The following is a 56739-nucleotide window of genomic DNA, read 5'->3' as shown; positions in this document are numbered from 1 at the left end:
TGTGCGGCGGCGATGTGCTCCTCGGTCACTCGGAAGGAGGTCATGTGTCAGTTCTCCTCCGAGTCGGGCCGCCGGAACTCGTCGAGCAGTGCGTCCAGTACACGCCCCTGAAAGACGTCGAGCAACACCGACTCGTCGGCTTGAGCCAGGTCGGACTGCCCAAGTTTCGTCAGCAGCTTCAGTCCGGCCACGCGCTTGGCAGGGTCCTGGTCGAGGGCGAGTTCGGCGGCCCAGGTGAACCGACGCCACCACTCTTCGCGACGGGCTGCCAGTTCACGCTGTTCGGTGGCCCGGTCGTTGCCGTGAACCGAGTGACGGACGCCCAGAAACGCTCCACCAGCGGTCAGCAGACCGACGACGAGGGGAAGCACTGCCTGCAACCAAGGTGGCAACGTCACCATCCGTGTGTGGGCGGCGGACAAGCCGACAACGCCGTCGGAACGCAGGGTAGCGGCCTTCGAGGTCCCGCTCGTGGCCTGAGCGCTGGGCGCGTCGCTGGCTAGCGGTCACGCTCGACGTCTTCGTCGGGCTCGATCCAGTCGTATGGATCTTCGTGGATCAGCTCGATCGGGGCGGTGAGTTCGAGCAGTTCCAACTCGCTGGAGTCGAGGCTGAGGCCGCAGACAGTGCAGTCATAGTGCTCGGGGTAGAACATGACGGTTGCTTCGGCGTTCCCGTCGCCGTCTGATCGAAGCTCGAACATGGCTGAACCGGAGAACCATCCCCGTCCTTCGCAGGCCGGGCAGGAGTCGGCCCGTTCCAGTTGCCCGAGATCATGGGCGTGGGGAATCTGGGCGCTGATGGCTCCGACCATGGCCGCGCGCTGCTGGTCCGAGGCCCAGCCCAGACGTTCGAGGAACGTGTGCTTCGCGCGGGTGATCTTTGCGGTGACTGCGAGCCGCAGTTCTGTCGTGTGCTCGTTGACGAGGTCGTCTCGGAGTTGGCTGTAGCTGCCCCAGTAGGTCTGGACCCGGTCGTCGAACCCTGGCAATTGCTCGATCTCGGCCAAGACGGGGATGGCGACCCTGACGGCTGTGGTCAGCACTGCCCGAACTTCGGCCTCGTCGTGGTAACCGGCGTGGGCGACGCCGTCGCGGGCCGCCCGGACCGGCTCGAAGTCGTTGACCGTGACGGTGACCTTAGGGACCAGTCGCCTGACCCGGTCGAACGCGACACTCAGACCGATCGTCTTGGTCCGTGAACGAGGGGTCCTCGTGCGGTCGGCGTGACCGGTGGCGTGCAGGAGGGATTCCCAGTTCTTCTCGTCGACGATGTGGGCCGGGTGCAGGGAAGCCAGATATGCCTTGAGCAGGTGTTCCATGGCGACGCCGACGTGGTGGACGGCGAAGTCCGCGGACCCGTCGTTGCGGGAGAACGCCGCCAGCCCCTGCGCCATCCAGCGCTGGGACGACGACATCAGTTGGGCAGGGTCCATGAGCGGCAACTCTAGCGATCGTCGTTCGAGCGACCTGCTGCTCTGCGGCGGCGAGCCAGCATGGCGATGATGAGGTGTTCGCGTAGCGCTGCGATGTCGCGGTCGGTGCGGGCGGCGTTGGCGCAGGTGGGATGGCATCGTGGCCAGGTGGGGCCGTCATCGCTGTCGGCGTCGTCCTGGCAGGCGGCGGTGGCCGGGCGCCAGATGCAGGTCAGCAAGCTGTCCGTGGTGGATTTGCATGCCTGCGTACTGAAATCTTCACGGCCCCAAACTCGACGCTTCAAGATCAACAAGAGATTTCCCTGACCAGCTCAGAGCAGGTTCGTACTGAAATCTTCGCTGGCGCCCGACAGGCGGTGCGGGCACCCTGCACGCCAACTCGCCGGCCGAGGTCCCGGCGCGGCTGGAGGCGTTGGCCGCCCTCGGGGGGCTGGACCGGCACGCGCTGCACAGCCAACTGGCCGCGGCGGTCAAGGTCGTGCTCCACGTGCGCCGCGCCCCCGACGGCACCCGGCACCTGGCGGGAATCGGCGTGCTGCACCGCCGGGACGGTGACGTGGTGGTCGAGCCGGCCTGGCAGCGCGACACGGGCTGGCACAGCGCTGCGGTCGCACTGAGGTCCCTGGTGGGTTGGCCGGAGCCGCGCTCCTCGCCGCCTCCGGCACCTACGGCGGACCTGGCACCTCCGCCGGACCTGGCACCCATGACAGGTGTGGCGCTCACGCCGGGCCTGGCACCTGCGTCGGGCCTGGCGCCCTCGCCGGACGCGATATCCACGCCAGCTGTGGCACTCGTGCCGGGCGGGGCACTCGTGCCGGGCGGGGCGGATGCGCCCGGCTGGGGCAATGCGGCTGACGGGCCTGGCAGGACCGGCCCGACTGGCGCGGCGGAGGTAGCCGGCGGGGCGGAGCCATCCGGTCGAGCCTGTGGGGCGGAGTTGGCCGGCGGGGCGGAGCTGGCCGGTGGAGCCGGCGGGGCAGAGGTGGTCGGCAGGGCAAAACTGGCCGCTGGGGCCGGCGGGGCGAGGTCGGTGGCCGCGCCGCCGCTCATCGGCACGGCACCGCTGCCCGAAACCATCCCCGTGGTCAGGTCGAAGTCCGAGGCGGGTGTGCCGTGAGCCTCCTGCTGCTGGCGGCTGCGGTCCTGCTTTATCCATCACGCTCAGCTCGCCGACGCTTGGCTCTGCTCCGGGGGCGGCCGGTGCGCCGGTGGCGGCTCCCGGCCCCCGGTCGGCCGGTCGTGGTGGCGGTGGGCGCGGCCGTCGGTCTGCTCGCCGGTGTCGGGGGTGCGATCGCGGGCGCGGTGCTGGCGGTGACCGCCTGGCACGGTCACCGCGAGACCGTGGGTCGGCGCGCGCGACTCCGGACTTCCGCAGCCTTGGCCGAGGGCTTGAACGCCTTCGTCGCCGAACTGCGCACGGGCGCGCACCCGGCCAGGGCCGCCGCCTGCGCGGCCGAGGACGCGGAGCCGCCGGCCGGCGAGGTCTTGCGGGCCATCGCCGCCGCGTCGGCTCGGGGCGGTGACGTCGAGGTGGCGCTGGCGGGGTTCCCGGACGCCCGTCACCTGGCGCGGGCGTGGCGGTTGGCGGCGGAGCACGGCGTGCCGCTGGCCGACGTGCTGGAGGCGGTGCGCCGGGACCTGGACCGGCGCGCGACGTTCACCCGGCAGGTCCAGGCCCGCATGGCGGGGCCGCGTGCCAGCGCCGCCGTCCTGGCCGGTCTGCCGCTGTTCGGGGTCCTGCTGGGCGAGTTGTCCGGAGCGGGTCCGCTCGCCGTGCTGATCGGTACCGGGGCGGGGCAGGTGCTCCTGGTCGTCGGCGCGCTGCTGATCTGCGCGGGACTGCGCTGGAGCGGTCGGCTGACCAGGCAGGTGATCCCGTGAGCCTCTTCCTGCTCGCCTTGGCGCTGCTGGTGTTCCCACCACCCCGGAGAGCCGCGTCGAGGCTCAAGCCGGCCCGCGCCCACCCGCGCGAGCTCAAACCCGTCCCGCCGGACCCGCTCGCGGCGGCGGCGACCTGGGACCTGCTCGCGGCGGCGCTCCGGGCGGGGCTGCCCGTGGCCAGGGCCGTGCACGCCGTGCGTTCGGGTGTGCCGCCCGGCCCGGCCGAACGCCTGCGCGAGGTCGGGGACCTCCTCGCCCTGGGCGCGGACCCGGTGACCGCGTGGTCCAGGGCCCTGGACCACCCCGACATCGCGCCGCTGGCACGGGCGGCCCGGCGGACGGCCCGCTCCGGCGCGGCGCTGGCGAGCGCGGCGGCGGACCTCGCCGCCGAGGCGCGGGCGAAGGTGTCCGACCAGGCCGAGGCCCGTGCGCAACGGGCGGCGGTGCTGGTGGCGGGGCCGCTGGCGCTGTGCTTCCTGCCCGCCTTCCTGTGCCTCGGCGTGGTGCCGGTGGTGATCGGTCTGGTCGGCGGGGTGAGCGAACGATGATGAATGTCCACTTTGGAGGAAAGGGGAAGAAGTTGTTGGACGACAGGGGAACTTCGACGGTGGAGTACTCGCTCTGCCTGCTCGCCGCCGCCGCACTGGCGACGATCTTGATCGTGGTGGTGAACGGCGACTGGGTGGCCAGGGAGGTCCAGGAAATGCTGGAACGGGCTTTCACGGTGACCGCATGAGGACCGGCTGCGCGTCGAACCGGGAGAACTCGGCGGCCCGGGGGAAGAGCAGGGGGAAGTGGTGGCTTCACCGGGTCCGCGCCAGGGCCGAGCCGGGGGAGGAGTTGCCCCGGAACAACTCACCGACCGGGGCGGTCGCGGGCGCCGCGCCGGACGCCCGGACCGCGCCGGACGCCCGGACCGCACCGGCCGCATCGGCCGCAGCGGCTGCGCTGACCGCACTGGTCCTGCCGGTCCTGCCCGCCCTGCCCGCCGTGGATGGCGTGGACGGCGGTGGGCGGGCTGCGGGGCGCGGTCGGCGTCGGGGCGGGTGGTGCTCGCGGTGGCGGTGGGTGTTGCGCGGGGACCGGGGCGCGGTGACCGTCGAGGCGGCGATCGTGATGTCCGGGTTGGTCATCGTGCTGGTGCTGGGTGCGTCGGCGGTGATGGCGGTCGTGGGCCAGGTCCGGTGCACGGACGCGGCCCGGGAGGCGGCTCGGCTCGTCGCTCGGGGGGACGAGGGGCGGGTGGGTGCCGTGGTGCGGGCGATCGCTCCGGTCGGGGCGTGGGTGTCGGTTCGGCGGGAAGGGGACGGGGCCTGGGTCGAGGTGGCCGTCTCCCGGTTGGGCGTGGAGTTGCGGGCCCGTGCTTACGCGGTCGTGGAGCCGGGGGTGGTGGGGGTGCGATGAGGAGGTTGCGGCTCGGGGACGACCGAGGGGCCGCTTCGGTGTTCGCGGTCGGTGTCGCGGGGGTGTGGTTCGGGCTCGTCCTGGTGGGGGTGCACGTCGGGGAGGCCGTGGTGGCTCGGCACCGGGTGACCGCTGCCGCCGACCTCGCGGCGGTGGCGGCGGCCGGGCACCTGGTGGCGGGGGTCGGCGCGGCGTGCGGGAAGGCCGAGGTGGTGGTGGGGCGGATGGGTGGTCGGTTGGCCGGTTGCGAGGTGGACGGGTGGGAGGTGAGCGTCCTGGTGGTCGGTGAGGACCGGTCGTCCGGTGGTTCCGCGGTGTCCGGTGGTTCTCCGCTGTTCGGCGGTTCTCCGTTGTTCGGCGCGCCGAGCGCGCGGGCGCGGGCAGGCCCGGCTGAAGGATGAACCCCTGCTTTCGCGACGAGCGGTCGTTCATCGGCGGTGAGCGGGCTCACCAGGCCGCAGATTCGCGGCCTGGCGGGGTACGGGCAGTTCCCCCGCCGTTCTGCCGCTCGTCCGCGGCTGTTTCGCTCGCCGTGCCGAATCGACCAGTTGTCGACTGGCGGTTACCAGAACCCCCGGTCATGTCGTTAGTTCAAGTGGCGGCACCGACGCGGTGTCGAGGAACACCCGACACGGTGTCGTGGGCCGACAGGCCGATCAGGAGGCGAACTAACGATGGAGTGGTCGGATAGCTGGCGCGGGGCCTTCCGCATCGAGCTGCGCGCGGAGGCGGTCAACCTCGCGTGGCACGGGTGGTCTGTGCTTCCGGGCACCTATCCGGCGGGTGGGCAGTGGGCCGGTCGCGACGGTGTCGAGGACCACGGACCGGTGCCCGTCCACCGCGATTGGCAGGACCGCGTCGGCACCCGCGCGGACCAGGTCGCCACCTGGTGGACCGGCGGCTCCTACAGCATCCTGCTGGCCACCGGCCACGGCGTGGACGCCGTCGAGGTCGACGCCGACCTGGGCCGTCGGGCGGCGGTGGCGTTGCGCGCCACCGGCATCCCGGTCCCGATCGTGGCCACGCCCGCCGGGCGCTGGATGTTCCTGGTGGCCTCCGGCGGTGTGGTGATCGCCGATCCGGGTGTCACCCACCACGCGCAGGGCGAGTACGTCCCGCTGCCGCCGAGCCCGGCCCACCACGGGGTCGTGCACTGGCGGGTCAAGCCCCAGATCTGCGCCTGGCAGCTGCCGCACGCGAACGTCGTGCACGAGGCACTGCTCAGCGCACCGAGCTACGACCTGGTCGCCGCCGACCGGTCGTGATCCCCGTGGCCGTGCCGGGCGACGCCTCCGGGGTCTACCCCGACCACCCCGAGCACGACGTCCAGCACGGCCACCCCGCCCGCCTTGTCCAGCGGATCGTTGCCGTTCCCGCACTTCGGCGACTGAACGCAGGACGGGCACCCGGCCGGACACGCGCAAGCCGCGATGGCCTCCCTAGTAGCGACCAACCACGGGACGACCGCGTTGAACCCGCGGTCGGCGAACCCGGCACCGCCCGGATGACCGTCGTGCACGAACACCGTCGCCTCCCCGGTGTCCTGGTGCAAGGCGGTCGAGACACCTCCGATGTCCCAGCGGTCGCAGGTCGCGAAGAGCGGTAGCAGGCCGATCGCCGCGTGTTCGGCGGCGTGCAGTGCGCCGGGGACGCGCGCCGGAGCCAGACCGGCGCCCCCCGGCGCACTGCCCAACAACCCCGACGACACCGTGTACCAGACCGCCCGCGTCACCAGGGTCAGCGGCGGCAGGTCCAGCACCACCGAGTCGATCACCTGGCCGGACGGCAGCTTCCGCAGGTAGCCGACCACCTGCGAGGTCACCTCGACCTCGCCTAGGCACACCGCCACCCCCGGGAACCGGCGCTCCTCCAGCACCCGCACCACCGAGATGTCCTTGGTGTCCCGCGCGGTGGTCGACCAGTCCGGCCGCTCCGCGTGCACGAGCGCGATACCGGTCTCCAGGTCCAGCCGGTCCACCACGTACGACTCGCCCTGGTGCAGGTAGACCGCGCCGGGGTGCACCGTCCAGTGCGCCGAGCCGGGGTCCACCGTGCCGAGCATCCGGCCCGAGTCCGCCTCCACCACCACGACCTGCTCGCCGCCGGAACCGCGGATGTCGACGTCGGCGTGCGGCCGGTCGCGCGACGTCCAGTACCAACCGTTGGGCCGTTTGCGCAGGACCCCCTCGGCCGTCAGGTCCGCCAGCACCGCGAGCGCCGCGTCACCGCCGAAGTCCGCCGGCGAGTCCGGGGTCAGGGGCAGCTCCGCCGCGGCGCAGGCGAGGTGCGGCGCGAGGACGTACGGGTTGGTCGGGTCCAGCACCGTGGCCTCGACCGGCCTGTGCAGCACGGCGGACGGGTTGTGCACCAGGTAGGTGTCCAGCGGGTCGTCCCGGGCCACGAACACGACCAGGGCGTCCGAGTCGCCGGTCCGACCGGCGCGGCCCGCCTGCTGCCAGAACGAGGCCAGCGTGCCCGGGAAGCCCGCCACCACGACGGCGTCCAGGCCGACGATGTCCACGCCCAGCTCCAGGGCGTTGGTGGTGGCCAGGCCCAGCAGGTCGCCCGACGACACGGCCCGCTCCAGCGCCCGCCGCTCCTCGGGCAGGTACCCGCCGCGGTAGGCGGCGACCCGGCCCGCCAGCTCCGGGTCGACCTCCGACAGCAGGCGGCGGGCGCCCATCGCGGTCAGCTCTGCGCCGACGCGGGAGCGGACGAACGCCAGCGAGCGGGCGCCCTCCACGGTCAGGTCGGCCAGGATGCGCGCGGTCTCCGCGCCGGCCGACCGGCGCACCGGGGCGCCGTTCTCGCCCTCCAGGTCTTCGAGCAGGGGCGGCTCCCACAGCGCGACCGTGCGGCCGGCGCGAGGGGAGGCGTCCTCGGTGACGGCGGCGACGTCCACGCCGAGCAGCGCCCGCGCCGACGCGGCCGGGTCCGCGACCGTGGCGGAGGCGAGCACGAAGGTGGGGTCCGCGCCGTACCGGGCGGCCACCCGGCGGAGCCGGCGCAGCAGCAGCGCCACGTGCGAGCCGAAGACGCCGCGGTAGGTGTGGCACTCGTCGATCACCACGCAGGACAGCCGGCGCAGGAACCGGATCCACCGGGCGTGGTTCGGGAGCACCCCGCGGTGCAGCATGTCGGGGTTGCTGAACACCCAGTTGGCGTGGGCCCGCACCCAGTCGCGCTCCGCGATGGGCGTGTCGCCGTCGAACGACGCGGCGCGCACGCCGGGCAGCCGCAGCTCCTCCACCGAGCGCAGCTGGTCCGCGCCGAGCGCCTTGGTGGGGGACAGGTAGAGGGCGGTCGCCTTCGGGTCGGCGGTCAGGGTGCTCAGCACCGGCAGCTGGTAGGCCAGCGACTTGCCGGAGGCGGTGCCGGTCGCGACCACGACGTGCTCGCCGGCCCAGGCGAGTTCGGCGGCTTCGGCCTGGTGCCGCCAGGGCTGGGGCACGCCGCGTTCCACCAGGGCCGAGGTGACGGTCTCCGGCACCCAGGACGGCCAGGGGACGTGTCGGGCGGGGCGGGGTGGCAGTTCCTCGGTGTGCGTCAGCGGCGATTCGCCGGTCGGCACGCCGGCGAGGACCCGGTCCAGCAAACGACGTCCCTGGTTCGCCACGTTCGGCAGCTTCGCACACCGGGGGTGGGGTGGGGTTCGTGCGGGAGGAGCCGGGGGTGGGGGTGTTGGGGGACCTGGGGTGTGGCGGGGTTGGGGTGCGGTGGGGCTGGCTGGGGCTGGGGGTGCGGCGGGCTGGGGTGCGGTGGGCTGGGAGGGGGCCGGGTCGAGGGGCGGTGGGCCCGGCCAGGCCGAGCTGTAGTACTACGGCTGCTTCGGGTGTGTTCACACGTTGTCCGGGGTACGTGGCGGGGCTGTGGCGCTTCCTGTGTGGATAACGGTGTGTGTACGGATCGACGCGCGTCGTTGCCCTGTTGCGCGCTATGAATAGACTCCGCCGCTATCGCATCCAATGAGGGATGCATCACGTTGTGACGAGGGTGACAGGCACGAAAGTGACCGGCCTCACATCAACGGGATGGCCCTCATCGGGCCAGAAAAACTCACCAGGAGGACGGATGTCCCGGCAATTCCTCGCGGAGGGCTTGGAGCTCTCCGGGGGTGATCGCGGCCTCGTGGCCGTGATCGCCGTGGTCGCGCTGGCCGCCCTGGCCGTCGGGTACGTTCTGCTCCGGGAGGTGCTGGCCGCGGGCCAGGGCACCCCGAAGATGCAGGACATCGCCAAGGCGGTCCAAGAGGGCGCGGCGGCCTACCTCAACCGGCAGTTCCGCACGCTCGGCATCTTCGTGGTCATCGTGTTCGTGCTGCTGTTCGCGCTCCCGGCCGAAGACACCTGGGAACGCATCGGCAGGTCGCTGTTCTTCATCGTCGGCGCGTTGTTCTCGGCGATCATCGGCTACCTCGGCATGTGGCTGTCGACCCGTGCGAACGTGCGCGTCGCCGCCGCGGCCAATGAGACGGGTGGCCGCGAGAAGGCCATGCGGGTCGCGTTCCGCACCGGTGGCGTGGTCGGCATGTTCACCGTCGGCCTCGGCCTGTTCGGCGCGGCGCTGGTCGTGTTCGTCTACACCGGTCAGGCCCCGAAGGTGCTGGAGGGCTTCGGCTTCGGCGCGGCGCTGCTCGCGATGTTCATGCGGGTCGGCGGCGGCATCTTCACCAAGGCCGCCGACGTCGGCGCCGACCTCGTCGGCAAGGTCGAGCAGAACATCCCCGAGGACGACCCCCGCAACGCCGCGACCATCGCGGACAACGTGGGCGACAACGTCGGCGACTGCGCGGGCATGGCGGCCGACCTGTTCGAGTCCTACGCGGTGACGCTGGTGGCGTCGCTGATCCTGGGCACGGCCGCGTTCGGCGTGCAGGGTTTGCTGTTCCCGCTGATCGTCCCCGCGATCGGTGTGCTGACCGCGGTCATCGGCGTGTACATCACCAGGGCCCGCGTCGGCGAGAACGGCCTGTCGGCCATCAACCGCTCGTTCTACATCTCGGCGCTCATCTCCGCGGTGCTGTGCACGGTGGCGGCGTTCGTCTACCTGCCCTCGTCCTTCGGGGCGCTGGAGGGCGTGCCGGAGGCCGTGGCCGCGACCGGCGGCAACCCGCGGTTCATCGCGGCGATGGCGGTCATCATCGGCATCCTGCTGGCCGTCGTCATCCTGTGGCTGACCGGCTACTTCACCGGCACCGAGCACAAGCCGGTGAAGGAGGTCGGGCGCACCTCGCTGACCGGCGCGGCGACGGTGATCCTGTCGGGCATCTCGATCGGCTTCGAGTCCGCCGTCTACACGGCGCTGGTCATCGGCGCCGCGGTCTACGGCGCGTTCCTGCTGTCCGGGTCCGTGGTGGTGGGTCTGTTCGCGGTGGCGCTGGCCGGCTGCGGCCTGCTGACCACGGTGGGCGTCATCGTGGCCATGGACACCTTCGGTCCCGTGTCGGACAACGCGCAGGGCATCGCGGAGATGTCCGGCGACGTGCACGGCGAGGGCGCGCGCATCCTCACCGAGCTGGACGCGGTGGGCAACACGACCAAGGCCATCACCAAGGGCATCGCGATCGCCACGGCCGTGCTGGCCGCGACGGCGCTGTTCGGGTCTTACAAGGACGCGATCTCGCAGGCGCTGGCCGACGTGTCGATCGGCCTGGGCGAGTTGCCGATCTCGTTCTCCAACCTGGTGTCCGACCCGAACGTGCTGGTCGGCGTGGTGATCGGCGCGGCCGTGGTGTTCATGTTCTCCGGCCTGGCGGTCAACGCGGTGACGCGGGCGGCCGGTGCGATCGTGTTCGAGGTGCGCCGGCAGTTCCGGGAGAACCCCGGGATCATGGACGGGTCCGTGAAGCCGGAGTACGGCCGGGTCGTGGACATCTGCACCCGCGACTCGCTGCGCGAGCTGGCCACCCCCGGTCTGCTGGCGGTCATGGCGCCGATCGCGGTCGGGTTCGGGCTGGGCGTCGGGCCGCTGGCCGGGTACCTGGCGGGCGCGATCGCCACGGGCACGCTGATGGCGGTGTTCCTGGCGAACTCCGGTGGCGCCTGGGACAACGCGAAGAAGCTGGTCGAGGACGGCAACCACGGTGGCAAGGGGTCGGACGCGCACGCGGCGACCGTCATCGGCGACACCGTGGGCGACCCGTTCAAGGACACCGCCGGTCCGGCGATCAACCCGCTGATCAAGGTGATGAACCTGGTGTCGGTGCTCATCGCGCCGGCGATCGTGACCTACTCGGTGGGGGCGGACGCCTCGGCCGGGGTGCGGTACGCGATCGCGGCGGTGGCCACGGCGATCATCGTGGCGGCGGTCGTGGTGTCCAAGCGCCGCGGGACGGCCATCGCGGACACGCCGGCGGAGGCCACCACCTCGGCGTGAGCCGCGCGTTCGGTTGGTCTTCCACGTGCAGGAGGAGCGGGGCGCCCGGTGCGGGCGTCCCGCTCTTCCGCGTCGGTGGGGCAGACTGGGGGTGGGTGACGGAGAGGTTGGGAGTGCCCTGATGAGGTTTGTTCCGCTGGTGGCTGCGGTGCTGGTGGTTGCCGGGTGCGGGTCAGGTGGGGACTCCACCGCGCCGTCGTCGTCCGCCCCGCCGGAGGAGGTGGCGGCGGTCGCCTACATGGACAAGGTGTGCACGGCGGCCTCCGCGTTCGTGACGACCACGAAGACGCCGCCCCGGCTGGACGGGGGCGACCCGGTCAAGCTGAAGGCCGACATGGCCGCGTACATGGGGCAGATGGCCGAGGCGTTCACCCGGACGGCCGGTCAGCTGCGGGAGGTCGGGCCCTCGCCGGTGGCGGGGGAGGGCGAGCAGGTCGAGCGGATGGCGGTCACGTTCACCGACATCGCGAAGAACTTCAGCGACGCGAAGGCGGCGTTGGAGGCGGCTGACGCGAACGACCCGGTGGGTGGGTTGCAGGCCGCGGGTGAGGCGATCGCCCGGTTGGACTCGTTCGTGGAGCCGTTGAAGCAGTTGGAGGCGTCTCCGGAGTTGGCGGCGGCGGCGGAGAAGGCCGAGGCTTGTCAGTCGTTGCGCAGGGTGACGCCGCCCGCGGGTGACGCGCCGGAGAGCGGTGCGCCCGGAAGTGGTGCGCCCGGAAGTGGTGCGCCCGGAAGTGGTGCGCCCGGGAGCGGTGCGCCGGGCAGTGACGCGCCGGAGAGCGTTGTGCCCACTTCGTGAGGTTTCGCGGGTTACGGGGCCACCTGGGCGGGGGTACCTGACGGGGGCGCGTGCCTGGATCGGTGCGTCCGGGGCACGGCGGCCGTGGTGTGGGTGGCGTAGTAGGTTGCGCCCTCTGACTTTCACCCTATGGGGGGTAATTGTGAAGGTTGTCCTGAAGCGCCGCGTGGCGGTCGCCGGTGCGTTGGCGGCGGTGTTGATGACCGCCGCCTGCGGGGGCAGCGGGTCTTCGGGCTCGGCGTCCGGCTCTTCGACCGCGGCGGCGGCGACCACCACCACGACGGCGGCGGCCGACGCCGACCCGGTGGAGTGGGCCGGCACGTTCTGCGAGGGGATCGGGCCCACGGTCGAGGGCGTGATGAACCTGCTCAAGACCATGTTCGAGGGTGGTGCCGAGGACCCGGCGGTGCAGAAGAAGGCGCTGCTGGACTACAGCGGGCCGGCCGGGAAGTCGCTGACCGAGGCCGGGGCGAAGCTGGAGGAGATGGGCGCGCCGTCGGCCGACAGCCAGGAGCTGCACGACGAGCTGGTCAAGTTCTTCAGCGACTCCGGGGTCACGTTGACGCAGGTCAACGAGGAGCTGGCGACGCTGGACCCCAACGACCCGGAGTTCGCCACCAAGCTGGAGCAGCTGGGTGGGGACCAGGCCGACCCGTCCAGGTTGCAGGAGCAGGTGAAGAAGCTCCAGAACGACCCGGTGCTGGGTGAGGCGTTCAAGCAGGCCCCGCAGTGCGTGCAGATGACGGAGATGCTCAAGTCGCTGGGCGGCTGACGGCCGGGTCTGACGGCTGGGCTGGTCGGCTGGTTTGGCTGGTTGAGGTTGGCCTGTGGTTGCGTGGGCCTCGATTTGACATGGGGCCCTTACGAGTACCGGAGGCTGGTCGAACCCATGTCAAATCGGGGCCGTTGGTCGGTGCGGTCCGTCGTGTTCCCGGCTTGTGCCTCTTTCGGGTGTTGCGCGAGTCGTACGTTCAGGCCGGGTGAGTCGTACGTTCAGGCCCGGTGAGTTGAGTGTTGGCGCGAGTCGAACGTTCGTGACCACCGTGTCGAACGTTCGGAACGGGTGAGTTCTGCGTTCGCGGTCCCTTGTGGCTGGTGGGGCTGGTGGGTTCAACCCTTCGGAGACTGGTGGGGGTCGAACGTGTGTTCTACGCTGCTTGGCCGTGGGGCAACTGTCCTTCTTCTCGGCGGAGGCCCGGCAGCCTTGTGTCGCTGACCTGGCGGGTTTGCTGTGCGGACCCGGCCAGGCGCTGGGGTTCGCCCGGGGGCGGGCGGCGCGGGTCTCGGTGGGGGTGGACACGGAGGTCCGGGGGCTGGCCGTGGTCGCGGCGTTGGCCGAGCGGGCGGTGGGGGCCCGGGTCGAGGTCGGGGACGAGGGGTTTCGGGTCTCGACCGCTTTCCGAACTGATTTGACCGGGTTGGCCTCCCAGTGGCTTGATGGTGGGAGGAAGGTCGTCCCGCCGGGGTTCGCCCTGGACGGCGGGGTGCTCCGCCTGTGGGCGCTGGCGGCCGGTCGGTGGATCGAGTCCGGGTACTTCCTGGGGCTCGACGCCGGGGCGCCGGACACCCACGAGGCCCTGCGCGGGGCGTTGGGCTCGGCGGGGCTGCCGTCGACGATCTCGGGCGGGCCCGCGCTTCGCGTGGTCGGTCGGAGGCGGCTCGAACGGCTCGCGGAGCTGGTCGGACGGGCTCCGCGGGGGGTCGCTGAGCGCACTTGGCCGGCCGCGTAGCGCGCACTCCTGGCGGAAGATCGGGCACAGTTGTGTCACCCTGTCCCGACCAGGGCTGCCCAACGGCGACAAAGGACAGTGCACACTGGCGGGTTGGGACACAGTGTTCGAAGAGAGCGGGACGGCGTGGCTGGATCGACACGGGCGAAGAAGACAAACGGGGGCGCGGTGACCCGGCGGCTGGTGATCGTCGAGTCGCCCACGAAGGCGCGCAAGATCGCGTCCTACCTCGGACGGGACTTCGTCGTGGAGTCGTCCAAGGGGCACATCCGGGACCTGCCGCGGGGCGCCGCCGACGTGCCGGCGAAGTACAAGGGCATGTCCTGGGCGCGGCTGGGTGTCGACGTCGACAACGCGTTCGAGCCGCTCTACGTGGTCACGCCGGACAAGAAGGCGACCGTCGCGGAGCTGAAGGAGCTGCTCAAGGACGTCGACGAGCTCTACCTCGCGACGGACGGCGACCGCGAGGGCGAGGCCATCGCCTGGCACCTGCTGGACACGCTGAAGCCCAAGGTGCCCGTGCGCCGGATGGTGTTCCACGAGATCACCGAGCCGGCCATCCGCGCGGCCGCCGCCAACCCCCGTGACCTGGACCAGAGCCTGGTCGACGCCCAGGAGACGCGGCGCATCCTGGACCGCCTCTACGGCTACGAGGTCAGCCCCGTGCTGTGGAAGAAGGTCATGCCGAAGCTCTCGGCGGGCCGCGTGCAGTCCGTGGCGACCCGGATCGTGGTCGAGCGCGAGCGCGAGCGGATGAAGTTCGTCACCGCCGGTTACTGGGACGTGTCGGCCGTGATGGACGCCGGGGCCGAGGCATCGCCGCGCAACTTCGGGTCGCGGCTGGTCGCGGTCGACGGGGTGCGGCTGGCGGTCGGGCGCGACTTCGGCTCGGACGGGCGGCTGAAGGAGGGCGCCGAGGTCCGGGTGCTGGACGAGGCGCAGGCGCGGGCCATCGCGGAAGGGCTGGTCAACGCGTCGCTGGCGGTCTCCTCGGTCGAGGAGAAGCCGTACTCGCGCAAGCCCTACGCGCCGTTCATGACCTCGACGTTGCAGCAGGAGGCCGGGCGCAAGCTGCGGTTCTCCGCCGACCGGACCATGCGGACCGCCCAGAAGCTGTACGAGAACGGCTACATCACCTACATGCGCACCGACAGCACCACGCTGTCGGAGACGGCCATCTCCGCCGCCCGCGCGCAGGCCACCGAGCTGTACGGGTCGCAGTACGTGGCGAGCGCGCCCCGCCAGTACAACCGGAAGGTCAAGAACGCGCAGGAGGCGCACGAGGCCATCCGGCCCGCGGGCGAGGTGTTCCGGACGCCGGGGCAGGTCGCGCGCGAGCTGGAGTCCGACGAGTTCAAGCTCTACGAGCTGATCTGGCAGCGGACGATCGCCTCGCAGATGGCCGACGCCCGGGGCAACACCACCTCGGTGCGGATCACCGGGCGCGCCGCCGGCGGCGAGGAGGTCACGTTCGCCTCCTCGGGCCGGACGATCACGTTCGCCGGGTTCCTCAAGGCGTACGTGGAGACCGTCGACGCGGAGGCGGGCGGGGAGTCCGACGACGTCGAGTCGCGGCTGCCGCAGCTGGTGAAGGACCAGGTCGTGACGGCCGCCGACCTGTCGGCGGACGGGCACTCGACCTCGCCGCCGCCCCGGTTCACCGAGCCCTCGCTGATCAAGACGATGGAGGACCTGGGCATCGGCCGGCCCTCCACCTACGCCTCGATCATCAGCACCATCCAGGACCGCGGCTACGTGTGGAAGAAGGGCTCCGCCCTGGTCCCGTCGTGGGTGGCGTTCGCCGTGGTCGGGCTGCTGGAGCAGCACTTCGGGCGGCTGGTCGACTACGACTTCACCGCGGCGCTGGAGGACGAGCTGGACGGCATCGCGGCCGGCCGGCAGGAGCGGACGACCTGGCTGTCCGGGTTCTACTTCGGCGGGAACGTCGGGCCGGAGTCCTCCGTCGGGCGGTCGGGCGGGCTGAAGAAGCTGGTCGGGTCGAGCGTCGAGGAGATCGACGCCCGGGAGGTCAACTCGATCCCGCTGTTCGCGGACGAGGAGGGGCGCACGGTCTACGTCCGGGTCGGCCGGTACGGGCCCTACCTGGAGCGGGACGTCGACGGGACCTCCCAGCGGGCCAACCTGCCCGACGACCTGCCGCCGGACGAGCTGTCGCCCGAGATCGCGGAGAAGCTGTTCGCCACCCCGCAGGAGGGGCGCTCGCTCGGGGTCGACCCGGTCAGCGGGCACGAGATCGTGGCCAAGGAGGGCCGGTTCGGGCCCTACGTGACCGAGGTGCTGCCGGAGCCCGCGGAGGGCAAGAAGGCCGCGAAGCCGCGCACCGGGTCGCTGTTCAAGTCGATGTCGCTCGACGTGGTGACGCTGGACGACGCGCTGAAGCTGCTGTCGCTGCCGCGCGTGGTCGGCAAGGACCCGGAGACGGGCGCGGAGATCACCGCGCAGAACGGGCGGTACGGGCCCTACCTGAAGAAGGGGACCGACTCGCGGTCGCTGACCAGCGAGGACCAGCTGTTCACGGTGACCCTGGACGAGGCGCTGAAGATCTACGCGGAGCCGAAGAAGCGGGGTCGGGCGGCGGCCGCGCCGCCGCTGAAGGAGCTGGGCGCCGACCCCGTCTCGGGCAAGCCGATGGTGGTCAAGGAGGGCCGGTTCGGGCCCTACGTCACCGACGGCGAGACCAACGCGTCGCTGCGCAAGTCCGACAGCGTGGAGGGCCTGTCCGACGAGCGGGCGGCCGAGCTGCTGGCGGAGAAGCGGGCGAAGGGCCCGGTGACCAAGAAGAAGGCCCCGGCGGCCAGGAAGGCACCCGCTCGGAAGAAGGCCCCGGCCAAGTCAAAGGGCTAGTCTCGGGAGCAGCCGACCCCGGGAGGTGGCGTGGACGACTTCGGCCCCGACGGGACGCAGCCCCTGCCACCTCCCCGGCTCTTCCCCGACGCGCTGGCCGGGCTGGTGACGGGCGAGGCGTCGGCGTTCACGCAGGTCGAGCCACCGGTCGTGGTGGTCGTGCCCCCGGTGGTCGTCGAGCCGCCGGTGGTCCACGCCCGGCGCGGGTCGGTCCGCCGACAGGCGCCGCGGCCCACCCCGCTGGTACCGGTGGCGCTCGCACCGCACGCGGCGCTGCCCGCCGAGCCGAAGAAGGGCCGGGGCGCGCTCGCCGGGTGCCTGATCGGGCTGGTCGTACTGGCGGGACTGCTGTTCAACGTCCTGCGTGAGATCATCGAAGCGGTGGCCGAACTGCTGAGGTGAATCTCGCTTCGGTCACCCGTGTGGCGGATGCGGTCATCCGGGTGAGGGACCCCGGCTACGCTGATGGCCTGGCACAACGGGGGTGAGCACGATCCAGGACAGCGGCACAGCGGCTTCGACCAGCCACCGGATCCGCGGCGTGTTGGCGATCCGGCCGTTCCGCAGGCTTTGGGGTGTCACCTACCTGTGCAGCGTGGGCGACTGGCTGTCGTTCCTGGCGCTCACGGGCCTCGTCACGCAGCTGACGGACAGCTACCAGTGGCAGAGCTTCTCGCTCAGCCTGGTGGTGCTGACCCAGCTGCTTCCGGGCATCCTGTTCGCCCCCGTCGGCGGCGTGCTGGCCGACCGGTTCGACCGCCGCAAGGTCATGGTCGTCTGCGACCTGCTGCGCGGCGCCCTGTTCATCTCGATCGCCCTGGTCGGCACCGCCTGGTGGCTGTTCATCGCGAACTTCCTGGTCGGCTGCTGCGCGATGCTGTGGATACCGTCCAAGGACTCCGCGGTGCCGAACCTGATGCGCCGGCCCGCCCAGGTGGAGACGGCCAACCAGCTCGGCCTGGTGATGACCTACGGCATCTCGGTCATCTCCGCGTCCGGCCTGTACGCGCTGATCTCCGGCATCCCCGGCTACCTGCACCTCCAGAGCTCCAACCTGGAGTTCCGGATCGCGACCATCGCCGTGATGGTCAACGGCGCGCTGTACGTGACCGCGGCGATCCTGGTCGCCACCCGCATCCCCGAGCTGTCCGGGCGGATCGCGTCGGAGAACCGGCGCCGCCGGGAGGACGGCGAGGCGCCCGGGTTCTTCGCCATGATGCGGGAGGGCCTGAGGTACGCGGGCCGCACCCGGCTGGTGCGCGGGCTGGTCATCGGCATGGTCGGCGCGTTCGCCGCGGCGGGCGCGGTCATCGGCACCGCGCCGCTCTACACCCTGTCGCTGCTGGGCGGCGCGTCGACGTTCGGCCTGCTGTTCGTGGCGGTGTTCGCCGGCCTGGCGCTCGGCATGGGCTCGGCGCCCCGGATGGCGCGGCAGCTGTCGCACGACCGGCTGTTCGGGCTGACCATCCTGGTCGCGGGGCTGAGCCTGGTGGTGGTGGCGTTCGCGCCGCACCTGTGGGTGGCGCTGGTCGCGGTGGCGTTCGTCGGCGCGTCGGCGGGCGTGGCGTTCCTGACCGGGCTGACCATCGTCGGCTCGCAGGTCGAGGACGAGATGCGCGGCCGGACCGTGGCGCTGCTCCAGTCGCTGCTGAAGGTGGTGCTGGCCATCTCCACGGCCACCGTGCCGCTGCTGGTGTCGCTGGTGCAGCAGCGCACGATCACCGTGTTCGGGCACCCGATGCAGGTCGACGGCACCCGGCCGGTGCTGCTCGGGGCCGGGTTGCTGGCCGCGCTGCTCGGCCTGGTCGCCTACCGGCAGATGGACGACCGGCGCAGCGAGCCGATCCTGTCCGACCTGCTCGCGGCCTTCCGCGGGCGCGGGCGGCACAAGGGCGGCGTGCTCATCGCGGTCGAGGGCGACACCCGGCTGGACACCGCCACGCAGGCGCGGCGGCTGGCCGAGGCGCTGCGCGCGGACGGGCGCGACGTGCTGCTGGCGTCGGACCCGGACCTGGACGAGCAGCGGCTGCGCAACCTGCTGACGACCGCCGACCTGGCCGGCGTGCGGGCGCACGCCCTGGTGGCCGCGGCGGTGCGGGCGGACGTGGTGGAGCGCGAGGTGCGGCCCGCGCTGGACCGCGGCGCGCTGGTCGTGATGGAGCGGTACGTCGACAGCCCGCTGGCGCACTTCAGCGCGGTGGGCAGCGTCGAGCCGCGGGAGGTCGAGGGCCTGGTCGACTGGGCCACCGGGCGGCTGCGGCCGGACGTGACCGTGCTGCTGGACCGCACGCCGTCCCGGGCGCGGGTCGCCGGCGGCGGCGCGATGGAGAACGTCGAGCACCACTGGCGGGTGCGGGAGTTGCTGGCCGAGATGGCCGCGGCCGACCCCGAGCGGTACGTGGTGGTCGACGCGGACGCCACCGAGGACGAGATCGCCGATCGGGTGGCGCGGTCGGTGCTGCCGCTGCTGTCGCGGCGGGCCGGCATGACGTCCCGACCGGTGGCCGAGACGTCCTGACGGATCGGTACGGTCGCCTGGTGAACCGTGGTGTGTGGGGCGACGTCGTCGGTCAGCCCGAGGCGGTCGCGGTGCTGTCGGCGGCGGCGGAGGCGGCCGCGTCGGTCGTGGCGGGCGGGTCCCCGGCGCCGGGCGCGATGACCCACGCGTGGCTGTTCACCGGGCCTCCCGGGTCCGGGCACGTGGACGCGGCGCGGTCGTTCGCGGCGGCGCTCCAGTGCTCGGTGGCGGACGACCGGCCGGGCTGCGGCACGTGCGCCGGGTGCCACACCACGCTGGCCGGCACGCACGCCGACGTGCGCGTGGTCGCGCCGGAGGGCCTGTCGATCTCGGTGGGCGAGATGCGGTCGCTGGTCCAGGTGTCCGCGCGGCGGCCGACGGCCGGGCGCTGGCAGGTGGTGATCATCACCGAGGCCGACCGGCTCACCGAGGGCGCGGCGAACGCGCTGCTCAAGTCCGTGGAGGAGCCGCCGGAGCGGACCGTGTTCCTGCTGTGCGCGCCGTCGTCCCACCCGGACGACGTGTCGGTGACCATCCGGTCGCGGTGCCGCGTGGTGCCGCTGGGCACGCCCCGACCCGCCGCCATCGCCGCGGCGCTGGAGGAGGAGGGCCTGGCGCCCGAGGTGGCCTCGTGGGCGGCCTCGGTGTGCGGCGGGCACGTGGAGCGGGCGCGGCGGCTGGCGACCGAGGAGGACGTCCGGGCGCGGCGCGAGGCCGTGCTGCGCATCCCGCTCGCGCTGCGCCGGCCCGCGGACGTCTTCACGTGCGCCGACCAGCTCGTCTCCACCGCCGAGGCGGACGCGGTGAGCGCGCACGAGGGGCGTGACGCGGCCGAGCGCGAGGCGCTGGAGACGGCCATGGGCGCGGGCGGCACCGGCAAGGGCACCGCGGCCGCGACCCGGGGCGCGAAGGGCGCGATCAAGGACCTGGAGAAGCGGCAGAAGTCGCGGGCCACCCGGACCCAGCGCGATTCGCTGGACCAGGCCCTGGTGGACCTGGCCGCGTTCTACCGGGACGTGCTGGTCACCTCCTCGGGCGCGGGGGCGGCGCTGAACCACCCGGACCGGGCCGAGGACTCGCGGCGCGCGGCGGAGGCGTGGTCGGCCGAGTCGACGCTGCGTCGCCTGGAGGCGGTGCTGGGGTGCCGGACCGCGCTGGGGCGCAACGTCAAGCCGCGCATCGCGGTCGAGGCCATGCTCTTCACGCTCCAGCGCGGCTGAACGCCTCCCGGCGGCGCCGTGGGCCCTCAGTCCGACGGGGTCCGTTCGGGCGCTCGGGCGGCGCCGGCGCGGCGGGCGGGCAGGGCGGCGACCAGCACGACGCCGAGCAGCAGCAGGGCGGTGCCGGTCCAGAAGATCGGGACCGTCTTGTACGCCGCGTTGGTGTAGGCCAGCTGCTGCTTCGGCGGCGCGGCCGGGCCGGCACCGCCCGGTTCCGGCTGGGTGGGCGTGGGCGCCCCGCACACCACCCCGCCGGTCGGGGCGGCCGCGCGCACGATCTGCTCACCCAGGGACACCTGCGCCAACGCCGACGGCAGGTTCGGCAGCCCGAGGGCATCGGTCGGCAGCAGCTGGAGGTCGAGCAGGCGTGCGGTCGCCCCGAGCATGAACCCCTTGACGGAGGGGCCGCCCTGCTGGAGCGGTCCGTCGATGACCTGCTCCTTCTGGTTGAACTGGGCGATCTGGAGGCGCAGGACGCCGATGTCGAGGGCGTCGGCGAGGTCGCCGACCAGGGGCAGGTCCCGGCCGGGCAGGACGCCGATCGGCACGTCCAGCCGCGGGTTGGCGGCGTCGAGCACGCCCAGCTCCCGGCCGCCCTGGGCCACCCTCAGCACCGGGGCGGTGTAGGTGACCGACGAGGTGGCCGCGTCACCGGTGGACAGGGCGGTCAGCGCGGGCTGCGAGACCACGTCGATCCGCAGCTCCACCGGGGTGCCCTGGAGCAGGCGGATGCTCGCCGCCTGGAGCGTGGAGGTCGACTTGACGGCCTTGTTCGCGCTGCCCGGCAGGTCGACCAGCTCGACCGTCGAGTGGGCGCTCAGGGTGTCCGGGAGGCTGAGCAGCGAGCCGGTCGCACCGCTGTCGGGGGTGCCGGAGAGCAGGCCGCCGAGCCTGCTGAGCGGGCCGGCGAGCTGCTTGAGGTTGTCGACCAGGGACCGCTCGGCCTGCTCGTCCAGCCGGGGCGTGTCCTGGGTGAGCATCCCGGTCAGGTCCTGCGAGCTGGGCAGGGTCGGGATGGCGTTGAGCACGCTCAGGCTCGCCACCGAGGTGCGGGCGTCCGCGACCGGGCTCACGCAGGGGCCCAGCTCGTCGTGCCAGCGGGCGTGCGCGCTGCCGTTGAGCAGGCCGACCCGGAGCAGGGCGTCCAGCGGCGTGGGGGGCGGGGTGAGGCCGCCGGTGAGGGGCTCGGGGTTGTCCGGCGAGGCGGTCTGGACGAGCGTGCCGGGCGTCTGGGGCGCGCGGCCCTGGACGGCGAACCCGAGGGGCGACGCCTGGGCCACCGCGCGCTCATAACCGAGGAACGCCTCGCTGTTGGCCTGGGCGCTGGCGAGCCCCACGCCGATCTCGGCGGCGGACTGCTTGGGCAGCCGCTCGCCGAAGCCGGGCAGGACCGTGTTGGTCGGCGTCGAGTCCGGCGCGAGCCGCACGACCGCCAGCCCGGTGCCCGCGTCGCCGATCGCGTGGGTGACCAGCTCCGGCCCCGACGACGCGGGCGGCTGGCCCGGGTCCTGCGGCCCCGGCACCGGCGTGGTGACGACGGGCTGGGCGAACGCGGGGGAGGCGGCCAGCGCGACCAGCAGGGCGGCGGCGGGCAGGGCCAACGGGCGCATGTGGTCTGGTACCTCCCGTGACGGCGGCGTCAGGTGCGGCGGACGCGTGCATCCGTCACGTTCCGGCTAACGACGAACCCCCCGGTCAGGTGACGCCCGCGCTTCGGCTATAGTTGTCACGTCTCGCCGCCTTAGCTCAGTCGGCCAGAGCGGCTCACTCGTAATGAGCAGGTCATCGGTTCGATTCCGATAGGCGGCTCGCGAGATGTGAAGGCCCCGGACCCCGGTCCGGGGCCTTCGTCGTTGCTCCATCGGTCATTGCTCCATCAGGGTGACACTTCTGTCCTCGGCGTCAGGGGTGGGCGACGGTGTCGTTGCCAGCCTGGAGGTGATCGCCGATGGGCACGATGGTCCTGGCGACGGTCCTCGCCCTGCCGCTCGCCGTGCTGGCGGCGCGGGTCGGCCGCCGGCGGTGGGTGCGGCCGCGCGTGCGGACCGAGCTGTTCCGGCACCGCCTCCTGGTGGAGGACCCGGCCCGGAGCCTCACCCGGTCCTGAGCCTCACCCGGTCCTGAGCACCGGCGCGGCGACCCTGGTGACCACGTCGCCGTAGCGGCGGTGGTACTCGGCCGCGACCTCGGCGGGCGTGCCCACGACGGCGAACGCGTGCAGCACCTCGTCGGTCACCGCCTCGGCCATCCGGGCCCACTCCCCGCGCCGCGACAGCCGGTGCAGCTCCTCGTGCAGCTCGCCCCAGCCGTGCAGGTCCAGGACCTTGCGGTAGGCCGGGGTGGAGCCGTAGAAGGCGATCTGCCGCCGGACCTCGGCCACCGACCGATCGTCGTGGGCGACCAGGGACGGGCCGAGGACCCCGAGGTCCGCCGCGTGCCCCGCCTTGGCCCGGCCGCGCGCCAGGGCGGGCAGGGTCACCTCGCGCAGGTACCGCTCGGTGGTGAAGTTGTGGCACAGGAAGCCGTCCGCCACCTCGCCCGCGACCTCCGTCATCAGCTCACCCACGCCCGCCAGCCACACCGAGGGGGCGCCGAACGGGTTGGGTCCCGGGTCGAAGAACGGCGTCATCAGCGTGTGGGTGTAGAACTCGCCGCGGAACCGCAGGCGGTCGCCGGTGGCCCAGCTGTGCCAGATGGCGCGGACCGCGAGCACGAACTCGCGCATCCGCGCCGCGGGCCGTGACCAGGGCATGCCGAACCGCTTGGTCACGTGCGGCTCCACCTGCGAGCCCAGGCCCAGGTGGAACCGGCCGCCGGAGAGCAGCTGGAGGTCGTTGGCCAGCAGGGCGGTGCTCATCGGGTTGCGGGCGAACGCGACGGCGATGGCCGTGCCCAGCTCCAGGTCGACGGCGCCCGCGACGCGGCTCAGCGCGACGAACGGGTCGTGCCGCGTCTCGGCCACCCAGAACCCGTCGCAGCCCGCCTCCTCGGCCGCGCGGGCCGCCTCCGGGACGGTCGTCGGGTCGGGGTCGAGCTCCAGCCGGTCCACCTTCACGCCGGCGAACCTACTCGCTCCCCGCCCGTCGCGGTCCCGGATCGGGCCCGCGCGGCGACTCAGCCGAACCCGGCCCCGGCCCCGACCTTGATCCCGGCCCCGAACCCGGCCCCGACGACGGCGGTCGGCGTCGGCTCGGCGAACCTGGTGACCAGGCCGCCGTAGCGGCGGGCGTACTCGACCCTCGTCCCGGCGGGCGTGCCCACGACCGCGAACGCGTGCAGCACCTCGTCGGTGACCAGGCCGTTCATCTCCTCCCACCGCCCGTCCAGGGAGAGCTGGTGCAGCTCCTCGTGCAGGCCGCCCCAGCCGTGCAGGTCGAGGACCCCGCGGTAGGCCGGGGTGGAGCCGTAGAAGGCGATCTGCCGCCGGAGCCTGGCCACCGACCGGTCGTCGTGGGCGATCAGCGAGGGGCCCAGGACCTCCACGGGCGGCAGCCCACCCGACCTCGCCCGACCGCGGGCGAGCGCGGGCAGGGTCACCTCGCGCAGGTACCGCTCGGTGGTGAAGCTGTGGCACAGGAAGCCGTCGGCGACCTCGCCCGCGACCTCGGTCATCCGCTCGCCCACGCCCGCCAGCCACACCGCGGGGCTGCCGAACGGGTTGGGTCCCGGGTCGAAGATCGGCGTCATCAGGGTGTGGGTGTAGAACTCGCCGCGGAACCGGAGCGGCTCGCGGGTGGCCCAGCCGCGCCAGATCGCGCGCAGCGCGAGCACGAACTCGCGCATCCGCGCCGCGGGCCGTGACCAGGGCATGCCGAACCGGTTGGTGATGTGCGCCTCCACCTGGGAACCCAGGCCCAGGTGGAAGCGCCCGCAGGAGAGCAGCTGGAGGTCGTTGGCCAGCACGGCGGTGCTCATCGGGTTGCGCGCGAACGCCACCGCGACGGCCGTGCCCAGGTCCAGGTCCACCTCGCCCGCGACGCGGCTCAGCGCGACGAACGGGTCGCGGCAGGTCTCGGCCACCCAGAACCCGTCGCAGCCCGCCTCCTCGGCGGCCCGCGCGAGGTCGAGGGCCACTGTCGGGTCGGGGCTCATCTCCACCCGGTCCACCTTCACAGCGGGCAGGATACCGCCGAACGGAGCAGTCCGCCCGGCGAACGGACGGCCCGCGCCGCGGTCGTCAGCGGTTCGGCCGCAGCGTCCAGACGACGGTCATCTCCCCGGTCGTGACCCCCTCGGCGTTGGTGATCGTCACGTGCACGGGGAACTCCGGCCGCGTGCCGCCCCCCAGTTCCGCCACCACGTCCGCGGCCGGCCGGCCCAGCACCGCCTCGGCGCGCAGGGGGCCCAGCGCCAGCTTCCGGTAGGCGATCTCCGACCGGACGACCAGCGGCGTGGCCCGCTCCAGGTGCGGCGCGAACGCGGCCATCACCACCGCGCCGGACGCGGTCTCGCCCACGCCGAACACGACGGCCGCGTGCGGCCCGCCGACGTGGTTGTGCAGGTCGTCCCGGTCGGGCAGCCCGGCCACCACCCGGTCGCCCGAGACCTCCAGGAACTCCACGCCCGTGGTCCTGACCCACGGCACCGCCTGCTTCATCGCCTCGGCGACGAACGAGTGATCAGCGCTCATGGTCGTGACATTACCGGTCGGTAACCGGTGAGACGGCGGTCACGGGTATTTCGTTTGCCAGAACCCTTCGGCAGGTTCATGCTTGCATCCAGCAACTAGTTGTTTGATGCAAGCAAACGGAGTGTGGCATGGCGACCCCGGGGCGTCACGACGCGCAGGCCGACGACCTGGTCAGCGCGGACCGGCTGGGCATGGCCCTGGTGCGGATGAACAAGATGCACGCCTGCGTCGCCGCCCACCTGAGCAAGACGGGGGTCGACAAGTCCGCGTTCGTCCTGCTGGCCAACCTGAACCAGCTGGGGCCCTCGCGGTCGAGCGCCCTCGCCGAGGCGGTGTTCTCGGACCCCTCCACGGTCAGCCGCCAGGTGGCGGTCCTGGTGAAGGAGGGGCTGGTCGAGCGCCGGGCCGACCCGGAGGACGGCCGCGCCAGCGTGCTGGCGGTGACCGGGGCGGGGGCCCGGCTGCTGGCCGAACGCCGCAAGCAGCGCAACGAGGCGCTGATCCACCTGTTCGCGGACTGGAGCCCCGAGGACCGGGACCGGTTCGTCGAGTTCTTCGAGCGCTTCGTGGGGGACTACGAGAAGGCGCTCCCGTATTTCATCGCTGAGGGCGGGCTGGGGCCGCGCTCAGAAGGGGAGAGATGAGCATGTCGGAAGCGACCCGAGCGGACGCGACGCCACCAGGCGCCGCGCTGCTCACCCACCGGCAGATCCTGACCATCCTGTCGGGCCTGCTGCTCGGGCTTTTCCTGGCCGCGCTGGACCAGATGATCGTGGCCACCGCCATGAAGACCATCGCGGACGAGCTGCACGGCCAGACCCTCCAGGCGTGGGCGACCACGGCCTACCTGATCACCGCGACGATCTCCACGCCGCTCTACGGCAAGCTGTCCGACATCTACGGCCGCAAGCCGATGTACCTGACCGCGATCTCGCTGTTCCTCGCGGGCTCGCTGCTGTCGGGCATCGCGGGCTCGATGTACGAGCTGGCCGCGTTCCGCGCGGTCCAGGGCCTGGGCGCGGGCGGCCTGATGTCGCTGGCCATGGCGATCATGGCGGACATCACCTCGCCGCGCGAGCGCAGCCGCTACATGGGCTACTTCATGGCCGTGTTCGGCGTGGCCAGCGTCGCCGGCCCGGTCGTCGGCGGCCTGTTCGCGGGCCTGGAGACGTTCCTCGGCACGGCCGGCTGGCGCTGGGTGTTCCTGATCAACGTGCCGATCGCGCTGGTCGCGCTGGTCGTCGTGGCCAAGGTGCTGAACATCCCGCACCAGCGGGTGAACCACCGGATCGACTTCGTCGGCGCGGGCCTGCTCACCGTCGGCCTGGTGCCGCTGCTGATCGTGGCCGAGCAGGGCCGCGAGTGGGGTTGGGCCTCGGGCACCTCGATCGCCCTGTACGCGGTCGGCGTGCTCGGCCTGATCGGCTTCGTGCTGACCGAGAAGCGCATGGGCGACGAGGCGCTGCTGCCGCTGCGGCTGTTCCGCCGCCAGACGTTCTCGCTGGGCAACGCCATCAACTTCGTGCTGGGCCTGGGCATGTTCGGCGGCATGGTGTCGCTGCCGCTGTACCTCCAGATCGTGCAGGGGTACTCGGCCACCGAGTCCGGCCTGATGATGGTGCCGATGACCCTCGGCATCATGACCGCGGCGGGCACCAGCGGCAGCATCACCGCCAGGACCGGCCGCTACAAGGTGTTCCCGGTGGCCGGGTTCGGCGTCATGACGGTCGCGCTGTTCCTGTTCAGCTTCGTCGGCCCGGACACCCCGCTCTACCAGCCGCTGGTGCTGATGTTCCTCCTGGGCGTCGGCCTCGGCCTGAACATGCAGACCCTGCTGGTGGCCATCCAGAACGACGCCGAGCCGCGCGACATGGGCGTGGCGACCTCGTCGGCCACGTTCTTCCGGCAGATCGGCGGCACGGTCGGCACCGCGGTGTTCCTGTCGATCCTGTTCAGCACGGTCGGCGACAAGATCGGCGCCGCGCTGCGCTCGGCGATGGGCTCGCCGGAGTTCCAGGCCGCGCTGGCCCGCCCGGAGAACCGCGAGTTCGCCGGGGCGCTCCAGGGCGGGCAGGGCTTCGACCTGGACAACACCGAGTTCCTCAACGGGCTCGACCCGGTGCTGGCCCGGCCGTTCCTGGACGGCTTCTCCGGCTCGATCGACCTGGTGTTCCTGGTCGGCTCGCTGGTCACCCTGGTCGGCTTCGTGATCGTGTGGTTCCTGCGCGAGGTGCCGCTGTCCTCCCGCTCCGGCCTGGAGCGGGTGAAGGACGCCGAGGGCGAGGAGCCCGCCCCCATCGCGATGCACTGACGCGAGAACGCCGACGCGGGGGCGCCGACACGAGAACGCCGACACGAGAAAGCCGGAAGGCCCGCTCCCCGGTCCGGGGGCGGGCCTTCCGGCAGCACGCCTTACGCGCTCAGTGCTCCTCGCCGCGCGCCACGGCGTCCTTGAGGCGCTGGTAGGAGCGGACGATCTCGGCCTCGGCCTCGGTCCGGCCCACCCAGGTCGCGCCCTCGACGCTCTTGCCCGGCTCCAGGTCCTTGTAGACCTCGAAGAAGTGCTGGATCTCCAGCCGGTAGAACTCGCTCAGGTGGTGGATGTCGCGCAGGTGCTCGCTGCGCGGGTCCTCCGCCGGCACGCAGAGCAGCTTGTCGTCGCCGCCCTTCTCGTCCGTCATCCGGAACATGCCGATGGCGCGGGAGCGGATGAGGCAGCCCGGGAAGGTCGGCTCCTGGACCAGGACGAGGGCGTCGAGGGGGTCGCCGTCCTCACCGAGCGTGTTGTCGACGAACCCGTAGTCCGCCGGGTACTGAGTGGCCGTGAACAGGGTGCGGTCCAGCCGGATGCGCCCCGTCTTGTGGTCCATCTCGTACTTGTTGCGGACCCCCTTGGGGATCTCGATGGTGACGTCGAACTCCACTACGCGGTCCTCGCTCGTTCTCGCCGTTCGTTACGCCACTAGTGTGGACTACGACGTCTCGTCAACCCCGAGCCCAGGGTGTGACGTTGCCCGTACTCGACCGCGGAGGATCGCGTTGCCCGACGAGCCATCCTGGCCCACCGTTGACGGCGACGACGCCAGGCACGAACCGCCGACGGTGCAGGTCAGGCGGCCGGACCCGCCCACGGTGCGCATCCCGGCCCCGGTACCGCCGGAACGCAGGCCGCCCGCGCCCGAACCGGCCGCGCCGCAGCCGCCGCCCCCCGCGGGGGCCGGGAAAGAGATCAAGTCGGAACCTGAACCCGCTCCTGAACCGATCACGGAACGTGAAGAACCGGCCCCGCCCACCCGGCGGCGCAAGCGGCCGTTCGTCCTCGCCGCGGCCGTGCTGCTCGTGCTCGCGCTGGCGGGCGCGGCCGTGGTGGGGACCCAGCGCGGGTGGTTCGACCGGACGCCCGCCGCGACCACCGCGGCGCCCGCCCCGCCCGCGCCGGTGACGATGGCGGTCCGGGGCGTGGGCCCGGACGGCGAGCGGCCCACCCCGGCGGGCGTGCGGTCCGCGCTGGCCGGGCCGCTGGCCGACGGGCCGCTGGCCCCGCTGACGGGCACCGTGATCGACCCGGCGAACCGCCAGGTGCTGTGGAACCAGGGCGAGACCACCCCGGCCACCCCCGCGTCCACCACCAAGATCCTGGTCGCCGCGGCCGCGCTGCTCGTCCTCGACCACACGGACCAGCTGTCGACGAAGGTCGTGCGGGGCACCCAGCCGGGAACGGTCGTGCTGGTCGGCGGCGGTGACCCGACGCTGTCCCCGCTGCCCGTCGGGCAGCCCACGGTCTACCCGAACGCGCCGACCCTCGACGACCTCGTCGCCCAGGTCAAGGCGGCCTCGCCCGGCCAGGTCACGCAGGTGCTCTACGACGCGTCGCGCTACACCGGACCGGGGATGGCGCCCGGCTGGGACCCGGCCGACGTGCCCAACGGCTACATCTCGCCGATCCAGCCCCTGATGCTCAGCGGCGGCCGCAGCGACCCCACGTTCCTCGACATCCGGCGCACCGAGACCCCCGCCGCCGACACCGCCACCGCGCTCGCGCAGCGGCTGGGCGTCCCCTCGGTCGCGGCCGGCGCCGCGCCGGAGGGCGCCGAGGTGCTCGGCGAGGTGCGGTCCGTGCCGGTGGACCAACTGGTCGAGAACATGATGCAGCTGTCCGACAACGTGCTCGGCGAGACGCTGTCGCGCGAGGTGGCGATCGCCCGCGGCGCGGAGCCGTCGTTCGCGGGCGGCGCGCAGGCGGTGCGGGACGTGCTCGTCGAGAACGGGTTCGACCTCACCGGGGCCACGTTCGTGGACGGCAGCGGGCTGTCGCCGAACAACAAGCTGCCCTCGCGGCTGCTGGCCGACCTCCTGGCCGCCGCCGCCGGCCCCGACACCGCCGACCCGAAGACCGCGAAGCTGCGGCCGGTGCTGACCGCGCTGCCGGTGGCGGGCGGCAGCGGCACCCTGGCCGGCCGGTTCACCGAGCAGGGCACCGGCGGGCGCGGCTGGGTGCGCGGCAAGACCGGGACGCTGACCAGCGTGAACTCCCTGGCCGGGGTGGTGCTGGACACCGACGGGCGGCTGCTGGTGTTCGCGTTCATGTCCCTGAGCAACCAGAACACCCTGGGGGTGCGCGGCGGGCTGGACGAGCTGGCGGCGGCCCTGCGCACCTGCGGTTGCTAGCACCCCGGGTGCCCGGTTGGTGTGTCGCCCACCCGGTCGGCGCAGGTAGCGTCAACGGGGTGAACCCGGCGACGCAGGACCGCAGCGCCCCGAGCGGGCAGGCCCCCCACCGGACCACGGTCGACTGGGACCTGGCCGTCACCACCGCGACCAAGCTCCTGCGCCCCGGCCCGGTGGTGCCCAGGGCCGAGGCGGACGTGGCCGTGCACCGGCTGCGCGAGCTGGCCGTGGACGCCGAGGTCCACGTGCGCGAGCTGACCGGCCTCGGGCACGGGCTGCCGCTGCGGCCCGGCGAGGTCGTGGACCGGCCCGGCTGGGTGCGGGCCGCCGTGCAGGGGCTGGCCGCGCTGACCGACGGCGCGCTGCCCCGGCAGCCCGGGGCGTTCGGCGGTGTCCTGGCGGGCACGGCGGGCGTGCAGGCGGGCGTGGTCGTGGCGTTCCTCAGCGGCCGGGTGCTCGGCCAGTACGACCCGTTCTCCGGGGGCGGCAGGCTGCTGCTCGTGGCGCCCAACATCGTCGGCGCCCAGCGGTCCCTCGACGTGCCCGGCGAGGAGTTCAGCATGTGGGTGTGCCTGCACGAGGGCACCCACCGGCTCCAGTTCACCGCCGTGCCGTGGCTCGCCGGGCACTTCTCCGGCCTGGTCACGACCCTGCTCGACACCATGGACGAGAGCTCCACGCCCCGCCTGCGCGACCTGCCGAGGCGGCTGCGCGAGGCGGGCGGCGTGGTGGACCTGCTCCAGAGCCCCGCCCAGCGCGAGGTGCTGGACCGGCTGCTCGCCCTGTCCACGCTGCTGGAGGGGCACGCCGACCACGTGATGGACGCCGTCGGCCCGGAGGTGGTGCCGTCGGTCCGCGTCATCCGCGAGCGCTTCACCGCCCGCCGCAAGGGCGGCGGCCTGCTGGACCGCGTGCTGCGCACGCTGCTGGGCGTGGAGGCCAAGGTCCGCCAGTACGCCGAGGGCGCGGCGTTCACCGGGCACGTGGTCGACGCGGTCGGCATGGAGCGCTTCAACACCGTCTGGACCGGCCCGGAGACCCTGCCGACGCGCGCCGAGATCGCCGACCCGGCCGCCTGGCTGCGCCGCGTCCAACCGTGAGGCGCCTGCCGTGAACGGGCCGCTGGCGGAGGTCCGCGTGGCCGTGCGGCGGTTCCTCGACGAGCACCGGCCGGAGGCGGTCGCCGTCGCGGTGAGCGGCGGCGCGGACTCGCTCGCGCTGGCCGCCGTGACCGCGCGGCTGACCGGCGCGCTCGCCGTCGTGGTCGACCACGGGCTCCAGGACGGCTCGGCGCGGGTCGCCGAGGACGCCGCGCGGACGTGCCGCGAGCTGGGGCTCGACGCCGAGGTGCGCCGGGTGGAGGTCACCGGTCCGGGTGGTCCCGAGGCGGCCGCCCGGCGGGCCAGGTACGCGGCGCTGAGACCGGAGCGCGGGCTGGTGCTGCTCGGCCACACCCGGGACGACCAGGCGGAGACCGTGCTGCTCGGCCTGGGTCGCGGCTCGGGGGCGCGCAGCATCGCCGGGATGCGCCCGCACGACCCGCCGTGGGGCCGCCCGCTGCTGGGCGTCTCCCGGGCCACCACCACCGCCGCCTGCGCCGAGCTGGGCCTGACCCCGTGGCACGACCCGCACAACGACGACCCCCGCTACACCAGGGTCAGGCTGCGCGCGGAGGTGCTGCCGCTGCTGGAGGACGTGCTCCGGGGCGGGGTCGCGGACGCACTCGCCCGCACCGCGGCCCAGCTGCGGGAGGACAACGACGCCCTGGACGAGCTGGCCGCGGCGTTCGACGGCGACTGCTGCGCGGTGGTGGAGGTCGAGCCGCTGCCCGCCGCGCTGCGCCGGCGCGTGCTGCGGCGGTGGCTGCTGCGGGAGAGCGTGCCCGAGTTGTCCGACTCGCACCTGAGACGGGTGGACGCCCTGGTGAGCGACTGGCGAGGTCAGGGCGGGGTGTGGCTGCCCGGCGGCTTTGTGGCTCGGCGCGCGCATGGCAGGCTTGAAGTGGAACCAGTGCAGGCATGACCAAAGGGGAACCGTCCGTGTACGACGGCGACATCAGTTCCGTGCTCATCACCGAGCAGGAGATCAGCGACAAGGTGACCGAGCTGGCCAACAAGGTCGCCGCCGACTACCCCGCCGACGGCGGGAACGACCTGGTGCTGATCACCGTGCTGAAGGGCGCGGTGATGTTCATGACGGACCTGGCCCGCGCCCTGCCGGTGCCGGTGCAGCTGGAGTTCATGGCGGTGAGCTCCTACGGCTCGTCGACCTCGTCCTCCGGCGTGGTGCGCATCCTCAAGGACCTCGACCGCGACATCGCCGACCGCGACGTGGTCATCGTCGAGGACATCATCGACTCGGGCCTGACCCTGTCGTGGCTGCTCAAGAACCTGGCCTCGCGCAAGCCGCGGTCGCTGGAGGTCTGCACGCTGCTGCGCAAGCCGGACGCGGTCAAGGTCGAGGTGCCGGTGAAGTACGTCGGCTTCGAGATCCCCAACGAGTTCGTGGTGGGCTACGGCCTGGACTACGCCGAGCGCTACCGCGACCTGCCCTACATCGGCACCCTGGACCCGAAGGTCTACTCGGGCTGAGCCGCGCGGTCGGGGCGGTCCCGGCGAGGACCGCCCCGACCCCGCTCAGCAGTTCGGCCGGCAGCGGCGCTGCGAGATGGCGTCCAGCAGCACGCCGCGGATGTCCTCCGGCTCCAGGGCCTGGTACGCCTTGCCGCCGGTGGCCTCCGCGATGCGCTTGAGCGCGTCCATGTCGGCCTCCCGACCCAGGCCGATCATCATCATCGGCACGGGCCGGGACGGGTCGGCCTCCTCCCGCAGCGCGGTCAGCAGGGAGGGCAGGTCGATGCTGGAGATGTCGTCGTTGCTGCCGTCGGTCATCAGCGTGACCGAGTTGATCATCGACGGGTCGTAGGTCCGCTGCACGTGGCGGAACGCGGCCAGCACCGTGTCGTTCAGCGCGGTGCCGCCGCCGACCAGCTGGTTCAGGCCGTTCGCGCCCTTCTGGAGCTGCACGCGGCGCGGCGCGCCCGCGATCGGCTCGCCCAGCGGACCGATCGGCACCAGCTCGATCCAGTCGTTCGGGGGCTTCTTGTTCGTGGAGAACGCCCACAGGCCGATCTCCGAGGTGTCCGGCAGCATCCCCAGCGCGGTCAGCGCGGCCTCCTTCGCCGCGTCGACCCTGGTCCGGCCGTCGCTGGTCGTCTCGGCCATCGAGCCGGACACGTCCAGCACGGCCAGCAGCCGCGTGTCCAGGCTGACCGCGCCCCAGGTGCGCAGCAGCTCGGAGACCTCGTCGGGGGACGGCGTGGCGAGGGTGGCCACGTCGCCGCCGCGCACGCCGTCGGCCTCGGTGGTCCAGCCCTCGGGCGCCGTGCCGTCGGGGGCGCGGAAGCCCGCCTCGGCGAACCGCCGGTCGGTGCGGTCGGCGCGCAGCGCCTGCTCGAAGCCCGCCGCGGCCGCCTCGGTGCCCGCCGCCTCGCCGGCCCGGCTCACCCGCACCAGCGGGAAGTCGAACGCGACCGTGCCCTCCTTCGGCTGGGAGGCCACGACCCGGCGCGCCCCGGCGGCCCGGTTGGCGCTGAGCACGCCCTGCTCGGAGGCGGTGAACACGGGGGCGTCCTCGGTGCCCTGCACGACCTTGCCGAACGCGTCGCGCACGGACGGCAGCGCGTCCCGGCCGACCCGCAGCAGCGCGCCGATCAGCTCGGGCCTGGGCGTGCCGTCGGGGTTGCCCAGCCGGGCGCGGATGACCGCGAGCGTGGCCAGGCCCTCGGTGGAGGTGGTCGGGTCGCTCAGCGTCACCGACACCTTCGGGTCGACGACCCGCGCCCAGCTCACGGGCGTGACGGGCCAGCCGAGCGCGGTCATCGCCCGCTCGGAGCCCGCGATCAGCAGCGGGGAGGTGGCCAGCGGTGCGCGGATCTCCAGCCTCGGCGCGCCCGAGCCCTCGTCGCCCGACTGCCGCCGGGTCTCCGCCGCCCACATGGACGAGTCCGGCACCCACAGCGCGGGCGGGTTGATCTGGGCGGTGGGCAGCTCCTTCGCCACGTCGGCCGCGCCGCGCGCCTCCACCTGCACCTGCACGCACCTGCCGTCCACCACGGGCCGGGTGGCCAGGTAGTCGTCGGCGGCGCCCCGCACCACCTGCTCGACCGCGGGCGTGACCGCGACCTTGAGCGGGAGGGTGCCCCGGCACTCCGGTCCGCCGGTCACCCGGATCGCCACGACGGCCACGCCGGCGGCGGCCACGACGCCGAGCAGCGCGCCCACGGGCAGGGCGACGCGGCGGAGGCGACCGGGGGTGGCTCGGTTGCGCGTTGCCATGCTTGACACCTTCGCTCGGTGTTCACCCGGTTGGACGAACTGAGAACTCGTGGTAGTTGCCGAGGATGACACGGCGGCGTCACATGACAAACTCTCGTGTTGCATGTCACCCGAGTGGCACTCACATTCTCGCTACCTGCTGGTAACGCGCCACCCCCGGTGAGGTACTACGGCCTTCGGGCGCGACCGGTTCACCGCCGGCGCCCGGCCCGGCTGAACCGGTTCGACCTGCGATCCGTGTCCGAGGTCACCGGGTCGAACAGGGCGGGAACACCGGGGGGCTCCCGCCCGTTGGTCCGGCAGGACACGACGGGTCCCGAACGCGGAGCGCTCCGCCCGCGCACGGGCGGTAGGCTGGTCGGACGGGTGTGCCCGTCCGCGCCCGTCGACAAGTCAGGGAGGGTCGAGGCCGCCCGTCGGCCGTAAGTGCATGGACCGCAAGCGCCTGCTTCGCAACCCGCTGCTGTGGATCGTGGCGGTGTTGTTGCTCTTCTACGCCTTCAACGTGCTCTTCGACGACAACCGGGGCTACACCCCGATCAAGACGTCCCAGGCACTCCAGCAGATCCGGGACGGCCAGGTCAAGGAAGCCACGATCGAGGACAAGGAGCAGCTGCTCAAGCTCACCCTGAACGACGGGGTGACCGTCGAGGGCGGCAACCGCGTGCGGGCGCAGTTCCCGGCGAGCTCCACGGACGAGATCTTCACCATCCTCGACGAGGCGCCCAACGACCCCGTCCTGGAGACCAAGGTCACCCAGGACTCGTTCCTGACGCAGATGCTGCTGTACCTGGTCCCGCTGGGCCTGCTGCTGCTCCTGCTGATGTGGATGATGAACAACGCCCAGGGCGGCGGCAACCGCGTCCTCAACTTCGGCAAGTCCAAGGCCAAGCAGCTCTCCAAGGACATGCCCAAGACGACGTTCGCCGACGTGGCGGGCGCCGAGGAGGCGGTGGAGGAGCTCTACGAGATCAAGGACTTCCTCCAGAACCCGGGCCGCTACCAGGCCCTGGGCGCCAAGATCCCCAAGGGCGTGCTGCTCTACGGCCCGCCCGGCACCGGCAAGACGCTGCTCGCGCGCGCCGTGGCCGGCGAGGCGGGGGTGCCGTTCTACTCGATCTCCGGCTCCGACTTCGTGGAGATGTTCGTCGGCGTCGGCGCCTCGCGCGTGCGCGACCTGTTCGAGCAGGCCAAGCAGAACGCGCCCTGCATCATCTTCGTGGACGAGATCGACGCCGTCGGTCGCCACCGCGGCGCCGGCATGGGCGGCGGCCACGACGAGCGCGAGCAGACGCTGAACCAGCTGCTCGTCGAGATGGACGGCTTCGACTCCCGCGGCGGGATCATCCTGATCGCGGCGACCAACCGGCCGGACATCCTCGACCCGGCGCTGCTGCGGCCGGGCCGCTTCGACCGGCAGATCCCGGTGTCCGTGCCGGACCTCAAGGGTCGCAAGCAGATCCTGCGCGTGCACTCCAAGGGCAAGCCGCTGGCCCCGGACGCCGAGATGGACGGCCTGGCCAAGCGCACCGTCGGGTTCTCCGGCGCCGACCTGGCCAACGTGATCAACGAGGCCGCCCTGCTGACCGCCCGCCAGAACGGCACCGTCATCACCAACGCCGCCCTGGAGGAGTCGGTCGACCGCGTGATCGGCGGTCCGGCCCGCAAGAGCCGGATCATCTCCGAGAAGGAGAAGAAGATCACCGCCTACCACGAGGCCGGGCACGCCCTGGCCGCGTGGGCGATGCCGGACATCGACCCGGTCTACAAGGTCACGATCCTGGCCCGCGGCCGGACGGGTGGTCACACCCTGTCCGTGCCCGAGGAGGACAAGGACCTGATGACCAGGTCCGAGATGATCGCCCGGCTGGTGTTCGCGCTGGGCGGCCGCTCCGCCGAGGAGCTGGTCTTCCACGAGCCGACCACGGGCGCGTCGAACGACATCGAGCAGGCGACCAAGATCGCCCGCGCGATGGTCACCGAGTACGGCATGTCCGCCCGGCTGGGCGCGGTCAAGTACGGCCAGGAGGGCGGCGAGCCGTTCCTCGGCCGCACCGCGGGCAGGCAGGCGGACTACTCGCTGGAGGTCGCGCACGAGATCGACGAGGAGGTGCGCGAGCTGATCGAGGCCGCGCACACCGAGGCGTACGAGGTGCTCAACACCTACCGCGACGTGCTCGACGCGCTGACCCTGGAACTGATCGAGAAGGAGACCCTGCACCAGAAGGACCTGGAGCGGGTGTTCGCCAGCGTCGAGAAGCGGCCCCGGATCACCAAGTTCAACGAGTTCGGCAACCGCACCCCCTCGGACAAGCCGCCGGTCAAGACCCCGGCGGAGCTGGCCAAGGAGCGCGGCGAGCCGTGGCCGCCCGCGATCGAGGACGTGCGCGACGGTGAGCCCTCGGTGCCGGACCCGATCCCCGGGCCGCCGGTCAACCCGAACGGGCCGAACGGCAGCAACGGGGCGCAGTACCCGCAGCCGTACCCGGCGGCGCAGCCCGGTCAGAAGCACCAGGGGCAGCCGCAGCACGGTCAGCCGCAGTACCAGGGCCAGCAGTACCAGGGGCAGCCGCAGTACCAGGAGCCCTACCAGGGGCAGCCCTACCCGGCGCAGCCGCAGCCGCCGCACGCGCCGTCGGCCGTCCCGCCGAACTACGGCGCGCCGCCCGGGTGGACCCCGGCGACCGCGCCGGGTGGCGGGGTCGCCCAGCCGCCGTGGCAGCCGCAGCCCGGACAACCGCAGGACGCCGAGGCGGGCAAGCGGAACTTCGAGACGGATCCGGACAACCGCACGTGACCGAGATCGACCAGACCGGCCTCCCCGGAAACGGGGGGGCCGGTCTCGCACGCCGACCCTTCGACCAGAAGCGGGCCGAGGCCGCGGTGCGCGAGCTGCTGCTCGCGTGCGGTGAGGACCCGGAGCGCGAGGGCCTGCGCGACACCCCGGCGCGGGTGGCGCGGGCCTACCGCGAGCTGTTCGCGGGCCTGTTCACCGACCCCGACAGCGTGCTGGCCAAGACGTTCGACGAGTCGCACGAGGAGCTGGTGCTGGTCACCGACATCCCCATGTACTCGTTCTGCGAGCACCACCTGCTGCCGTTCCACGGCGTGGCGCACGTCGGGTACATCCCGAACGAGCACGGGCGGGTGACCGGCCTGTCCAAGCTGGCCCGGCTGGTCGACCTGTACGCCAAGCGGCCGCAGGTGCAGGAGCGGCTGACCTCGCAGGTCGCGGACGCGCTGGCGCGGCGGCTCGAACCGCGCGGCGTGATCGTGGTGATCGAGGCCGAGCACCTGTGCATGGGGATGCGCGGCGTGCGCAAGCCCGGTTCGCGGACCACCACCTCGGCCGTGCGCGGGCTGCTGCGCGACTCGGCGTCGTCCCGCGCGGAGGCGATCGAGCTGATCCGGGGACGCCTCCGGTGAGCGTGGCCAGGCCGGACCGCTGCGTGGTGGTGGGCGTGCTGAACGTCACCCCCGACTCCTTCTCGGACGGCGGCCGCTACCCGGGGCTGGACGACGCGGTGGCGCACGGCGTGGCCATGTTCCGGCGCGGCGCCGACCTGGTGGACGTGGGTGGCGAGTCGACCCGGCCGGGCGCGGAGCGGGTGGCGGCGGAGGTCGAGGCCGGGCGGGTCGCGCCGGTGATCCGCGCGCTGGTCGCCGAGGGCGTGCCGATCAGCGTGGACACCATGCGGGCCCGGGTGGCCGAGGCGGCGCTGGAGGCGGGCGCGTCGATCGTCAACGACGTGTCCGGCGGGCTGGCCGACCCGGCGATGATCCCGCTGGTCGCGTCGGCGCGCGTGCCGTACGTGCTGATGCACTGGCGCGGGCACAGCCGGGGGATGAACCGGCTGGCCGTCTACGACGACGTGGTGAAGGACGTGCGGGACGAGCTGTCCCGCCAGGTCGACGCGGCGCTGGCCGCGGGCGTGGCGGAGGACGACCTCGTGCTCGACCCGGGCCTGGGCTTCGCCAAGGACGCCGAGCACAACTGGCAGCTGCTCAACCGCCTCGACGCGCTGGTGTCGCTCGGGTTCCCGGTGCTGGTGGGAGCGTCCCGCAAGCGCTTCCTGGGCTCGCTGCTGGGCGACCGCGACCCGGACGGCCGCGAGGACGCGACCGCGGCGGTCTCGGCGCTGGCGGCGTTCAACGGCGCGTGGGGCGTGCGGGTGCACGACGTGGGGAAGTCGCTGGACGCGGTCGCGGTGGCCAGGGCCTGGCGGTCGGGTCGGGAGGGTCGGGATGGCTGACCGGATCTCGCTGCGGGGGCTGCGCGTGCGCGGCTTCCACGGCGTGTTCGAGCACGAGAAGCGCGACGGCCAGGACTTCCTGGTCGACGTCACCGCCTGGCTGGACCTCTCCCGCGCGGCGGCGACCGACGACCTGCGGGAGACGCTGCACTACGGCGAGCTGGCCGAGCGGGCGGCGGCGATCGTGGCCGGCGGGCCGTACGACCTGATCGAGACCGTGGCGGGCAAGGTCGCGGACGAGGTGATGACCGACCTGCGGGTGCGGGCGGCCGAGGTGACGGTGCACAAGCCGTCCGCCCCGATCCCGCTGACCTTCGCGGACGTGTCGGTGACCATCCGGCGGACCCGTGACTAGGGCGGACCGGTGACCAGGGCGGTCCTGTCGATCGGGTCGAACCTCGGCGACCGGCTGGGGCACCTGCGGCTGGCGGTGGAGGGGTTCGCCGGGTCCCTGGTGGCGGTGTCCCCGGTGTACGAGACCGCGCCGTGGGGCGTGACCGACCAGGACGACTTCCTCAACGCGGTGCTGATCGTCTCCGACGAGGTCGACGAGTGGGGCTGGCTGCGGCGCGGGCAGGCGCTGGAGGAGGCGTCGGGGCGGGTCCGCGAGCGCCGCTGGGGGCCGCGCACGCTGGACGTGGACGTGGTGTCGGTGGACGGGGTGACCTCGGCCGCCCCGGAGCTGCTGCTGCCGCACCCCGGGGCGTTCGAGCGGGCGACGGTGCTGGTGCCGTGGCTGGACGTGGAGCCGGGCGCGGTGCTGCCGGGGCACGGGCGGGTGGCGGACCTGGTGGCGGGGCTCGACCTGAGCGGCGTCACCCGGAGGGACGACCTCCGGCTGGGTGACCGGTCGACGCGGGGCTGATCGGGTCGTGCGCGCGGGTTCGGGGACGATGGTGGGGTGAGGTTCACCAAGCCCCGTGACCTGCTCGCCGCCGGCCTCGTCGCGGGCCTGCTCGCGCACCTGCTGATCAGGCTCGCCTACGACACCCTGCCGCCGCTGCCCACGTTCGCCGGGTTCACCCTGCTGGTCATCGCGGCGGTGGACCTGTGGCTGGCGTTCTCGCTGCGCGCCCGCATCCTGCGCAGGCCCGGCGCGGAGCCGGTGCAGCCGCTGACCGCGGCCCGAGCGGTGGCGCTGGCCAAGGCGTCGTCGCTGCTCGGGGCGATCATGCTCGGCGCGTGGACCGGCGTGCTGTTCTACGTGCTGCCGGTGCGGGACCAGTTCGAGGCGGCGGGCAACGACCTGGTCAGCGCGGTCGTCGGGATGGGGTGCGCCGGCGCGCTGATCGGCGCCGCGCTGTGGCTGGAGCACTGCTGCAGGACCCCCACTGACCCTCACCGGGACGAGTGAATACCGACGCCGAGGTCTCAATCGGATAACTGACCGGTACGGTAGGCGCCATGACCGGGCGAGGCGCGTCGGACGATGACGAGCAGCAGGATCACGGTCGTGGCTCCGGGCGACTGCTGCTGGTAGCGGCATTGGCGCTCGCCCTCGGTGCCGCGGCGGTGCTCGTGCTCAGCGACAGCGCCCGGTGGCTGCGCCTGGCCGTGGTCGCCGCGCTGTGGGCGGCCCTGGTGGGCGCCTTCCTGGCCGCCCGCTACCGCAGGCAGATCGCCGACCGCGAGGACGAGGTGGCGGACCTCCAGTCGGTCTACGAGCTGGAGCTGGAGCGCGAGATCGCGGCCCGCCGCGAGTACGAGCTGGAGGTCGAGGCCGAGACCCGCAAGCGGGTGCGGGAGGAGGCCAAGGACGACCTGGAGGCGCTGCGTGACGAGCTGCGCGCCCTGCGGGAGAACCTGGAGGCCCTGCTCGGCGGTGAGGTCCTGGTCGAACGGGTGGCGCTGCGCGCCGAGTCGACCCGGATGCGCGCCCTGTCCGACCAGTCCCGGTTGATGTCGATGGGTGACCAGCGGATCATCACCGCGGGGACCTCGCTGCCCACCGCGAGCGCGAAGAAGGTCGCGGTGGGCAAGGCCGCCGAGAAGCCCGCGGCGGAGCGCGTCGAGCGGACCGAGCTGATCGAGCGCGTTCCCCACGACACGTCCCGCAAGGACCAGGTTCGCCGTCCCGAACCGACGCGCCCGGAGCCGGCGCGGCGGGAGGCGGCCCAGCCGGTGCGCCGCGAACCCGCCCGTGCGACCCAGCAGCGGCCGGGGACGCCGGCGGTGGTGCGGCGGGAGGCCGCGGCCAAGGCGGAGCCGGTCGAGCGCGTGAACCGGGTTGACGCGGTGGGGCGCGGGGACGCCGGGCGCGGGGACGCGGGCCGGGTGGACGCCGGGCGCGGGGACATGGGCCGTGGGGACGCGGGCCGGGTGGATGCCGGGCGTGGGGACGCGGGCCGTGGGGACGCGGGCCGGGTGGAGGGTGGCCGGGAGGACGCGGCGAGCCGACTGGGCCCGGCCGAACCCGCGCGGGCGGCGCAGCCCGCCCAGCGCGCGCCGGAGCCCGGCGCGCAGACCGAGCACGGCGGCCAGCGGCGCAGCCGGGTGGCCGAGCGCACCGAGATGATCAGCCGGGAAGCGGTGACCCAGCAGGCGCGGCAGGCGGAGGCCCAGCAGGCGCGCCGACCGGAGGCGACGCGGGCGGTCCCGGTGCGGAGGTCGCCCGCCGAGCGCGCGGCCGGCCGGTCACCGGCGGAGCTGACGGGCGAGCACCGCCCCGTGGGCGAGGACCACGCCGGTGACGCGCACCGGTCGGGTCCCGGGCGGGTCGACCTCGGGGGCGAGCACCGACCGGTGACGAGCGCGGCGGGTCGCCGCCCGAGCCTGGAGGCGCGTCGCGCCGAGCTGACCGGTGAGCACCGGCCCGTGACGGGCGCGCACGCCACCGAGACCGGGACCCACCAGCCGGTGGCCGGGGTGCGGGCGAACCAGACCGGGACGCACCAGCCGGTGGCCGGTGCGCGCGGGGACCAGAACGCGACCCGCCAGCCGCCGCCGGGCCGACGTCCCGGGCCGACGGGAACGCACCAGCCGGTGGCCGGTGGGCGCGGGGACCAGAACGGGTCCCGGCAGTCGGCGCAGGGCAGGTCGGCCGAGCAGCCGGGCACGCGCCAGCCGGTGGCCGGTGGCCGGGCGAACCAGACCGGCACGCACCAGCCGGTGGCGGGTCGGCGGGCTGAGCCGACGGGGACCCACCAGCCCGTGGCCGGTCGGCGTCCCGAGCCAACCGGGACCCACCAGCCCGTGGCCGGTGGGCGCGCGGACCAGACCGGGAGCCACCGCCCCGTGGCAGCCGAGGCCCGCCGGTCGTCGGCCGAGCCGGAGGCGCGGTCGGGCCGCCGGTCGGTGGAGCGGCGTGAGGCGGAGACCGCGTCCTCCCCGGGTCGACGCCGGGCGCCCGAGGCCGCCGACGCGGGAGGGCGCCGCCGGGTCGAGGACCGGAGCGACACGTGGGAGGAGATCTCCAAGCCGAGCCGGCGCAAGGCGCCCGAGCCGGTGGAGCCCGCCGGCGCGCACGCGGACGGCAAGTCGGTCAGCGAGCTGCTCGCCGCGTTCGGTGGTGCCGAGTCACCGCGCCGCCGCCGGCGCCGCGGCGAGGACTGAGCCGAGACCGGCCCAGGGCCGAGGCTGGGCCTGCTTGGAGCCGGGCTGGGTCTGGGGCCGGATTGGGTCTGGGGCTGCTGGAGCCGGGGCTGGTGAGGCTGGGGTTGGGTTGGGTTGGGGCTGGGCAGGGGTAGGGCCTGGCTGCGACCTTGGCCTGGCTGCGACCTTGCCGGGCCGGTGCCGGACCGGGCCGTGGTCGGCGGTGCCCTACTTGTCGATGTCCCCCACGACCACGGCGAACGACCCCAGCACCGCGGGCAGCTCGGCCACCCGCGTACCCGGCAGCAGCGCCGACAGCGCCTGCACGTTGTTGAACGACGGCGTCCGCAGCTTCAACCGCCACGGCGTCTTCTCCCCTCGGGACGCCAGGTGCACCCCAGACGTCCCGAGCGGCGCCTCCACCCACGTGTACACCGATCCCTCGGGCGCCTTCACCGCCTTGGGCAGCCGCACGTTCACCGGCCCGCCAGGCAACCGGTCCAGGCAGCGCCCGACCAGGTCGACGGACTGGCGCACCTCGTCCACCAGGCACCGGACCCGGGCCAGCGCATCGCCCTCCGCGCGCACCACCGGCCGCACCTCCAGGCCCGCGTAACCGGGCAGCGGGTCGTCGCGGCGCAGGTCGAAGTCCACCCCGGACGCCCGCCCGACGGGACCGGTCACGCCGAACGCCAGCGCGTCCTCCCGGCCGAGCACCCCCAGACCGGCCAGGCCGGGCGGCGCCTCGCCTGGGTCCACGCCGGCCAGCACCTCGCGCACCCGGTCGGTCCAGCCCGCCGGGACGTCCTCGCGCAGGCCGCCGATCCGGTTGAACATGAAGTGGATCCGCCCGCCGGACGCCTCCTCCAGCACGGCCTGCACCGCGTCCCGGTCGCGCGTCCCGGTGAGCGGGGCGAGGAACACCAGGTGCGCCATGACCCGGTTCAGCTCGCACAGCACGGCGCGCAGCACCTGGGCCCGGTGCGGCACCTCCATGCCGGTCATCCGCTCCACGGCCAGCGCGACGGCCAGTTCGTTGCAGAACGCGGCCAGCCAGTCGTGCCGGTTGGCGAGGGTCAGCACCTGCCGGTAGTCGCGGACCTCGAACAGCTTCTCCGCGCCCCGGTGCAGGTGCCCCACCAGCGGCTCGGCCGCGGTGATGACCTCGTCGTCGCGGACGGTCAACCGCAACCGGTACGCGCCGTGCGCCGACGGGTGCAGGGGGCCGAGGTCGACCACCCGGTCCACGCCGAGGTGGCGTGCCCCGGCCCCCACGCCAACGGTGATCTCCACCCGGTCATGCTCGCACGGCCCCCGGTCGCGGGTGACGGCGAACAGGGAGCAGCCGTGCCTCGTACGGCCCGTGCCCGGCGGTCGGCGCCCGGCGGAACAGCACCACCGGCTCGCCGGCCCCGGCGACTCGGCGTGCCGCCCGCCGCGCTCACCACACCGGCCGGAGCCCGCCCTCCAGGCCGTCCAGGTACGCCTCCAGCGCCCCGCGCCCCGCCACCACGCGCTCGTCCCCGACGGTCGCCGCGAACTCCGCCTCCAGCTCCGCCCACAGCGCGTCGGCGAGGTCGAGGTAGGTCCGGCCCTTCCCGGTCAGCTCCAGGGCCTGCGCCCGGCGGTCGGTGGGGTGGGCGGTGCGGCGGACGTAGCCCCGGTCGACCAGTTCGGCCACGGTCTTGGTCGCCGCCTGCTTGGTCACCCCCAGGTGGCCGGCCAGCTCGACGGCGGTGCGGCCGCCGCCCCCGGCCAGGAAGCGGAACACGAAGCCGTGGGCCGGGCGCAGCGGCTCCAGGTCCGGCGCCCGTTCGGCGAGCCGCGCGTGGAACCTGTCGGTCATCACGCGGAAGGTGCGGGCGAACAGCGTCGACACGGGCTCCACGACCGCCTGGTCTGCAACTAGACAACCAAGTTGACTAGTTGGAGGACCGATGTTCGAGCGCCACGGGTTCGTCTTCACCCCGCACGCCACCCCGTCGCTGGGCAGCACCCGGATCGCCCTGTGGACGGTGCGGGTGCCCGCCGGCGCGCGCGGTGAGCGGCACCGCGTCGACCAGGAGGAGGTGTTCCACGTGCTCGACGGCCGGGTCACCGTCCACGGCCGGGAGGCCGGTCCCGGCGACACCGTGATCGTGCCGCCGCACACCGACTTCGAGTTGGTCGGCGGCCCGGCCACGGTGCTGGTCGCCACCTCCGTCGGCATCACCGCGCTGGTCGGGGAGGAGCGGATCACCCCGCCCTGGGCCCGGTAGCCCTCACGGCCGCCAGGGCGGCAGGGGCGGCAGCAGGGCGGACACCGGCACCCCCACCCCGTGCAGCAGCCAGCCGAACGAGCCCAGGCCGCCCACCGCCCGCAGCTCGGCGACCCGGGACGCCCGCTCGGCCGCCGCCAGCCAGTCGGGCGCGGCCGGGTCCACCGAGCCGGTCAGGCCCAGCGCGCCCAGCGCGTCCCGCTGCGACACCAGCACCCGGTCCCCGCCGGCCGCCGCCGCGCAGGCGTCCAGCGCCACGTGCGCGGTCAGGTCGCAGCTCCCGTCGAACACCGGCTCCACCCGCCGCCCGCCGCGGTAGGCCGCGAACGTGCCCGCCGCGTACCGGCCCGCCGCCCGGTCCGCCCGCACGTGCCCGTAGTCCACCGCCAGCGCCGCGCCCGCCGCCACCCGCGCCACGGCGCCCGCCCACGCCGCGTCCCGGGGCGCGCCCACCTCCGCCCGCTCGCCCTCCCGCACCGGCCACCACCGGGCCAGCCACGGGTCGTCCGACGGCCCGGTGACCAGCGGGCACGGGACCGCGTCCAGCCACTCGTGCCCCACCAGCAGCCCGCGCACCGACGACGGCGCCTCCCGCGCCCACGCCACCCCCGGGAGGGACCGCGCCGGCCCGACGTCCACCGCCGTCACCACCAGCCGGGGGGCCAGCGACCGGGGCGCCAGCTCCCGCACCGCCGCGGCCAGCTCGCCGCCGCCCGCGCCCACGTCCACGAAGTCCACCCGATCGGGACGCCCCAGCGCCGCGTCGACCCGGTCCAGCAGCACGAGCAGCGCCTCGGCCAGCTCCGGCCCGACCAGGGGCGCGGTGCGGAAGTGGTCGGCGGGCACCTCACCGCGCGTGAAGAACCCCGCCGGTCCGTACAGCGCTCCCCGCCAAGCGGATTCCGACTCCACCACCGGTCAAGTGTCCCTTTAAGGTTTGCGGTCGTGACCACTCCCGCCCGCAAGCGCGTCGACCAGCGACGGTGGACCGTGCTGCTCCCGGTCGTCGGCCTGATCGCGCTGGGCGTGTCCGGGCTGGTGCTGTTCGGCCTGGGCACGAGCAGCGTCGGCCTGGTGCCCATCCTGGTCGGCGCGGTGGCCGCCCTGGTGCCGGTGCTCGCGGTGATCGGCGCCTACCTGTGGGTGGACCGGTGGGAACCCGAACCGGCGAAGGTGCTGCTGCTGGCCTTCGCCTGGGGCGCGTGCGGCGCGACGATCACCTCCCTGGTGTTCAACCAGACCGCCTACGTGCTCGGCGAGCTGATCAACGGCGACGGCGCCACGTTCGCCGCCGTCATCGGCGCGCCGGTGGTCGAGGAGGCCGCCAAGGCGGCGTTCATCGTCGCGGTGTTCCTGCGCCGCAGGCACGAGTTCGACGGCGTGGTGGACGGCATCGTCTACGCGGGCGTCACGGCCGCGGGCTTCGCGTTCACCGAGAACATCTGGTACTTCGCCCGCGTCTTCGACGACAGCGGGTTCGGCGACCTCAGCAGCGGCGTGGTGGCGCTGTTCGTGCTGCGCGGCGTGCTCTCGCCGTTCGCGCACCCGCTGTTCACCTCGCTGGCCGGCATCGGCATCGGCCTCGCCGCCATGACCGGCAGGCGCGCGGTGAAGTTCGCCGCCCCCGTCCTGGGCTACCTCGCCGCGGTCGGCCTGCACTCGCTGTGGAACTTCTCCACCACGGTCGGCACCGGCTCCACCTTCATCAACCTGTACTTCCTGATCATGGTCCCGATCTTCGCGGGCATGGTGTGCATGGTCGTCTGGCAGCGCCGCCGGGAGCAGCGGGTCGTCGCGGCGCAGCTGCCGGAGATGGCCGCGCGGCGCTGGATCGCCTCCAGCGAGGTCACCCTGCTGGCCAGCCTCCAGGGGCGGCGGCGGTGGCGGCGCGCGGTCCGCCGCAAGGTCGGCGAGCAGGCGGCCAAGGCGGTCACGGGCTACCAGGTGGCCGCCACGGAGCTGGCGTTCCTGCGGCACCGGATGGCCCAGGGCACCGCGGGCGCGCACGCCGACGAACGTCACGCGAAGCTGCTCGAAGCCCTCGTCGCCGCACGTCAGGCCGCTGTGGACGCGCCGGGCGCGCTCAAGGCCGCGGGTGGTGTTCGTCGCAGTTGACCGCGGTGGGCAACCCACCGGATTACGCTCGCGGCCGTCGTCCGGTACCCGCTGGAAGGGACTGGAACGCCGCTTAAGGAGCTGTGTCGCATGGACGCGACCCCCCGCCCCGCGCGGCTGGCCGTGGGAGTGATCTCGGCCGGTCGGGTGGGCTCGGTGCTCGGCGCCGCGCTGTCCCGAGCGGGGCACGTGGTGAGCGCCGCCTCCGCCGTGTCGCGCGAGTCGCTGCGCCGCGCCGAGGAACTGCTGCCCGACACCCCCGTGCTGCCCCCGCCCGAGGTCGCCGCCTCCGCCGACCTGGTGCTGCTGGCCGTGCCCGACGACGAGCTGCCCGGCCTGGTCCGCGGCCTGGTCGCCACCGGCTCGCTGCGCCCCGGCCAGATCGTGGTGCACACCAGCGGCGCGCAGGGCGTCGCCGTGCTCGCCCCGGCGGCCGCGGCCGGCGCGCTGTGCGTGGCGCTGCACCCCGTGATGACCTTCACCGGCCGCGCCGAGGACGTGCAGCGGATGACCGCCTGCTCGGTCGGCGTCACCGCGGCCGACGGCGACGAGGTCGCCTGGAACGTGGGCGAGGCGCTCGTGGTGGAGATGTCCGCCGAGCCCGTCCGCGTCCCGGAGGCCGCCCGCCCGCTCTACCACGCCGCCCTCGCGCACGGCTCCAACCACCTGATGACCCTGGTCGCCGACTGCGCCGACCTGCTGCGCGAGGCGGGCGTGGCCAACGCCGAGCGGGTGCTCGGCCCCCTGCTGTCGGCCGCGCTGGACAACGTCCTGCGGCACGGCGACCGCGCGTTGACCGGCCCGGTGGCGCGCGGCGACGCGGGCACCGTGGCCAAGCACCTGGAGGTGCTCGGGGAGCACGACGCCCTGCCCGCCTACCGTGTGCTCGCGCGCCGCACCGCGGCGCGCGCGCAAGCCGCCGGGCTGCTCAAGCCCGGACCGGCGTCCGACGTCCGCTCCACCCTTGAGGACTGACAGGCATGACCAAGCCGCTCACCAGGGACGACTACCAGCCGGGCGACGTCACGGTGCACCACGACCCCCGGCGCCTGAACCGCGTCACCAGGGCGCTGCGGGCGGCCGGCCGCAACGTCGCGCTGGTGCCGACCATGGGCGCGCTGCACGAGGGCCACCGCAAGCTCATCCGCGAGGCCCAGGTGCTCCAGAACACCGTGGTCGTCGTCTCCGTCTTCGTGAACCCGGCCCAGTTCGGGCCGGGTGAGGACTTCGAGCGCTACCCCCGCACCCTGGAGTCCGATGTGGACATCTGCCGGGAGGAGCGCGTCGGCCTCGTGTTCGCGCCCTCGGTGGACGACGTGTACCCGCCGGGCGGCACGGTCACCGTCGAGCCGGGCCCGCTCGGCGAGGAGCTGGAGGGCGCGTCGCGGCCGGGGCACTTCACGGGCGTGCTCACCGTGGTGGCCAAGCTGTTCAACATCGCGCAGCCCACCTACGCGGTGTTCGGGGAGAAGGACTACCAGCAGCTCACGCTGGTCCACCGGATGGCGCGCGACCTGAACTTCCCGCTGGACGTGGTGGGCGTGCCGACCGTGCGCGAGCCCGACGGCCTGGCGCTGTCCTCGCGCAACCGCTACCTGTCCGGTGCCGAGCGGCACGCGGCGACCGCGCTGTCCGCCGCGCTGGTGGCGGGCGCGCACGTCAGCGCCCTGGGCGCGGAGGCGGTGCTCAAGGCCGCCCACGACACCCTCGCCGCCGAACCCGGCGTGGACCTGGACTACCTGGAGCTGCGCGCGCCCGACCTCGGTCCGGCGCCCGAGAACGGCGACGCCCGGCTGCTGCTCGCCGCCCGCGTCGGCTCGACCCGACTGATCGACAACGCCGCCGTGCTGCTCGGCACCGGTGACGAGTAGAAGGGGGACAGCGGTGTTCCGCACCATGCTCAAGTCGAAGATCCACCGGGCCACCGTCACCCAGGCCGACCTGCACTACGTCGGCTCGGTCACGGTGGACGAGGACCTGATGGAGGCCGCCGACCTGCTCGCGGGCGAGCAGGTCGCCATCGTGGACGTCACCAACGGCGCCCGCCTGGAGACCTACGTCATCCCCGGCGAGCGCGGCAGCGGCGTGATCGGCATCAACGGCGCGGCCGCGCACCTGGTCAAGCCGGGCGACCTGGTCATCCTCATCGCCTACGGCCAGCTGGACGACGCCGAGGCGCGGGCGTACCGGCCGAGGGTCGTCTTCGTGGACGCCGACAACCGGGTGGTCGACCTGGGCGCCGACCCCGCGCACGCCCCGGAGGGCTCCGGCCTGGTCAACGGCGGGACGGCCCACACCGACCGGACCAACGGGACCCCGGTCGGCGCGGTCGAGCCGGTGTCCGCGGAGACCGAGGACGCCGCGGCGCTGGACGCGCTGATCCAGGCCGAGAACTGACGAGAACCAGCGAGAACCAGGGGGACGGCTGTGCTGCTCGCCATCGACGTCGGCAACACCAACATCGTGCTGGGCCTGTACGACGGGGCCGGGGACACGGCCTCCCTGGTCCGCGACTGGCGGATGCGCACCGACGCCCGGATGACCGCCGACGAACTGGCGCTGACCATGCGCGGCCTGCTCGGCGAGTACGCGGACCAGGTCACCGGCATCTCGGCGCTGTCGACCGTGCCCGCGGTGCTGCGCGAGCTGCGCGTGATGCTCGGCCGCTACTACTCGTCCGTGCCCAAGGTGCTGGTCGAGCCGGGCGTGCGCACCGGCGTGCCGCTGCTGGTGGACAACCCCAAGGAGGTGGGCTCCGACCGGGTGATCAACACGCTGGCCGCGCACCACCTGCACAGCACCGCGTGCGTGGTGGTGGACTTCGGCACCTCGACCAACCTGGACGTCATCTCCGCCAAGGGCGAGTTCCTGGGCGGCGCGCTGGCGCCGGGCATCGAGATCTCGGTGGACGCGCTGGCCTCCCGCGCCGCGCAGCTGCGCAAGGTGGAGCTGGTGCGGCCCCGGTCGGTGATCGGCAAGAACACCGTGGAGTGCCTCCAGTCCGGCATCGTCTACGGGTTCGTCGGCCAGGTCGACGGCCTGGTGCGGCGGATCGAGGCCGAGCTCCAGGCGAGCGAGCCCGGCCCCGTGACGGTGATCGCCACGGGCGGGCTCGCCCCCCTGGTGGTGACGGAGTCGGCCACGATCCAGGCGCACGTGCCGGACCTGACGCTGCTGGGCCTGCGGCTGGTCTTCGAGCGGAACATGCGCTGACCGGCGTGGGTCGGTGCGGTGCGGGTCGGTGCGGCGCGGGTGGAGCACGGGTCAGCGCGTCGACCGCATCCGCACGACACGGGTGATCAGCGGCAGGTCGAACTCGCCCTCGGCGGTCTCGGGGCGGGACCGGAGGAAGGCGAGCATCCGGGCGTTGACCGCCTCGCGCTCCTCGGGCGGAATCACCAGCAGGTGCGAGTGGGTGTTGATGGTCGCCACCAACGACTCGGCGGTGTGCCGCTGCGCGTGCGGGAACTCGCCGTGGGTCGTGTCGGTGAACAGCTCGTGGTCGGGCACCGGCTGCCACTCGCCCGACGGCTCGTCGTGCTCGTTGACGCTGGACCTGGCCGCCCGGTTGAACCCGGGGAACCACGGCACCGACTCGTCGTCGCCGTTCCACAGCGCCGCCAGCACACCGCCCGGCCGCAGCACCCGCGCGATCTCCGGCAGCGCGCGCGCCGGGTCGAACCAGTGGAACGCCTGCCCCACCAGGACGGCGTCCACGGTGTCGTCCGGCACCGGGATGCGCTCGGCGCTGCCCGGCAGCGCCCGCGCCGCGCCGTGCCGGCGCACCAGCTCGCCGAGCATCCCCTCGTCCGGCTCGACGGCGGTCGTGGAGTGGCCCTCGGCGAGCAGGACACCGGTCAGCTTCCCCGTGCCCGCGCCCAGGTCGAGCACCCGGTGCGGTCCGCCGCCCAGGGGCGCCAACGCCCACCGGACGGCCGCGGCCGGGTAGTCGGGACGGTGTTCCGCATAGGCCGCGGCGTGCGCTCCGAAGGAGCCGGCCCGCCTGGCGATCAGGTCGTCTGACGTCACCGCCCCGAGCCTAGCGAGAGCCGGTTCGAATACCGGGGGAGTTCTTCCGTACCCTTCCCCTCCGTGAGCGAGCAGCCGGCGATCCCTTCCACCACCAGCGACGACGACCTCCCCGAGCAGATGCGGGTGCGCCGCGAGAAGCGGGCGCGTCTGCTGGAACGGGGTGTCGATCCCTATCCGGTGGAAGTTCCCCGCACGCACACGTTGCGCCAGGTGCGCGAGGCTCATCAGGGGTTGGTCCCGGACACCTCCACCGGTGAGGTCGTGGGCGTGACCGGGCGGGTCATGTTCATCCGCAACACCGGCAAGTTGTGCTTCGCGACGCTGCGCGAAGGCGACGGCACCGAACTCCAGGTGATGCTCAGCCTGGACGGGGTCGGGGAGCGGGCGCTGGCCGAATGGAAGTCCGACATCGACCTGGGCGACCACGTATTCGCGCACGGCGAGGTCATCACCTCGCGCCGGGGCGAACTGTCCGTGCTGGCCGACGAGTGGCGGTTGACCGCCAAGGCGCTGCGCCCGCTCCCGGTCGCGCACAAGGAACTCGCCGAGGAAACCCGCATTCGGCAGCGCTACGTGGATCTGATCCTGCGCGAGCAGGCGCGGAACACGGTGCGCAACCGGGCCGCCGTGGTGCGCTCCTTGCGGGAGTCGTTCCACCGCCGTGGTTTCACCGAAGTCGAGACGCCGATGTTGCAGACGCTCCAGGGCGGCGCCACCGCCAGGCCGTTCGTGACCCGCTCCAACGCCCTGGACATCGACCTGTTCCTGCGCATCGCGCCGGAGCTGTACCTCAAGCGCTGCGTGGTGGGCGGTATCGAGAAGGTCTTCGAGATCAACCGCAACTTCCGCAACGAGGGCATGGACTCGTCCCATTCGCCCGAGTTCTCGATGCTGGAGTACTACGAGGCGTACGCCACCTACGACACGAACGCCGTGCTCACCAGGGAGCTGATCCAGGAGGCCGCGATGGCGGTCGCCGGCTCGCACGTGGTGACGCTGGTCGACGGCGAGGAGTACGACCTCGGCGGCGAGTGGACCACGCTGGGCATGTACGAGTCGCTGTCGGAGGCCGTCGGCGAGGAGGTCTCGCCGAACACGACCGCCGGGCGGCTGCGCGAGCTGGCCGACGCGCGGGGCCTGGAGGTGGACCCGAAGCTCGGCCACGGCAAGCTCGTCGAGGAGCTGTGGGAGCACCTGGTGGGCAACGACCTGCACGCGCCCACGTTTGTGCGTGATTTCCCTGTGGAGACCTCCCCGCTCACCCGGCAGCACCGCACCCGTCCGGGTGTGGCCGAAAAGTGGGACCTCTACGTGCGCGGTTTCGAGTTGGCCACGGGATACTCCGAACTGGTGGACCCGGTGGTCGAGCGGGAGCGCTTGGAAGCCCAGGCGCGCCTTGGCGCCGGCGGGGACGTCGAGGCCATGCCCGTCGATGAAGACTTTCTGCGATCGCTGGAGTACGGAATGCCACCGAGCGGCGGGGTCGGAATGGGCATCGACCGGCTGCTCATGGCGCTCACCGGTCTCGGTATCCGGGAGACGATCCTGTTCCCCCTCGTGCGCCCGGAATGAGTAACTTCTCGGACTCCGGGCGGCGCATTACGCTACTTGTGCGCTAACCTGCACCCGCCAATGCTTTAGGTCGCGGTCGGGGAACACCGCGCATTCGAGTCCAGGAGGATACGCATGGCGCAGAAGGTCACCGTGACCCTGGTCGATGACCTGGACGGTGGGCAGGCCGAGGAGACGGTCGGTTTCGGTTTGGACGGTGTGTCCTACGAGATCGACCTTTCCGCGGGCAATGCGTCCAGGCTTCGCGAGGCCCTCGCCGACTTCGTCGCCGGTGCGCGCAAGGCCGGTGGCCGCAAGCGCGGTCCTGGTCGGCCCGCCGGTGTGAAGGCGGCGCGTCCGGCCTCGGCTGACCGGGAACAGAACCAGGCGATCCGGGAGTGGGCCCGCAAGCAGGGCATGAAGGTCTCGGACCGGGGTCGGATCCCGGCCGAGGTGCTGGAGGCGTACCACCAGCAGGGCTGACGGGCGCGACGTGGCGCAGGTCACGCGCAATTACGTCAATCGACGAAGGGGTGCCGGGTATTCCGGCACCCCTTGGTTGTTTTTTCGCACCGACCCGGGGTGGTGGTGCTTGTCACGGTGGGGTGGGTGATCTTCGGTCCCGGTGGTGGGGTGAAGATCCATTTGTTCGGCCGTTCCCCGCAGTGGTGATCTTCTGTTCGGACCGCCGTCGTCTCGATTGGTCGTGGCGTTCGGCACGCCTTCGGCACGGGCTCCGGCACGAACTTCGGGTCGGCTTCGGGCGGGCCCGGGTTCGGTTCGGGGTCGGCTTCGGGGACGGGCTTCGGGTTCCGTTCGGGGCCGGGTTCCGGCACGTGGCGTGCGGCGGTGATCACCTGATCGTGTTCGGTTAGGCTTGCCTCACCTGGTCTGGACTGGTGAGGAGGACACCGTGGGCCTCCGCGCCACCCGCCTGCTCGTGCTCCTCGGCGCGCTGTCCGGCGTCCTGGTCCTCGTGGCCCTGGTGAGCCTCGCCGTGGGCGCGCGGGACATCCCGCCGGACGAGGTGTGGCGGGCGCTGACCGCCCCGACCGGCGCCGAGAACGACCTGGTCGTGCGCGGTCTGCGGGTGCCCAGGACGGCCCTCGGCGTGGCGGCGGGCGCGGCCCTCGGCGTCGGCGGCGCGCTGATGCAGGGCCACACCCGCAACCCGCTCGCCGACCCCGGCATCCTCGGCGTCACCCAGGGCGCGTCGTTCGCGGTGGTGCTGTCGATCTTCACCCTCGGGGTGGACAACCTCTACGGGTACGTGTGGTCCGCCTTCGCCGGCGCCCTGGTGGCGAGCGTGGTGGTGTTCCTGCTCGGCTCCGGCCGGTCCGGGCCCACCCCGGTGACGCTGGCGCTGGCGGGCGCGGCGGTGTCGGCGCTGATGACCGGCCTGGTGTCCGCGCTGGTGCTGCTGGACCGGCAGAGCCTGGACGCGTTCCGGTTCTGGCAGGTCGGCGGGCTCGCCGGGCGCGAGCTGTCGGTGCTGTGGCAGGTGCTGCCGTTCCTGCTGGTCGGGCTGGCGCTGGCGGCGTTCAACGCGGGCGGGCTGAACGCGCTGGCCCTGGGCGACGAGGTGGCCCGGTCGCTCGGGCACCGGGTGGTGGCGACCCGGGTGGTCGGTGTGGTGGCGATCACCCTGCTGGTGGGCGGCGCGGTGGCGGCGTGCGGGCCGATCGGGTTCCTCGGGCTGGTGGTGCCGCACGTGGCGCGGGCGCTGACCGGGCCCGACCACCGGTGGCTGCTGCCGTTCTCGGCGGTGGTGGGCGCGGTGGTGCTGCTGGCGGCCGACGTGGTGGGGCGCGTGCTGGCCCGGCCCGGTGAGCTGGACGTCGGCATCGTGATGGCGCTGCTGGGCGCGCCGTTCTTCATCGCCCTGGTGCGGCGGCGGAAGCTGGTGAGGCTGTGAGCCGGGGTGGTGGGGCGGGTCCGGCCGCGGTCCGGGACGGGGTGCGGCACCGCGCCGTCGGGCTGCGGCTCGGGCCGGTGTCCTGGCGGGTGCGGTGGCGGCCGCTCGCCCTGGTCGTGGCGGGGCTGGCGGCGCTCGCCGTGGTCGGCGGGGTCGCGGTCGGGCTCGGCGACGTGCCGATCGGGCTGGGCCGGGTGTTCGACGTGCTGCTCGGCGGCGGGACGCGCGGGCAGCGGTTCATCGTGCTCGACCTGCGCCTGCCCCGGGTGCTGACCGGGGTGTGCGTGGGCGCCGCGTTCGGGGTGGCCGGGGCGGTGTTCCAGGCGATCGCGCGCAACCCGCTGGCGAGCCCGGACGTGCTCGGGGTGAGCGGGGGCGCGGCCGTGGGCGCGGTGCTGCTGATCACGTTCGCCGGGTCGTTCGGCGCGGTCGGCGGCTCGCTGTCCGGCGTCGGGGTGCCGCTGGCGGCCCTGGCCGGCGGGCTGGTGGCCGGGCTGCTGGTGCACGGGCTGGCGTGGCGGCGCGGCATCGAGGGGTTCCGGCTCGTGCTGGTGGGCATCGGCGTGGCCGCCGTGGCGGTCAACGTCACCAGCTACCTGTTGACCGTCGGTGACGTCGACGACGCGGCGCGGGCCATGACGTGGCTGACCGGCAGCCTGAACGGACGCGGCTGGGAGCACGTGGTGCCGGTCGCGGCGGCGCTGGCGGTCCTGCTGCCGGTGGCGCTGGTGGGGTCCCGGTCGCTGGGCGCCTTGCAGCTCGACGACGACACGGTGCGCGGGCTGGGCGTGCGGCTGGACCGGGCGCGCGGCGGGTTGCTGCTGCTGGCGGTCGTGCTGGCCTCGCTGGCCACGGCGGCGGCCGGGCCGGTGGCGTTCGTGGCGCTGGTGTCGCCGCAGGTCGCGCTGCGCCTGGCGGGCACGGCCACGCCGCCGCTGATGGGGTCCGCCGTGGTCGGCGCGCTGCTGGTGGTGGCGTCCGACCTGGTCACGCGGGTCGCGTTCGGCGGGGTGGAACTGCCGGTCGGCGTGGTGACCGCGGTGCTCGGCGCGCCCTACCTCATGTACCTGCTCGTCCGCGGTCGTCGGGAGGCACGGGTATGACCAGGGTCGGCGCTGTTCCCGGGGTCCGGTTGCGGGCGGAGTCGCTCTCCGTGGGCTACGGCGAGCGGCTGGTGGTGTCCGGGCTGGACCTGGACGTGCTGTCCGGCTCGGTGACGGCCGTCATCGGGCCCAACGGGTGCGGCAAGTCGACGCTGCTGCGGGCGCTGGGCCGGCTGCTGCCCGCCCGCTCGGGCGCGGTGCTGCTGGACGGCGAGCGCATCGACCGCACGCCCACGCGCGAGGTGGCGAAGGTGCTGGCCGTGCTGCCGCAGTCGCCGCGGGCCCCCGAGGGGCTGACCGTGGCCGAGCTGGTGGCCCGGGGCAGGCACCCGCACCAGTCCTGGTACCGGCAGTGGTCGGCGGACGACGAGGCCGCGGTCGCGGCGGCGCTGGAGATGACCGGGATGGCCGCGCTGGCGGACCGGGCCGTGGACGAGCTGTCCGGCGGGCAGCGGCAGCGGGCGTGGATCTCGATGGCGCTGGCGCAGGGGACCGACCTGCTGCTGCTGGACGAGCCCACGACCTACCTGGACCTGGCCCACCAGATCGACGTGCTGGACCTGGTGCAGCGGTTGAACGCGGAGTTCGGGCGGACCGTGGTGATGGTGCTGCACGACCTCAACCTGGCGGCCCGGTACGCCGATCGGCTGGTGGCGATGCGGGACGGGGAGGTCGTGGTGGCCGGGGCGCCGGCCGAGGTGTTGACCGAGGAGGTGCTGCTGGAGGTGTTCGGGTTGGAGGCGAGGGTGGTGGTCGACCCGGTGGCGGGCACGCCGCTGGTCGTGCCGATCGGGCACCGGCACCGGTGAGGCGCGACCGGCCCTCGTCGGGGTGAAGTCCTCGGGGGTTCGAGCGAAAGCGCTTGGAGCGGAAAGCCCTCAGCGGACCCTCGGGCAGGTGCCGCAGGCTTCGGTGCCCGGCAGGACGTAGTGGAAGCAGCAGCTCTCCCGCCGCCGCGTCCAGCCCGTCTCGGTCGCCCGCAGGGTCGAGGCCGAGGTGAACGGCTCCAGCTTCGCGGGCAGCAGCAGCGACGCGTCCACCACGCCCGAGGACTCGTCGCCGCACATCTGGCCCGCCGTCCACGCGGCGCTGTCCAGGGCGTCGGTGGCCGCCGCCCACAGCATCCGGCGGCCCAGGCGCACGGTCGGGCCGAACGCGGCCACGAACGCCGCGCTGTGCGCCGCGAACCTGGCCCGCAGGAGCGCGGCCAGGGCGCCCTCGTCGGCGACCACGGTGGCCGCCGGGTGGTTCCCGGCCGGGTCGTCGGGCAGGCACGCGAAGTCGTCGGTGAGCAGGGCCACGCCCATGGTGTGCGGGCGGCCCTGGCCGGCGACCTTGATGGCCACGTCCTGGGGCCGGAGCGACGGCACCCGGCGGGCCATGTGGAACAGCACGCCGCCGAGCACGCCGACCACGTTGAGGTACCAGCTCATGACGTAGCCGGCGGTGGTGCGCTCCGGGGCCTCGCCGTACTGCTCCCGCAGCCACTCGGCCAGCGAACCCCGCCAGGCGTCGAACCGCGCCGGCTCCGCGGTGAACTCCGCGCAGGTGGTCCACCCCGCCCGCTCGACGGGGTCGGCCGGCAGGCCGAACCGCACCTCGAACCCCGTGGCCAGGGACGCCGCCCTGGTCAGGGACTCGGACAGGGGTGTCGTCGCATCGCGCGCGGTCACCCTCGTCGGTACGGTCATGTCCAGGGGTCCTCAGCGTCCGGTGGTCGTCTGGGTCGTTCTTCGTCAGGCTTGCCTAACCTTACCCAGGTTAACCTAACTTGTGTCCAGCCCGTGACGCCGGTCACCTGCGGGACGCCGAACGGCTGAATGTTCGCGCTCAGCGGACAACGCCCGATCCGTGGAATCTGCCTGGCAGATCACGCGTTGGTACCGATGTCGGAGGGCCCCGGAGACCACGGCGTGCGAACGGGAACTGAGAGTGTCGGGGCTGACGACTACAGTGGTCCCACGGTGCCGCGCTCTCCACGGTCTGCCCGTGGCGAGCCCGAGGACCGCCGGCGCAGCAGTCAGGGAGTGCAAATGTTCGAAAGGTTCACCGACCGCGCGAGGCGGGTGGTTGTCCTGGCCCAGGAAGAGGCCCGGATGCTCAACCACAACTACATCGG

At 73.3% G+C, this 56739-nt stretch carries 55 protein-coding genes, 1 tRNA gene and 1 pseudogene (1 of these 57 only partly in view); 41 read left to right on the top strand and 16 right to left on the bottom strand.

The features are described from left to right. The 4 genes from ACFP3R_RS02305 to ACFP3R_RS02290 all read right to left on the bottom strand — a co-directional run. Positions 1 to 44 carry the beginning of a tetratricopeptide repeat protein gene (locus ACFP3R_RS02305; protein ID WP_380632221.1) on the bottom strand. The gene continues 700 nt to the left of window position 1, outside the view, so the window shows 44 of its 744 coding nt (coding positions 1-44); its start codon is at positions 42 to 44; the stop codon falls past the left edge of the window. A gap of 3 nt (positions 45 to 47) precedes the next feature. Then, positions 48 to 371: a hypothetical protein gene (locus tag ACFP3R_RS02300; RefSeq protein ID WP_380632219.1), complete on the bottom strand. Its 324-nt coding sequence runs from the start codon at positions 369 to 371 to the stop codon at positions 48 to 50. Between the two features lie 128 nt (positions 372 to 499). Beyond that, positions 500 to 1435 carry a hypothetical protein gene (locus tag ACFP3R_RS02295; RefSeq protein ID WP_380632217.1) on the bottom strand — a complete coding sequence of 312 codons (936 nt, stop codon included), beginning with the start codon at positions 1433 to 1435 and terminating at the stop codon, positions 500 to 502. 11 nt (positions 1436 to 1446) lie between these two features. Then, entirely contained in the window at positions 1447 to 1728 is a 282-nt protein-coding gene (locus ACFP3R_RS02290) for a hypothetical protein (protein WP_380632216.1), read from the bottom strand. A 59-nt stretch (positions 1729 to 1787) separates the two neighbouring features. On the opposite strand from ACFP3R_RS02290, the pseudogene ACFP3R_RS02285 reads away from it, so the two are divergent. From ACFP3R_RS02285 to ACFP3R_RS02255, 7 genes and pseudogenes are all read left to right on the top strand, one after another. Then, positions 1788 to 2063, top strand: a pseudogene (locus ACFP3R_RS02285) (TadA family conjugal transfer-associated ATPase); the annotation flags it as partial. Between the two features lie 548 nt (positions 2064 to 2611). Then, positions 2612 to 3316, top strand: coding sequence for a type II secretion system F family protein (locus ACFP3R_RS02280; RefSeq protein WP_380632214.1), 705 nt, complete (start codon positions 2612 to 2614; stop codon positions 3314 to 3316). Next, positions 3313 to 3864 carry a type II secretion system F family protein gene (locus ACFP3R_RS02275; RefSeq protein ID WP_380632212.1) on the top strand — a complete coding sequence of 184 codons (552 nt, stop codon included), beginning with the start codon at positions 3313 to 3315 and terminating at the stop codon, positions 3862 to 3864. The genes ACFP3R_RS02280 and ACFP3R_RS02275 overlap by 4 nt, the downstream gene beginning before the upstream one ends. After that, complete coding sequence (locus tag ACFP3R_RS02270) at positions 3861 to 4052, top strand: DUF4244 domain-containing protein (protein ID WP_380632210.1); 192 nt, start codon at positions 3861 to 3863, stop codon at positions 4050 to 4052. Before ACFP3R_RS02275 ends, ACFP3R_RS02270 begins: the two co-directional genes overlap by 4 nt. Beyond that, a complete protein-coding gene (locus tag ACFP3R_RS02265) occupies positions 4049 to 4720 on the top strand; it encodes a TadE family type IV pilus minor pilin (RefSeq protein WP_380632208.1) in 672 nt (223 codons plus the stop codon). Before ACFP3R_RS02270 ends, ACFP3R_RS02265 begins: the two co-directional genes overlap by 4 nt. Then, positions 4717 to 5121: an Rv3654c family TadE-like protein gene (locus ACFP3R_RS02260; RefSeq protein ID WP_380632207.1), complete on the top strand. Its 405-nt coding sequence runs from the start codon at positions 4717 to 4719 to the stop codon at positions 5119 to 5121. The genes ACFP3R_RS02265 and ACFP3R_RS02260 overlap by 4 nt, the downstream gene beginning before the upstream one ends. A 273-nt stretch (positions 5122 to 5394) precedes the next feature. Beyond that, positions 5395 to 5985, top strand: a complete 591-nt coding sequence (locus tag ACFP3R_RS02255; RefSeq protein WP_380632206.1) for a bifunctional DNA primase/polymerase — start codon at positions 5395 to 5397, stop codon at positions 5983 to 5985. On the opposite strand, the gene ACFP3R_RS02250 is transcribed toward ACFP3R_RS02255, so the two are convergent. Beyond that, on the bottom strand, positions 5955 to 8336 hold the full coding sequence (locus ACFP3R_RS02250; RefSeq protein WP_380632204.1) for a DEAD/DEAH box helicase: 2382 nt from the start codon (positions 8334 to 8336) through the stop codon (positions 5955 to 5957). The two genes, ACFP3R_RS02255 and ACFP3R_RS02250, sit on opposite strands and share 31 nt — an antisense overlap. A gap of 455 nt (positions 8337 to 8791) precedes the next feature. Here ACFP3R_RS02250 and ACFP3R_RS02245 point away from each other — a divergent pair, with 455 nt between their 5' ends. The 8 genes from ACFP3R_RS02245 (at position 8792) to ACFP3R_RS02210 (ending at position 20227) form a co-directional block, all read left to right on the top strand. Then, positions 8792 to 11095 (top strand): sodium-translocating pyrophosphatase, encoded by a 2304-nt coding sequence (locus ACFP3R_RS02245; protein WP_380632203.1) that lies wholly within the window; start codon positions 8792 to 8794, stop codon positions 11093 to 11095. Positions 11096 to 11216: 121 nt separating this feature from the next. After that, positions 11217 to 11894 (top strand): hypothetical protein, encoded by a 678-nt coding sequence (locus ACFP3R_RS02240; RefSeq protein WP_380632202.1) that lies wholly within the window; start codon positions 11217 to 11219, stop codon positions 11892 to 11894. 142 nt (positions 11895 to 12036) lie between these two features. Beyond that, entirely contained in the window at positions 12037 to 12666 is a 630-nt protein-coding gene (locus ACFP3R_RS02235; protein ID WP_380632201.1) for a hypothetical protein, read from the top strand. A 391-nt stretch (positions 12667 to 13057) separates the two neighbouring features. Next, a complete protein-coding gene (locus tag ACFP3R_RS02230) occupies positions 13058 to 13624 on the top strand; it encodes a hypothetical protein (protein WP_380632200.1) in 567 nt (188 codons plus the stop codon). A 126-nt stretch (positions 13625 to 13750) separates the two neighbouring features. Further along, entirely contained in the window at positions 13751 to 16489 is a 2739-nt protein-coding gene (gene topA, locus ACFP3R_RS02225) for a type I DNA topoisomerase (protein WP_380632198.1), read from the top strand. A gap of 30 nt (positions 16490 to 16519) precedes the next feature. Next, complete coding sequence (locus ACFP3R_RS02220; protein ID WP_380632196.1) at positions 16520 to 16891, top strand: hypothetical protein; 372 nt, start codon at positions 16520 to 16522, stop codon at positions 16889 to 16891. 82 nt (positions 16892 to 16973) lie between these two features. Then, positions 16974 to 19007: a bifunctional MFS transporter/dTMP kinase gene (locus ACFP3R_RS02215; RefSeq protein ID WP_380632195.1), complete on the top strand. Its 2034-nt coding sequence runs from the start codon at positions 16974 to 16976 to the stop codon at positions 19005 to 19007. 20 nt (positions 19008 to 19027) lie between these two features. Beyond that, positions 19028 to 20227 (top strand): DNA polymerase III subunit delta', encoded by a 1200-nt coding sequence (locus tag ACFP3R_RS02210; protein ID WP_380632194.1) that lies wholly within the window; start codon positions 19028 to 19030, stop codon positions 20225 to 20227. Between the two features lie 26 nt (positions 20228 to 20253). Here ACFP3R_RS02210 and ACFP3R_RS02205 read toward each other — a convergent pair whose 3' ends face one another. After that, on the bottom strand, positions 20254 to 21837 hold the full coding sequence (locus tag ACFP3R_RS02205) for a hypothetical protein (RefSeq protein ID WP_380632193.1): 1584 nt from the start codon (positions 21835 to 21837) through the stop codon (positions 20254 to 20256). Positions 21838 to 21962: 125 nt separating this feature from the next. Here ACFP3R_RS02205 and ACFP3R_RS02200 point away from each other — a divergent pair. Beyond that, a tRNA-Thr gene (locus ACFP3R_RS02200) sits at positions 21963 to 22036 on the top strand. 139 nt (positions 22037 to 22175) lie between these two features. Next, positions 22176 to 22334, top strand: a complete 159-nt coding sequence (locus ACFP3R_RS02195) for a hypothetical protein (RefSeq protein ID WP_380632191.1) — start codon at positions 22176 to 22178, stop codon at positions 22332 to 22334. 3 nt (positions 22335 to 22337) lie between these two features. Here ACFP3R_RS02195 and ACFP3R_RS02190 read toward each other — a convergent pair whose 3' ends face one another. From ACFP3R_RS02190 to ACFP3R_RS02180, 3 genes are all read right to left on the bottom strand, one after another. Continuing rightward, positions 22338 to 23282, bottom strand: a complete 945-nt coding sequence (locus ACFP3R_RS02190) for a TIGR03617 family F420-dependent LLM class oxidoreductase (RefSeq protein WP_380632189.1) — start codon at positions 23280 to 23282, stop codon at positions 22338 to 22340. 59 nt (positions 23283 to 23341) lie between these two features. Then, positions 23342 to 24340: a TIGR03617 family F420-dependent LLM class oxidoreductase gene (locus tag ACFP3R_RS02185; protein ID WP_380632187.1), complete on the bottom strand. Its 999-nt coding sequence runs from the start codon at positions 24338 to 24340 to the stop codon at positions 23342 to 23344. Positions 24341 to 24404: 64 nt separating this feature from the next. Beyond that, a complete protein-coding gene (locus ACFP3R_RS02180; RefSeq protein WP_380632186.1) occupies positions 24405 to 24857 on the bottom strand; it encodes a DUF4442 domain-containing protein in 453 nt (150 codons plus the stop codon). Between the two features lie 128 nt (positions 24858 to 24985). Here ACFP3R_RS02180 and ACFP3R_RS02175 point away from each other — a divergent pair, with 128 nt between their 5' ends. Together ACFP3R_RS02175 and ACFP3R_RS02170 are read left to right on the top strand one after the other, a co-directional pair. After that, positions 24986 to 25501 carry a MarR family winged helix-turn-helix transcriptional regulator gene (locus tag ACFP3R_RS02175; RefSeq protein WP_380632185.1) on the top strand — a complete coding sequence of 172 codons (516 nt, stop codon included), beginning with the start codon at positions 24986 to 24988 and terminating at the stop codon, positions 25499 to 25501. Positions 25502 to 25503: 2 nt separating this feature from the next. Further along, positions 25504 to 27168, top strand: a complete 1665-nt coding sequence (locus ACFP3R_RS02170) for an MDR family MFS transporter (RefSeq protein ID WP_380632183.1) — start codon at positions 25504 to 25506, stop codon at positions 27166 to 27168. Between the two features lie 109 nt (positions 27169 to 27277). Here the strand turns inward: ACFP3R_RS02170 and ACFP3R_RS02165 are convergent, their stop codons facing one another. Beyond that, positions 27278 to 27781 (bottom strand): inorganic diphosphatase, encoded by a 504-nt coding sequence (locus tag ACFP3R_RS02165; RefSeq protein ID WP_380632181.1) that lies wholly within the window; start codon positions 27779 to 27781, stop codon positions 27278 to 27280. Positions 27782 to 27896: 115 nt separating this feature from the next. On the opposite strand from ACFP3R_RS02165, the gene dacB reads away from it, so the two are divergent. From dacB to hpt, 4 genes are read left to right on the top strand one after another with little or no spacing between them, the layout of a single operon-like run. Next, a complete protein-coding gene (dacB, locus tag ACFP3R_RS02160) occupies positions 27897 to 29525 on the top strand; it encodes a D-alanyl-D-alanine carboxypeptidase/D-alanyl-D-alanine endopeptidase (RefSeq protein WP_380632179.1) in 1629 nt (542 codons plus the stop codon). 59 nt (positions 29526 to 29584) lie between these two features. Next, entirely contained in the window at positions 29585 to 30625 is a 1041-nt protein-coding gene (locus ACFP3R_RS02155) for a zinc-dependent metalloprotease (RefSeq protein WP_380632177.1), read from the top strand. 10 nt (positions 30626 to 30635) lie between these two features. Then, complete coding sequence (gene tilS, locus ACFP3R_RS02150) at positions 30636 to 31547, top strand: tRNA lysidine(34) synthetase TilS (protein ID WP_380632175.1); 912 nt, start codon at positions 30636 to 30638, stop codon at positions 31545 to 31547. 17 nt (positions 31548 to 31564) lie between these two features. Next, the gene (gene hpt / locus ACFP3R_RS02145; RefSeq protein WP_380632825.1) at positions 31565 to 32116 is read left to right on the top strand and encodes a hypoxanthine phosphoribosyltransferase; all 552 of its coding nucleotides are present in this window, start codon (positions 31565 to 31567) and stop codon (positions 32114 to 32116) included. Positions 32117 to 32161: 45 nt separating this feature from the next. On the opposite strand, the gene ACFP3R_RS02140 is transcribed toward hpt, so the two are convergent. Next, a complete protein-coding gene (locus ACFP3R_RS02140) occupies positions 32162 to 33862 on the bottom strand; it encodes a substrate-binding domain-containing protein (RefSeq protein ID WP_380632173.1) in 1701 nt (566 codons plus the stop codon). Positions 33863 to 34292: 430 nt separating this feature from the next. On the opposite strand from ACFP3R_RS02140, the gene ftsH reads away from it, so the two are divergent. The 7 genes from ftsH to ACFP3R_RS02105 are packed head-to-tail and all read left to right on the top strand — an operon-like array spanning position 34293 to position 41667. Next, positions 34293 to 36659, top strand: coding sequence for an ATP-dependent zinc metalloprotease FtsH (gene ftsH / locus ACFP3R_RS02135; protein ID WP_380632171.1), 2367 nt, complete (start codon positions 34293 to 34295; stop codon positions 36657 to 36659). A 5-nt stretch (positions 36660 to 36664) separates the two neighbouring features. After that, positions 36665 to 37288 (top strand): GTP cyclohydrolase I FolE, encoded by a 624-nt coding sequence (gene folE / locus ACFP3R_RS02130; protein WP_380632821.1) that lies wholly within the window; start codon positions 36665 to 36667, stop codon positions 37286 to 37288. Continuing rightward, positions 37285 to 38115, top strand: coding sequence for a dihydropteroate synthase (folP, locus tag ACFP3R_RS02125; protein WP_465269975.1), 831 nt, complete (start codon positions 37285 to 37287; stop codon positions 38113 to 38115). The genes folE and folP overlap by 4 nt, the downstream gene beginning before the upstream one ends. Further along, the gene (gene folB, locus ACFP3R_RS02120; RefSeq protein WP_380632169.1) at positions 38108 to 38470 is read left to right on the top strand and encodes a dihydroneopterin aldolase; all 363 of its coding nucleotides are present in this window, start codon (positions 38108 to 38110) and stop codon (positions 38468 to 38470) included. The genes folP and folB overlap by 8 nt, the downstream gene beginning before the upstream one ends. A 9-nt stretch (positions 38471 to 38479) precedes the next feature. Then, the gene (gene folK, locus ACFP3R_RS02115) at positions 38480 to 38980 is read left to right on the top strand and encodes a 2-amino-4-hydroxy-6-hydroxymethyldihydropteridine diphosphokinase (RefSeq protein ID WP_380632167.1); all 501 of its coding nucleotides are present in this window, start codon (positions 38480 to 38482) and stop codon (positions 38978 to 38980) included. Positions 38981 to 39016: 36 nt separating this feature from the next. After that, the gene (locus ACFP3R_RS02110) at positions 39017 to 39469 is read left to right on the top strand and encodes a DUF3180 domain-containing protein (RefSeq protein WP_380632166.1); all 453 of its coding nucleotides are present in this window, start codon (positions 39017 to 39019) and stop codon (positions 39467 to 39469) included. Positions 39470 to 39519: 50 nt separating this feature from the next. Next, entirely contained in the window at positions 39520 to 41667 is a 2148-nt protein-coding gene (locus ACFP3R_RS02105) for a DUF6779 domain-containing protein (protein WP_380632164.1), read from the top strand. 207 nt (positions 41668 to 41874) lie between these two features. On the opposite strand, the gene ACFP3R_RS02100 is transcribed toward ACFP3R_RS02105, so the two are convergent. Further along, entirely contained in the window at positions 41875 to 42939 is a 1065-nt protein-coding gene (locus ACFP3R_RS02100; protein WP_380632162.1) for an NADH-quinone oxidoreductase subunit D, read from the bottom strand. Positions 42940 to 43087: 148 nt separating this feature from the next. After that, positions 43088 to 43525 (bottom strand): MarR family winged helix-turn-helix transcriptional regulator, encoded by a 438-nt coding sequence (locus ACFP3R_RS02095; protein ID WP_380632160.1) that lies wholly within the window; start codon positions 43523 to 43525, stop codon positions 43088 to 43090. Between the two features lie 58 nt (positions 43526 to 43583). On the opposite strand from ACFP3R_RS02095, the gene ACFP3R_RS02090 reads away from it, so the two are divergent. Continuing rightward, positions 43584 to 43904 (top strand): cupin domain-containing protein, encoded by a 321-nt coding sequence (locus ACFP3R_RS02090; protein ID WP_380632158.1) that lies wholly within the window; start codon positions 43584 to 43586, stop codon positions 43902 to 43904. Between the two features lie 3 nt (positions 43905 to 43907). Here ACFP3R_RS02090 and ACFP3R_RS02085 read toward each other — a convergent pair whose 3' ends face one another. Beyond that, positions 43908 to 44819, bottom strand: a complete 912-nt coding sequence (locus ACFP3R_RS02085) for an SAM-dependent methyltransferase (RefSeq protein WP_380632156.1) — start codon at positions 44817 to 44819, stop codon at positions 43908 to 43910. Positions 44820 to 44894: 75 nt separating this feature from the next. Between ACFP3R_RS02085 and ACFP3R_RS02080 the strand changes: the two genes are divergently transcribed. The 5 genes from ACFP3R_RS02080 (at position 44895) to ACFP3R_RS02060 (ending at position 49232) form a co-directional block, all read left to right on the top strand. Then, the gene (locus ACFP3R_RS02080) at positions 44895 to 46019 is read left to right on the top strand and encodes a PrsW family intramembrane metalloprotease (protein WP_380632815.1); all 1125 of its coding nucleotides are present in this window, start codon (positions 44895 to 44897) and stop codon (positions 46017 to 46019) included. 90 nt (positions 46020 to 46109) lie between these two features. Next, on the top strand, positions 46110 to 46994 hold the full coding sequence (locus ACFP3R_RS02075) for a Rossmann-like and DUF2520 domain-containing protein (RefSeq protein WP_380632154.1): 885 nt from the start codon (positions 46110 to 46112) through the stop codon (positions 46992 to 46994). 5 nt (positions 46995 to 46999) lie between these two features. Further along, a complete protein-coding gene (gene panC, locus ACFP3R_RS02070) occupies positions 47000 to 47890 on the top strand; it encodes a pantoate--beta-alanine ligase (RefSeq protein WP_380632152.1) in 891 nt (296 codons plus the stop codon). Positions 47891 to 47903: 13 nt separating this feature from the next. Further along, entirely contained in the window at positions 47904 to 48416 is a 513-nt protein-coding gene (gene panD / locus ACFP3R_RS02065; RefSeq protein ID WP_380632151.1) for an aspartate 1-decarboxylase, read from the top strand. A gap of 30 nt (positions 48417 to 48446) precedes the next feature. Beyond that, a complete protein-coding gene (locus tag ACFP3R_RS02060) occupies positions 48447 to 49232 on the top strand; it encodes a type III pantothenate kinase (protein WP_380632150.1) in 786 nt (261 codons plus the stop codon). Between the two features lie 51 nt (positions 49233 to 49283). Here ACFP3R_RS02060 and ACFP3R_RS02055 read toward each other — a convergent pair whose 3' ends face one another. Further along, positions 49284 to 50048, bottom strand: a complete 765-nt coding sequence (locus ACFP3R_RS02055) for a class I SAM-dependent methyltransferase (protein WP_380632148.1) — start codon at positions 50046 to 50048, stop codon at positions 49284 to 49286. Between the two features lie 63 nt (positions 50049 to 50111). Here ACFP3R_RS02055 and lysS point away from each other — a divergent pair, with 63 nt between their 5' ends. From lysS to ACFP3R_RS02030, 5 genes are all read left to right on the top strand, one after another. Further along, the gene (lysS, locus tag ACFP3R_RS02050; RefSeq protein ID WP_380632146.1) at positions 50112 to 51623 is read left to right on the top strand and encodes a lysine--tRNA ligase; all 1512 of its coding nucleotides are present in this window, start codon (positions 50112 to 50114) and stop codon (positions 51621 to 51623) included. A 114-nt stretch (positions 51624 to 51737) separates the two neighbouring features. Next, positions 51738 to 52085, top strand: a complete 348-nt coding sequence (locus tag ACFP3R_RS02045; RefSeq protein ID WP_380632144.1) for a histone-like nucleoid-structuring protein Lsr2 — start codon at positions 51738 to 51740, stop codon at positions 52083 to 52085. Positions 52086 to 52515: 430 nt separating this feature from the next. After that, positions 52516 to 53517, top strand: coding sequence for a FecCD family ABC transporter permease (locus ACFP3R_RS02040; RefSeq protein WP_380632142.1), 1002 nt, complete (start codon positions 52516 to 52518; stop codon positions 53515 to 53517). Continuing rightward, a complete protein-coding gene (locus ACFP3R_RS02035; RefSeq protein WP_380632140.1) occupies positions 53514 to 54620 on the top strand; it encodes a FecCD family ABC transporter permease in 1107 nt (368 codons plus the stop codon). The genes ACFP3R_RS02040 and ACFP3R_RS02035 overlap by 4 nt, the downstream gene beginning before the upstream one ends. Continuing rightward, positions 54617 to 55429, top strand: coding sequence for an ABC transporter ATP-binding protein (locus ACFP3R_RS02030; protein ID WP_380632139.1), 813 nt, complete (start codon positions 54617 to 54619; stop codon positions 55427 to 55429). Before ACFP3R_RS02035 ends, ACFP3R_RS02030 begins: the two co-directional genes overlap by 4 nt. A 69-nt stretch (positions 55430 to 55498) precedes the next feature. Here the strand turns inward: ACFP3R_RS02030 and ACFP3R_RS02025 are convergent, their stop codons facing one another. Continuing rightward, positions 55499 to 56311 carry a (2Fe-2S)-binding protein gene (locus ACFP3R_RS02025; protein WP_380632138.1) on the bottom strand — a complete coding sequence of 271 codons (813 nt, stop codon included), beginning with the start codon at positions 56309 to 56311 and terminating at the stop codon, positions 55499 to 55501. Between the last annotated feature and the right edge of the window lie 428 nt (positions 56312 to 56739).

It is taken from the genome of Saccharothrix lopnurensis (genome assembly GCF_042658445.1).
In the GTDB taxonomy this organism is placed as follows: domain Bacteria; phylum Actinomycetota; class Actinomycetes; order Mycobacteriales; family Pseudonocardiaceae; genus Actinosynnema; species Actinosynnema lopnurensis.
This window is presented reverse-complemented; position numbering and strand designations above follow the sequence as displayed.

Coding starts and splice junctions, on each gene's coding strand:
- ACFP3R_RS02030 (WP_380632139.1), top strand. CDS start 54,617: ATGACCAGGGTCGGCGCTGTTCCCGGGGTCCGGTTGCGGGCGGAGTCG.
- ACFP3R_RS02025 (WP_380632138.1), bottom strand. CDS start 56,311: ATGACCGTACCGACGAGGGTGACCGCGCGCGATGCGACGACACCCCTG.
- ACFP3R_RS02045 (WP_380632144.1), top strand. CDS start 51,738: ATGGCGCAGAAGGTCACCGTGACCCTGGTCGATGACCTGGACGGTGGG.
- ACFP3R_RS02255 (WP_380632206.1), top strand. CDS start 5,395: ATGGAGTGGTCGGATAGCTGGCGCGGGGCCTTCCGCATCGAGCTGCGC.
- ACFP3R_RS02105 (WP_380632164.1), top strand. CDS start 39,520: ATGACCGGGCGAGGCGCGTCGGACGATGACGAGCAGCAGGATCACGGT.
- ACFP3R_RS02140 (WP_380632173.1), bottom strand. CDS start 33,862: ATGGCAACGCGCAACCGAGCCACCCCCGGTCGCCTCCGCCGCGTCGCC.
- ACFP3R_RS02075 (WP_380632154.1), top strand. CDS start 46,110: ATGGACGCGACCCCCCGCCCCGCGCGGCTGGCCGTGGGAGTGATCTCG.
- ftsH (WP_380632171.1), top strand. CDS start 34,293: ATGGACCGCAAGCGCCTGCTTCGCAACCCGCTGCTGTGGATCGTGGCG.
- ACFP3R_RS02175 (WP_380632185.1), top strand. CDS start 24,986: ATGGCGACCCCGGGGCGTCACGACGCGCAGGCCGACGACCTGGTCAGC.
- ACFP3R_RS02180 (WP_380632186.1), bottom strand. CDS start 24,857: ATGAGCGCTGATCACTCGTTCGTCGCCGAGGCGATGAAGCAGGCGGTG.
- ACFP3R_RS02195 (WP_380632191.1), top strand. CDS start 22,176: ATGGGCACGATGGTCCTGGCGACGGTCCTCGCCCTGCCGCTCGCCGTG.
- ACFP3R_RS02245 (WP_380632203.1), top strand. CDS start 8,792: ATGTCCCGGCAATTCCTCGCGGAGGGCTTGGAGCTCTCCGGGGGTGAT.
- ACFP3R_RS02260 (WP_380632207.1), top strand. CDS start 4,717: ATGAGGAGGTTGCGGCTCGGGGACGACCGAGGGGCCGCTTCGGTGTTC.
- ACFP3R_RS02240 (WP_380632202.1), top strand. CDS start 11,217: ATGAGGTTTGTTCCGCTGGTGGCTGCGGTGCTGGTGGTTGCCGGGTGC.
- ACFP3R_RS02205 (WP_380632193.1), bottom strand. CDS start 21,837: ATGCGCCCGTTGGCCCTGCCCGCCGCCGCCCTGCTGGTCGCGCTGGCC.
- ACFP3R_RS02270 (WP_380632210.1), top strand. CDS start 3,861: ATGATGAATGTCCACTTTGGAGGAAAGGGGAAGAAGTTGTTGGACGAC.
- ACFP3R_RS02170 (WP_380632183.1), top strand. CDS start 25,504: ATGTCGGAAGCGACCCGAGCGGACGCGACGCCACCAGGCGCCGCGCTG.
- folB (WP_380632169.1), top strand. CDS start 38,108: ATGGCTGACCGGATCTCGCTGCGGGGGCTGCGCGTGCGCGGCTTCCAC.
- ACFP3R_RS02090 (WP_380632158.1), top strand. CDS start 43,584: ATGTTCGAGCGCCACGGGTTCGTCTTCACCCCGCACGCCACCCCGTCG.
- ACFP3R_RS02295 (WP_380632217.1), bottom strand. CDS start 1,435: ATGGACCCTGCCCAACTGATGTCGTCGTCCCAGCGCTGGATGGCGCAG.
- panC (WP_380632152.1), top strand. CDS start 47,000: ATGACCAAGCCGCTCACCAGGGACGACTACCAGCCGGGCGACGTCACG.
- ACFP3R_RS02265 (WP_380632208.1), top strand. CDS start 4,049: ATGAGGACCGGCTGCGCGTCGAACCGGGAGAACTCGGCGGCCCGGGGG.